Origin of the sequence: Chlorogloeopsis sp. ULAP02 (assembly GCF_038404745.2) — a bacterium.
In the GTDB taxonomy this organism is placed as follows: Bacteria; Cyanobacteriota; Cyanobacteriia; order Cyanobacteriales; family Nostocaceae; genus Chlorogloeopsis.
In genome coordinates this window covers 1-57671 of the sequence record NZ_JAYKTT020000076.1, presented here as the reverse complement: position 1 = coordinate 57671, position 57671 = coordinate 1, and the positions used below count along the sequence as shown (strand labels likewise).

Below are 57671 nucleotides of genomic sequence, written 5' to 3'. Positions count from 1 at the left end.
AACGCTTTGATCGAGAAATCAATTTAGATATACATCTAAATTATTAACTTTTGTAATATTTAAGATTTTCTTTAGATTTTATAACTTAAGATTTTCTTTAGATTCTCAACAACATAATTTATGTGTTGAGCTAGAGAAGGAGCGATTGTAATGAATGTATGCCCTGTAAACTCGACAACATTACGTCAACTTTGGTTGGTAGTTGAACAAACCCAAACCAGTACTCTTCTCGGACTTGGTGATACAGATTTGGTAAAGCAGTTATTAGAACAGCTTGATAAAAAAGCCCTCAGCAGTGAAGAGACTAATACCTTAAGAGCTTACATTTACTCTAAAACTTCACTAATACGCGATCTAGCCCAGGCACGTTTGGTAAGGGCTTGAGAAAAATAGGTACAGCTATATGGCTTTTTGTTTATGCTTCTGACTTTGGTTGCCTGGCTATGAGCTAAGATTTTTTCATTGCTGTATTGCCATATCAACTTGAAAATTGATACAACCCAGATGCACCAAAGCAATTTTGAATCCAAAATTCTAAATTTTATTATCTCCCATCATCGTAACTTGAATTCTCCTAATCGCCTCAGCTGATCAAGCTGAGGTTTTTTGTTACTTTAGTAGCGATAAGTGCCTCTAAGGTGTTTTCTCGCTTGATATTCCCTTAAAGCTCCATGACTCAATAAAGTTCGTCCGTTCCTTCTCATGGTGGGGATTTGTCCTTTTTGCAAAGCCATATACAGATTGCTTTGATCTACACACAAGCGTCTAGCAGCTTCTAGAGGCGAAACACCGTGTCTGTGCATAAACTGTTGTCTTCTAGTTCCTACACGCAAGCGTCTAGCTGCATTTCCAAGTAGAACATCATGCTTGTGCATAATTTTATGTCTTCCTGCCAATCTAATTAGATAGCCATCTAAATTATAGTGCAGAAGAATATAAAAAAATGATAAAAATTATGCAACAATCTGTTAACTGCTAGGAATTCCGTGAGCTGATGTCTTGCTGCCTCCAAACCCTCATTACCAGATTGAACCTGGTAATGAGAATTAGAGTAAGAGTGCTCCTAATTGAGAAGAGATATCTATCCAGATAAAGTGCGATTACATTTAGATTTAGAGTTGGGTGAGGCGATCGCCTCACCAAATCAAAAGGCTGTTATAATCTGGCGCGAAGTGCGGGAGTGCGGAAGAGATTTTTGAATGCAGCTAACCGCTGTTCAGGAGGTTCTGGTGCTGACTCCCAGAGGCTTTCATAATAGAAGAAAGCTACGCCTAAACCGCGTTCTTGGGCATTGCGCACTTGAAACTGAATATTGTGGATCGGAATTGGATTAGTCCGCAAGCCTGCCATGATCCCGATCCCAGTTGGAATCACTTTCTGTGCTTGTTGAATTTCTGGGCGAGAAATATTGGCGATAAAATTTTGCAGATTGGAACTGTAAACTTGCATAATTAACTCGTCCACAATTCCCTGCTGTACCCAGTTCAACCAGTCTTGTAGGTGAAGTTTGTAAGCAAAGTCATAGTAATTGGGGGAAACAGAGAAAATAGCCTGAGGTTTTCTGGCTTTTACAGCTTTGTTGAGTTGCACCATAAACGCTGTAATTTTATCTGCTCGCCAACGCACCCATTGTGGATCTTTGGGATTTGCCGGAGGATTTTTCTTGGTTTCTTGCTTATATAAAGCAGCTGTGTACTTGTCGTAGCCAAATTCGTGAGGCAAACTCATGTGATCATCAAACTGAATGCCATCAACATCATAGTTAGTGACGATTTCTAGTACGAGATTGGTGATAAATTGTTGTACTTCTGGGCGAAAGGGATTGAGCCATAAAACTTCACCAGCAGCACTAATCGAAGTTTCGCTACCATCCCGCTTTTGCGTCAGCCAATTGGGATGACTTAATGCCAACTCAGAAGTTTGAGGAGCCATGAAACCAAATTCAAACCAAGGAATTACGAGCAAGCCTTGGCGATGAGCTTGGGCAATCAGATCAGCAAGAATATCATGCCCATCTGAGCCTCGAAACAAAAAAGGGATACCTTTTGTTTGTGCTACAGCGCTAGGATACATTGTATAGCCGGAATTCCAGACTACGGGGTAGATTGTGTTGAAGTTCAGCTGTCGCAGTTGGCTGACAGCATCCTTCACTTTTGCCCGATCCTTGAGGATCTTAAAATCATTGTTCGTGATCCAAACACCCCGAATTTCCTGGCGGGGTGTTTGAGCAATTGCTGGATTAAAATCGTGTATTAAAATTGGTGTCAAAAATGATACTATTATCAAGAGCGGAAAAAAACTCTTCAGCGATCGCCGCCAATTTGGAAAAACTAATTGTAATTTCATTGGTTTGAATACTTTTTTAGTTAACCAGGCGTGCCATCGTATGCTTTGGTGAAAGAATCTACTAGTCATATAGTCTTCCAGTATTTATATTTACCAGATTCATCCCATGCATATCGAACCGCTGCTTCAGAAGTATTGAAGCAGGTTTCTACGCGTTAGAATTATTGACGTAGATAGTAGACATTAGTGCCTAATTTTACTTATTAAAAAGAGAAATTACTCAATTTGGGAATCAGTTTGGCGATCGCTTAACAGCTTAATCATTACGGGCGTGCTCGAACTTATAGACATAGAACAGCCGACTAAGTTTCTTAAGCAGATATCCTGCTGTAGCAAATAGGAATGCACCTGCAAACACCCACCAAACAATAGCTGGAGAAATAACAGTTGAATAAAGATGTGCCATTTTGTCTTAAAGTCGCTAACGCAACCTTAATCGCTAGCGCTCCCACATCTACATGAAAACACGCGATTACAGCCAACTCATTCGTTAGCAGCCAGCAGAATTTTTAGACCTGGTGACTTTACATTCAGGGAAAATACGGTATTATTCTTTATCCTTCCTGTGTACAATTTCGTAACTTGGTACAGCCAGAGCAACCGAGAATCGGTCTAGTTCTGTATGTTACCTAGACGATACAACTCCTGGTACAATTTCAAACGCATGCAACAATTAATACAGTTCCAGAGTGGTTGAGAAACCTCTCTGGTTTTTTCGTTTATGTCGTGCTCGTAATCAGATAATCAACCATACTCTCTACTAGGTCTTTTGTCCAGATGGTAGAGAACCGTGCGATCGCACTATTGAACTTCTACTAGTAGCTACTTTTCCACAAAGGCATAAAACTACCAAAGAGTTACTCAAAAATATTAGACAACAAAAAATTTAATATTTAAGATGAAGATGTTAAAGAATTATAAACATTGTTTATCTTACCATAATCTAACTTTACTATCCTGTCTGATAAATAGAAATATTGATCATCATGAGTAACTACTATTACAGTTTTGCCTTGATTCTTCAATTCAGGTAATATCTGCGTATAAAAAACATTTTTAAACACAGGATCTTGATCGCTAGCCCATTCATCAAATACATATATCGGGCGATCTTCTAAATAAGCTGTCAATAAGGCTAGACGTTTTCGCTGTCCTTGAGATAATAGAGTAGTAGAAAGTATACCATTGTTAATTTTAACTTTTTTGTCAAGTTGTAACTTAACTAAATAGTAGTAAATTTGCTCGTCAGCAATATTTTTATCTAAATTCAAGACATTATCAAATAGATAAAAATCAGAAAATACCACTGAGAAATGTTGGCGGAACCACTCTTGATTTTCCGCATTTACTAATTTGCCATTAAGATAAATTTTTCCCTGTTCAGGAATGTATAAACCAGTGATTAACTGAATCAGAGTAGATTTACCACTACCATTACCACCGACAATAAAAACAATTTCACTACCCGCAACAGTCAAATCCATTGGGCCAAGAGTAAAAGCTGTCTCTTCTGAGTCTTGATGATAAGTATGAGTAATACCTACAAATTCTAAGCGGTGACAAAAATTATCTGCTTCGTCCCAATTCATTAAATTACTTTCATAACAGTGATTGGATAATGATAGTTTGAGAGAGTCAACCTTATTTAAAGCGACAGTAGCTTTGCTAAAAGCAGGAATAGCACTCATAATGTAATCTAAAGGTGAAAGCAGATAGAGAATAGTCAACGCATAACCAGATAAAATATGAATAGGGACAGCTTGGAGAATAGGTAGAGCAAAAATTACCAATCCAACAACTACAAAGAATAAGTTATTCCCCCAACCAGCAGCAGCAGCAAATATAGTCATCCCCACTACATTTTTACGTCTAGATAATTGTGCAGTTTCTTTAAGTTCTTTCTTTAAAAATGTTTGTCGTCGCTGAAAGTGAAGTTTCAGTTCTTTCGTTCCTTCGGTGATAGTCCGAAAATGGCTAAATAATCTATCTTCTTGCTGGCGAGCTAAGATAAAAAATAATGTTGCTTTGTATGCAACCTGTCGATAGCTGATTATTCCTAGCAATAAAGAAATAAGTACTAAAAAAAATATTATTGGCGATAACCAAAATAAATACAGAAGACAACTTACTACGATGGTTATGTCAATACACAAAGTAGGAATAATATAAACTGTCTGAGAAATTGCTAAAACATCATCTGTTAATGTAGCTAAGATCCGATGTTTTCCTAAAATTTCTAAATGATATAGTGGTGTAGCTAAAACTCTCTCACTTAACGTGAGACGTAATTCTAAAATAGCTTTTTCTGCCAAATTTATTAACAAATATTTAGAAATGATATTAGTAATAAATTTTAGACAACAAAGTCCGATAAAACTCCATATTAATATTGTTGTTAGTGATGATTGATTAATACGAGTGTTAATTATTACTAGCAATCCGGCTGTACTAACTCCACTTAATAACCCGATAAACACAGCAAGAGTCAGAATTTTCCAAGAAGAGCGTACTAACAAAGTTATTAAGTTCATATCAACTCTTTCGATATAAATAGTCTTGCTGTTTATATATAGAGGTTGATTATTGCAGTGTCGATATAGAAAAGTTAAGGAGATTGGGAGAGAAAAAGCTTAACTTACACACTTAACTCATGGAAGGAGGAAGCAAGAACAAGAGTTAAGTAGGTTAGAAAATAGCTTAAATTCCCTAACTAATCTATATCGACTATTAAAGCCCCTGATTTTATAAAGATAACAGTTAATATTTAAAACCAAAATCAATTTTATGAACGCTAAACTAGACATTATCATTATTGGGGCTGGTTTTTGTGGTATTACTGTAGCTGCAAGTTTAAAAAACTTTGGTATTGATAACTTTATTGTGATAGAGAAAGGTGAAACTGTTGCAACTATCTGGAAAAACGCCTATGACCGATTAGTGACTCAAAATCCTTACTTTACTCTACCTTTTTTTGAGGGAAAGGAAAAATATTCTACATTTAAGACGAAAGATGAAATAGTAGACTATTTAACAGAATATGCACATCATTTCCAAGTTGATTCACATATTCGTTTTGGTGAGGAGGTACAAAATATTAGCAAAACAGATAATCAAAATCAAACAGATTGTAACTGGCAAATAGAAACAACCAAAGACATTTTATACTGCAATATTCTTGTTATCTGCACCGGGCCAACTAACGAGCCTGTAATTCCCAAATTTTTTAGGCAAGAAGATTTTTCGGGTACTATTATTCATAGTAGCGCCTATCAAAATGGCATCCCTTATCAAAATCAGAAAGTATTAGTTGTTGGTTCAGGGAATTCAGCAGCAGAAATAGCATTAGATTTATATGAACACGGTGCTGCTCGTGTAGATATGTTAATACGTGGTAAACGTTGGGTATTTCCTCTTTATCCGAGACTGCGCTCGCTACAATATTGGTTATGGCGCAGTAGGTCATATTTTAAACAATTATTTAATCAATATACAACAGATAGCAAAATAGCAGCTATGGAGAGAGCAATAGATTTCTCTCCAGAAGAATTGCAAGCAGATATCAAAGAAACTGATAAATTTATTCAGCGTTTTGCTTTAGATTTGAGTGCTTACTCTATCTATCCAGAAGATAAGGGGGCAATGGATATGGAAGTTAATCAGGGACGTGTGGCGTGGGTAGATAGAGGTACTGTTAAACAAATTAAAAAAGGAAATATTCAAGTCATCTCTAATAGTATTCAGCAACTCACACAAACAGGCGTAATCTTTGCCAATGGTGTAACACAAGATTACGATGCAATTATTTTAAGCACTGGCTTTCGCCCTGGTATCAATAAACTTTTGAGACAGCCTGAATTGTATCTTAATCTGAATGATAGTTTATTACCAAACACAGATGGTAAATGTCAATCGATTGTTGACGCTACACTTTACTTTGTGGGCTTTGAGAAAACTGCTTCTAGATCCGCAACTTATGGTTATTACGGCTGGTGTACAGGTAAAAGAATTGCCTTTCAATTGATGGAAAAACAATTGTTGTCGCGTCAAAAATTGAAGATTTTATTTTAGTTAAGAATGAGGTTGTAAAAGTTAAGTCTTAAGTTAAGTGAGCTTCTACTTTAATTCCTTAACTTTTCTGTATCGACTTTTATATTGGCAAATTCTATAAAGATAACAGAACATCTGTAATCAAGGAGTTGAACTGATGAAGAGTTTAATAAATTCTCTGAACAACATGCGCTGGAACAGAATGTTTATACTTGTCTTATCAATTAGCATTTTGTTATTTACACAAGCTTGCGCCCCTAGAAGAATATCTATACAATCTGCTGGGGGAAGCCCTGTTAGTTATCCGCTCAATCAAGCTGGTAATTAAATTTGTCTCTGCTTTGGAAATCAGCAAGGTTAATCTGTTATCAAAAGTTTCCAATGCCTTGAATCTTATAATGTAGTTTTTACTCAATCAAAGAACTTACACAAAATTTATAGGTGTAAGTTCTTTTGTTTTCTAACTGTTAGAGAAATTCCGTTTAATTTTTTCAAAAATTACTTATATAGGATTAGTCCCTGTTCTATTGTGAAAAGGCTCTAATGTTGCTTATTCCCAAGTGGTAGGTATTCAGTTATTTCTAATTACGTACTGAATTATTGTAATTAATATTAAGCTATTTTACCGTAATTATATTTATATATGCAAACGCATAGATACAACCTTATTTAATTGTCACTTTCTAATCACATTTACTCTTAATACTAAGAGTGTTGAGAGTACTCAGTAAAAATACCCCAGGTATGAACGCTATTTTTCAAGAGTTTATCCAGGCGATCGCTGAACATCGACGTCGGATAAATTTTGCCAGCATTCTTATTGGGCTGGTTTGACAACCTCACTCTCAAGCTGCCTTGCGCACAAAAGGGGCAATTGTAGTTTTGTGATAAGTATCGAAACTTTAGAGCGATAGCAAACTTAATTAATTTTGAGGCAAGGATAACAATGCACTTGAACTTTTTTGGCTTTCATGTCAATCATTGGACAGCTTCTGTTGCTTTAACTGCGCTAGCAGCCGGGCTAGTCTCTTGCCAACCTCAAAGCCCAACTGCTACTGCCCCTGGAACACCTGGCGCTCCCGGTGAAAGAATATCTATTAGCGGTGCGGGTGCTTCGTTCCCTGCTCCTTTATATCAGCGCTGGTTTGCAGAATATAACAAGCAAAATCCCAATATCCAAATTAGTTATCAGTCAGTTGGAAGCGGTGCCGGGGTAAATCAGTTTTTGGCACAGACTGTGGACTTTGGAGCTACTGATGCGCCACTCACCCAACAAGAACGTGAGAAGTTTCCCGCACAACGGGGACGCCCACTTCAATTGCCAATGACAGGAGGCGCGCTTGTCTTTGCCTACAACCTTCCTGGGGTAGATAATTTAAGGCTATCTCGACAAGCATACTGCGGAATTGCTCAAGGCAACATCAAAACTTGGAATGATCCTCAAATTGCACAGCAAAATCCTGGTGTCAACTTACCCAATACTCCGATTTCCTTCATCCATCGTTCTGATGGTAGCGGCACAACTTTTGTATTTACCAATCACCTCCAAGCTGCCTGTCCACAATGGCAAGCAGGTGCCGGTAAATCCGTCTCGTGGCCAACAGGTCTTGGCGCTAAAGGCAATGAAGGTGTTACCGCTCAAGTTCAACAAACTCAAGGAGCTATTGGTTATGTAGAATTCGCCTATGCTAGAGAAAACAAAATGCAAATGGCTGTAATTCAAAACCAAGCAGGTAATTATATTACGCCCGAACCTGGTTCGGCTGCTAGTGCAATTGAAGGCGCTCAAATTCCTGAAGATTTCGCACTCCTAGTTCCAGATCCAAAGGGAGAGCAAGCCTATCCAATTGTTGGTTTAACTTGGTTACTGCTGTACGAGCAGTATGATAATCCTGCCAAAGCACAAGCAATGAAAAACGTGGTTGAGTGGGCTTTGTCTCAAGGCGACAAATATGCTGAAGAATTAGGTTATTTGCCTTTGCCTGATGACGTCTCACAAAAAGTCATTGCAGCTTTAGACACAATTAAAGTGGCTCAAGGGCAATAAGTATAGTAATTTTCGTTACCAGGTTGAACCTGGTAACGAGGGTTTGTAGGCTAATGGAACTGATGCAAGATGTGAATCTATTCAACAGTGGCTTCAAACAAATGAGAATGGAACATAAACACAACCAATAACTGCAAGGATTCACTGTAGCAATTGATAGTCAAATCACAGTGAAAAAGCTATGCGATTACGCAGCATAATTATCTTAATCTCTTTACTTCTTTTTGTTAGCTTTTTGGGTTTTCAATTAGAAATAACTTTGCCAGGAAGACCACCTTCAGTCAACAAGACATATACTCCAATCACAAAATCTGCACCCAGAGGAGTTGGCTCCTATGACGTGCTGGGTTACGTAGTTAGCAAAGAAGAAGCGAAGAAGTTTCTGCAAACAGAAAAAGGACGTGAAGCCCTTTCTGCTGAGAATGGTGCAGTTGAAATTACTGAAGAGTTAATCAACCTTGGACGTGATGCTTTTTATCAAGAAACCTTTGGCAATGAATATCTGTTTACAGATATAGTTGGCATTCTGGATGGCCCGATTAATCTGGGTAGCATCACCAAAGCAATACTAGCTTTGAGGGGCAAACAAACTACCAATCTTCAAATTCCCTTAGACCAAGATATCACCGTTGGCGATCGCACTTTCCAAGCAGGTACAGTACTCAATACCGGTTTAGATGTACCTAAGGGTTCCTTGTTTCCCTTAGGAATTACCCTCAATATCGATCATGCCCAACCGCGAGTAGGTATTACCTGTGCTTTATGCCATGCCACAGTCAATCAAGAAACTGGGCGTATATTAGAAGGTGCAATTAATACAGACGTTAATTTGGGGCCATTAATTGCAATGGCTAGTAATTCAGCCGCTCTGTTTCGACAGACAGATGTCAATCCCACAAAAATTCCCCTTGGAAAGCATACCTATATCGACAAGAACGGAGAAACAGCATTTCTTCCTGACTCTAAAATCATGGAAGACAAAGTCGATAAAGCGATTCTATCTTGGCCCCCTGGTAACTTTGTTTCTAATGGCGATCTAAAAAATAACTCGGCTCAGATCCCATCTTCTTACACCCACGACTCTTGGCCTTATGCTTGGAGTGGTGTTGCTTCCATTGGTTGGTTCCACGGATTAACCACATTAAATAATGCGGTATTTGGGTTGAATGCAGATCCAACAACAACAGCGGATACCAGCGAAGAAGTACTAGGCATAGATAAAGAAATCTATTTGGGGACAATGCTGCAAAACGCTTCCAAATCTGAATTTCGTCTTCCAGAAGGAGCGCAACCTTCCGAATTTTTAGACAAGGTAGATCCTACACCTGGAGAACCTGGTATCAACAGCACGATTCGGATGCCAGAATACCCCAAGGGCTCGATGTTCATGCAAAATGGATTAATGGCAGTGACTCCTGGTTTACCTGTGGCTGCTCAACTCAATGGGATGTCAGCTTGGCAAAATACCTTAGCACCACCCCCTCACGAAGCTGCTGATCTTGCAACTCTCCAGCGTGGAGCAAAGATTTTTACGCAGGCTAATTGTAATGATTGCCATAGTGGCAGGTACTTTACCAACCATAAAGTAATTTCTGTACAAGAGGTAAAAACTCAAGGTAACCGAGCGCCAGCATCGCAGTCCATTGCTGAACAGTTTGCACCACCAGATACTTATCCAAGTAACATACCTGTACCGTTGCCATCTAATCCACCTGTACTGTCAATACCTACAGATATCACTCCTCAGGAAGATATTGAGCTAGCCTATGCTATTAGTGATCCTGCTGGTGGTTATAAAGTGCAAAACTTGATTGGGCTATACCTCAGTGCACCTTATCTCCATGATGGTGGAGTTGCCGCTAGCCGAGAAGCCTTCAAAAAAGACGAAAACGGACACTTTGTCGTTGCGAACTCCCAACAATTGGGTATGGCAGGTACTTTGATGCGTGGTATTGTACCAGATGCCGAAGCTAGCTTGCGATCGCTAGTTGATCGTAACCTGCGTGAGCCTATGGTTGCAGCTAACAAAGCAAATTCCGACTTACAGCGATCAAATATAACCGGTCAAGGACATCCATACTGGGTTGATAAACAAGCAGGTTTTACTACACAACAGCAAACCGACTTGATCAAATTCCTGCTCTCGATTGACGATGATCCAGCCGTGCTACCTTAACACCACACCGCTAAAAATAATCCCCCTGCTCTGCCAAAAACAGAAAGTACAGGGGGATTGTTGTCGCAAGGAATATGGGAACAAGAAACAGGCTTGAAACTCTCTTAATGTCCAGCTTTTATCATCAGTTAATATCTATCCTAAGCTACCTGACAACTGCCATATTATTCAGGCAATTACCACAAAGCCCTTACACCATTATCATTATCGTCTTGTCGAACGCCTCCTGGTGTAGTTGTATCATCCTGTCGAACGCCTCCTGGTGTAGTTGTATCATCTTGTTGAACGCCTCCTGGTGTAGTTGTATCTTGCACAGGTTGAGCACCAGGGGTAGGTTCGTCGTCAATGTTAGTAGTATCTGTAGTTCCAGGCTGGGTTACACCCGGAGTAGTTGTGCCAGGTTGGGTTACACCCGGAGTAGTTGTGCCAGGCTGAGTGACACCGGGAGTAGTTGTGCCAGGCTGAGTGACACCGGGAGTAGTTGTGCCAGGTTGAGTGACACCCGGAGTAGTTGTGCCAGGTTGAGTTGTACCTGGAGTCGCTTGAGCAATATTGGCAGGATTTAGATTGATTTCGGCTTTGGCTGGAAGGGTAAACAAAGCACTAACACCAGTAACACCAATCAAAGTAGCAATGTTTGTGAATAAATTCTTGGTATTTTTTGTACTCATGAATGAAACCTCCCTTAGATAAAATTTGAGCAATTGCTTTAAATTTTGTGTATTCAATCTAAGAGCCTTTGCAAAAAATAGCAAAATAATTTCGTAGATATTACTTGCATATTTTTGTAGTAGCTCAAATCTTGAATTGCCAACACTTTCTGACCAAAAACATGGGCAGAATAATTGAAAATTAAAGGTTTCGTTCAAGTGTAGAAATACTAATAATACTATTTATCTATCTAAAGTTTGATTAAGAATAAAATGACAATAGCTATTTTTTAAGAAATAATTATCCAGAAAATTCCCATTAATCAACGAAAATCGGAGAATAACAAAATTCACAGCATAACCAGTCTAATTTTAATAGAAAAATGCAGAAAAAAAAGAATAAACCTATTTATTTAGTTTTGATACTAGGTGTATTGCTCAACTTGGTTTTTCCTCAATCTTCTTGGGCGTATGAGCAAATATTTCTCTTGCCAGATGCTCATGAAACCCAGACTCAAACAACTCGATTAGAAGTTAATCTGAGTCGGCGACGAGTATTTGTCTACCGAGGTAAAAATTTGATTAAAAGTTACCCGATCGCAATTGGTCGCCGTAACTGGGAAACTCCTACAGGAAGATTTAAAGTACAGCAATTATTACAAAACCCTACGTGGATTCACCCGATAACAGGCAAAGAAATTAAAGGAGGAACACCAGAAAATCCTCTAGGAAATTATTGGATTGGTTTTTGGACTGATGGACGAAATTGGGTTGGATTCCATGGTACTCCTAATCCCGAAACAGTAGGTAAAGCAATCTCCCACGGTTGCTTGCGAATGTACAACAGAGATATTAAAGAATTATTTCAACTGGTGACTTTAGGAACATCTGTAAACGTCATCAAATAATCAAATAAATTAGTTTTATTTGCCTTGTCTTCTTACTCTGCTTTTGATAGATGTGTTCTAAATCTGTCAAAATGTAAGCCGAGCGATATACGGCTTGGCATTACCTAGAACTGTTCCTTTAGAGATATGAGAGATGACACGCTCTCCAAATCGGGATAACCAACCTCAATCGAGTTTCAACAGGCGTTTACGACTCCTCCTGTTAAGTCGTAACAGTATGGCTATAGGTGTGATTTTGCTTGCTGGTGCTGTGGGAGGCGCATTGTGGGCTTGGATTTTTATTAATGAAAGGTTAGCACCGCTAGTAGAAAAGAACATCCAGCAGTTACTTGGGCGTCCTGTGCAGGTAGGAGAAGTCCAAGATATATCCTTTAATGGTCTACGCTTTGGTGCGTCATCAGTACCTGCTACAGCCACAGATCCAGATAATCTCAGAGCTAGGGCTGTCGAAGTGCAGTTTAATCCGTGGCAACTGTTGCTAAATCGAACTTTAAAGCTAAATGTTACCTTAGTTCAACCTAATGTTTATATTGCACAGGATCAACAAGGCCGTTGGGTAACAACAGAAATTAAAACTCCACCTGAAGAGGGAGTCGGTTTATTTAGAACTGATTTGGAATCAATTCGGGTAGAGAATGCTGATGTATTGTTATTTCCCTATTCTGAGCCAAAAAAACCTAAAGCTTTTGTTGGGTTAACTCAAGTCAATGGTGTAGCTAATTTTTTAGATCAAAATCAGCGAGTTAATTTTACACTCAGTGGTCAACCCAGGAGAGGAGGAAATTTACGAATTGCTGGAGAGACGAATTTAAAAGCAAATCAAACTAATCTCAAAATTAATTCCTCTAATCTGCTCGCCTCTGATGTGACTCGATTGATAGAGTTGCCAATTGACTTACAAGGTGGTCGTTTAGATAGTAATTTAACAGTCCAAGTTCAACCTACTCAACCAGAGATTGCTCTGTTTGGAACTGTTGGTTTAAATCAAGTAACTGCACAAATTGCTAATGTCCCCAGAGCATTAAGTAATACTACAGGTAAACTGCAATTTCAGGGACAAACAATTGCACTAGAAAACTTAAATACAAGTTATGGCAGTATTCCGCTGCAAGCCAGTGGCAAGTTAAATACCGAAACTGGTTTCAATCTTGCCGCTCAGGTGAAAGCAGCCAGCATTAAAAATCTTTTAGACACATTAAATGTTAACTTACCAGTTCCAACAGCTGGAACTGTACAAGCCAATTTGCAATTGCAAGGACAACTGCAAAAACCGATTTTGACAGGAAGCATTAATACTATCAAACCTGCTCAAATTGACCGCTTGACATTTAGTAATATCAGCAGTCGTTTGCGGCTAACTCCTGAGGAACTTGTCCTTTCTAATATTCAAGCAACGCCAACAGTCGGAGGAAAAATTACTGGGAACGGTAGAGTGGGGATAGGAACTCAAAACAAGATTGCTTTCAATTTGCAGGCACAGAATTTACCTGGAGATGCGATCGCTAAAATCTACGAAGCTGCACCCACGTTCACGATTGGCAATATTTCCGCAAACGCCCAAGTTTCTGGTGTTCCTGGTAATTTCCAAACAGCGGTAAAATTGCAAGCACCTGGTGCTACCTACTCCGGTAAAGTTGGAGTTTTAATCGAAAACACAGGAGTTGTCCGGTTCCAAGATGGTGTTTTGAAAGTGGCAGGAGGTACAGTCCAAGCTAGAGGTAGCCTTGCTCAAGGAAACTGGCAAGCTTTTTTAGACGCAAATAGCATTCAGTTGAGTCGTCTTCCCCAAGTACCACCTCAGTATCAAGGTGTTTTAAACGGTGAGTTTGCTTTATCTGGAACGACAAAATCTTTCCAACCTTCAGCCATTCAAGGCTTAGGACAGGCAAATGTCAAATTGGCACAAGGCAGTGTTAACCTCAGTAATATTCGGCTCAATAACGGTCGTTGGCAAGCAGTTGTCAATGCTTCCCAAGTTCCACTGAGTCAAGTGGCACAAAATTTACCACCAGGACAAATCGTTAGCTCTAACTTGAATCTACTAGGAACCACCGAATCGTTTCAACTTTCAGATATTCAAGCCGCAGGGCAGGCAAACTTGCGTTTAGCAGGTGGCACGGTAAATTTAAGAAATATTCGCTTAGATGACGGACGTTGGCAAGCTTTAGCTAATATTTCCCAAGTTCAACTCAATACTTTATCGCCACAATTGCGGGGAAGGCTCAATGGTGAAGTCAGCGCAAGTGGAACTACTGAAACTTTCCAACTCTCCAACATTCAAGCCGCAGGGCAAGTACGCTTTTCCCAAGGTTTAGCCCAACTGCAACAACCTTTGAGCGCCCAATTTCAATGGAATGGGGAGCAGTTGCAAATTTTACAGGCGACTGCACCAGGGTTGAGGGCTGCGGGTACTGTAGCAGTTCAAGTGGAGGAAACGCCCCAAGTTACGGGATTCAACTTGGATGTCCGAGCGCGCAACTTTAATTTGCAAAATCTTCCTGTTAACCTGCCTGGAAATGTCGCACTGGCAGGTTTAGTTGATTTTACTGGACAACTTACGGGTACTCCTAATACTCCGATCGCTTCTGGAGATATTCGCTTAAGGAATTTTGCAGTTAATGGAGTGGCGTTCGAGCCGCTGCTCACAGGGCAAGTAAATTTTCAGCCAGAACAAGGAACACGACTTCAGCTAACTGGCAAACAAGACCAAATTGCCCTTACTGTTGGCCCTAATAATCGCCCACTTTCATTTTTAATTCAACGCGATCGCGCTGTAGCAACTGGCAGAACTGAAGGAGAAAATCTCTTTGTTAATATTCGCGATTTTCCTGTAGCTGTGCTGGAAAATTTCGTTCCACCTGGTGCAAATTTAAGACCTGTTTCCGGAAATATATCAGGAGATTTAGTCGTTAATTTAACCAACAATACATTTGTAGGAGATGTGGCGATCGCCCAACCCAGAATCGGCAGAATCAGCGCCGATGAATTTCGAGGGCGTATCGGTTTTGCTGATGGTACTTTTACTTTACAACAAGGCCAAATCCGCCAAGGTGAAGGGCTTTACTCCCTCAGTGGTGAGTTGCCAACTATTGGCGATCGCCCGTTACAATTTCAACTTGGCTTCAACCAAGCCAGAATAGAGCAAGTATTGCAAGCAGTAAGTATCTTTGGTGTTCAAGACTTAGCCACTGGCTTAGAAACTCCAGATTTAGCGGGAGCAGAAGCACTACAAACTCAGCCTGTAAGTCTACCAGATGCGCCTTTACTCACACAATTGCGCTTTTTCTCGCAAATTCAAGAAATTGTTGCCCAACAGCGCCAGGAGCAGCAACAACAGGCTCGAATACCAACACTGGCGGAGTTGACAGGGACAATTAGTGGAAACATAGCAGTCACCGGCACTTTGCAGCAAGGGTTGAATGTCGGTTTTGATCTAACAGGTTCGGATTGGGAATGGGGTAAATACAATATCAATCAAGTCATTGCTCAAGGTAATTTTGCAGATGGAGTTTTGACGCTACTACCCCTGCGAGCAAATTTGAATGGCTCACTCCTGGCTTTCAGTGGACAATTGAGTCAAGAGCAACTTTCTGGACAAGCACGAGCAGAAGCGTTGCCAGTAGAACTTATAAAACCTTTTTTACCTGATTTACCTGTAGATATTACGGGGACACTGAATACCCTTGTCACTCTAGGAGGCAATCTGGAGAATCCCAGAGCAATTGGGGAAATCGGTCTGGTGAATGGTACTGTCAATAAACAATCTGTAGACACAGCACAAGTTAGCTTCAATTACAACGACGCTCGCTTAAATTTTGGCAGTACTATACAAATTGCAGGCACGGGTACACAACCAGTGCAAATTACAGGCAGCCTACCCTTTGGATTACCTTTCGCTACCGTTCAACCTGATAGTAACCAAATTAGTATCCAGGCTAACGTACAAGATGAAGGTTTAGCGGTGGTTAACGCCTTTACTAATCAATTTAATTGGGTAAAAGGTCAAGGGCAAGTAGATGTAGAAGTTCAAGGCACATTAGAGCAACCAGTGATTAGTGGGATTACGACAATTAAAAATGCGACTTTGAACGTGCAAAATTTGCCCGAACCACTGACAAATGTAACTGGAACGGTGCGCTTTGCAGGCGATCGCTTCACCGTTGAGCAACTTCAAGGTGAATACAGGGGAGGACAATTGACTGCTAAGGGAATTTTGCCTATTTTTGCCACTCAAAATGCTCAACAAGAAGCAGCAACAAATCCCCTCACAATTACATCAGAAAATCTGCGACTAAATCTTCCGCAATTGTATCAAGGCGGAGTGACTGGGAATATTGTCATTACCGGAACAGCAAGAGATCCACAAATTGGTGGAGATGTTCGCTTAAGTAATGGCGAGATATCCTTGAGGGAAAGAATTACTGGTTTAAGTGCTGCCCAAACTGCAACCAGTGCAACACCCACTCAAATTACAACAGATACAACACCTCCTCCAACGCCTACTGACGAAACTCCTGCTCCTCCACCTATACAATTTGCAGATTTACAGGTGTTCTTAGAAAATAATGTTCGCGTTACCGCCGAGCCACTTTTCAACTTTGTAGCAGAAGGTGATATTATCCTCAATGGCACATTAGCTCAACCTCGCCCTCAAGGAACAATTAGTCTTCGACGTGGGCAAGTCAATTTATTTGTGACTCAATTTGGCTTGGCTCGCGGTTACGAACAAACGGCGACATTTACTCCTAATCTTGGCTTTGACCCCATTTTAGATGTTCGGCTAGTAACTTTTGTACCTGAAGTTCGCGGCAGTCGGTTACCAGCTACAGCCGGTTCTAGCGAAATTCAAGATATTTCTGCCATCAATTTCGGTACTTTAAACACTGTTCGTGTTGAAGCCAGAGTACAAGGACCTGCTAGCGATTTGGCTGATAATTTAGAATTAACTAGTGAACCTGCTCGTAGTGAAGCGGAAATTATTGCTTTAATCGGAGGTTCTTTTTTGAATGTGCTGGGACAATCCGATCCGGGCTTAGGAATTGTGACTATAGCTGGTTCTACTTTGTTTCCAGGATTGCAAGGAACCATTAGTCAATTTGGTGAGGCGATCGGTTTGAGAGATTTGCGGATATTTCCTACCGTTATAACCAATCCGGCATCAAATGTTTCAGTGCTTGGTTTAGCAGCAGAGGCGGTTGTTGGTATTTCTGATGATCTTTCTGCTTCCATATCGCGAGTTTTTGCTGCCAACGAATCCTTCCGTTACAACATAATTTACCGCCTCAATGACCAAGTTCTTTTGCGAGGTTCCACAAATTTAGCCGATGAGAGCAGAGCAGTAGTTGAGTATGAAACACGATTTTAACTAAAAACAAAGATCCCCAACTTCTCAAAGAAGTCGGGGGTTTAAACAAAGCCAGTTTTACATTTACTTAATAAGCTCTGCGAGCAAATTGATAATACAAGAAAATAGCAATAATGGCACCTAGTACCGCGACAACTAAGCCAGGAATGCTTAGGGTTGCAGATGTAATCGCAAAGGTTCCCGTTTGCAGTAATGTAACCAAGGTTCCACCAATGAATGCACCAATAATTCCTAAGACTAGGGTACTAAGAATGCCACCTCCTTGAGAACCAGGATAAATAGCTTTAGCAATTGCACCCGCTAATAGACCTAACACAATCCAAGCAAGAATATTCATGATCTTGACTCCTTAATCTGCGTGAATAAGATAACTGTGAGATATTGTTTTCTAAGGGCTTAAATAGCTACTGATAGACCCTAGATGTTCACGAACTCCAACCGCTTTGGAGGAAAACTTTCTCCCGTCCTTGATAAAGTAGAGTTAAGCGAGCAAACCCTACAACCATCTATGTCGTTGTCGTATATGCACTGTTGGTAGTTACAGCATCGCTTGACTTCAAACTACCACAAAGAACTAAAGCGGTCTTAAAGTTCTGCCAGTGCGTTCTTTGATATTCCTAAATTACCAAATCTACTCTGGCTAAGTTAACTATCCACAGTCAGAGGAATATTCTTTCTATAGTTAGAAGCTCAATTATATAAGGTATCTATCTTTACATATATGAATTTGGGTAAAAATCTGAAAATAATCTTTTATAAGAGTGATTGACAAAGAAAAGTGATTAAAAATTGATGCTTATTAACCCTTGCTCAACTGCACACACCAACATGAATGAAAAATCTTAGCTTGTCTAGTCTCTAACCTCTAGCCCCTAAATCCTATTTTCAATTATTATTATTTTTGCTAGCAAAATTTATACATTTAGGACAGTAATCGCTGCAATTCATTGCTTCTTCTGTGAGGACAATAGAAGGCTGTACTGCGCAGTGCAGGTGATAATTATTGGAAAAGTAATGACAAGTTTTACAGGGTACTTTCTGTAAGGAATTGACCGAGAAATAAAATTTATTATCTTCGGCTACTCTTCTCATCTTGGAAAGAACTAGTAAAGCCCCTGCCCAAATCATGACGAAGCTGATGGTGGCACCACCAAGAGCAATTACTATATCAGGTTGAATAAATTTATCGAATTGAACAATATCTACTTTTATTTCACTTTGAGTTGCCTGATTTACATTTGTATCGCTTTCTATATTTTTAACTGATACTCTCTTGAGATACATATCCATTATCCTTAGTAGTCTTTATATTTTTGTGTAAGTGTATTGTGGCGCTAATACATTTACTGTATAAGTATTTTGCATTCCTAATCTAGAGTGGTTAATTCTCTGTTAGGTGCTTCGCAAAACCATAATTATAGGTGTAGCAAAAGCTCAATAACGGTATATCTGCCAGGAGATTTGCTTGTAATAAGATGGTTGTATGCCAAAAGGAATAATATCAAGCTAGCTTCCTACAGGCTGTTCATCCACAACGCTTTCAAGAAATAAGGTAGCCCCGATGAAACCTCTTTCATCTTTAGTGATGAAAAAGGTTTTTTATCCTACACTCCCAAACCCTTACACCCCTACACCCTCTTTCAAGTCAGACTCCCACGGGCAAATAACCCACAACGAGGGCATGAAAATATTTCTTTTTCTGTTCCCTGTTAAGAGTTCCCCGTTTCCTATTTTCAAGACAGGAGCCAGTAGGCGCTACGCACTTACCGCAGGTAGGAAAGAGGAAATGTGATTTTTGCTTCAAAAGCTGAATGTTGTACGAATTGTGCCGATGTAGATTGTGTTGTTGTCGCGATCGCTTTCTGGATTGGTAACCACTAACAATCCCGGAGTAATGGCAATATTGTCACTAACTTGGTAGCGCCAGAAAGCTTCTAGATGCCAAGATGTATCTTCATCTTTGTATGCCTCACCTGCAACCTCAAAGTCATTACTTGTAACTTTGGGTGGTTGTCCAATCGCTATTCCCACAATACTTCCTTCTGTACCAACATCAATAAAAGCTAAAGTCAGCGCCCAGTTAAAAATATTTGCCATTGGCTCGTTAGGCAAGTCTTCGGCTGTGGCAAGAGTAAAGCCAACCCAACCAGTAAGAGTAAAGCTAGGGTTAAGAGCGATCGCTGTTTCTAAACCAAAGGAGTCAGCAGTAATGGCATCACTTTGCTCGTTAAAAGGATCGTTGGCGCGGCGGCTGCCAGTACCCGTGTCCTGATTATTATAAGAGCGGATGTAAGTTAAACCTACTCCAGTGTTTTCGCTTGGTTGCAGAGTAAGTTGAGCGATCGCGCCATACCTCGACTTACTCAACCCCAGTTCTGGCTGATTAATATCATCCGCGACATATCCCAAACTCAAGCTCAAAGCCTCAGTGAAGTTGTAAACTATACCAACTCCCGCACCTTCTCCCTGCCGATAAATTGGGTTACGCTGGGCAAACCGAGAGATTGAACCGCTACCACTGCCACTCAAATAAGGATTTAGTGTATCCACAACCACATCATCTAAGTCACCTCCTACCGCCTCTAAATAAACCATCACCTGTTCCCCAATTGGAAAGCGATATTCCAAAAGGCTGATTTCAAACTCGTTGGAGCTATCACCTTGAAAGGCTAAACGCGCCATATCAGTTCCCGTTGCTTCATCTAATTCAGGAACATTTCTAGCTTGTAAGCGAGTTCGCAGCCGATCTTTACCAGTAAAGCTGGTATCCAAGTTTAACCGTACCCGGTTGCTGAAGGTAAGATTGTCAGAAATGGGTTCACCTGAATTATCAGCTTTGTCACCACTTGCTACTGCTGCAACAGCAAACAAAACTTCTCCCTCAAGTTTAGTAGTTGTAGAAAATTGTTGTGCCTCTAAGGATGACACATGAGCTTCTAGACGCTTTACTCGTCCTTGCAAAATTTCTAGCTCTTGGGCAAATTCTGTACCCAAGCGTTTTAGGGTTTCTAAATCTTCCTGAGCAACTAATTTAGAATTTCCTGCGAGTATCAATTTGTTGATGTGATTTATAGTTGTCCAAAGATTAGCAGCAAATTCATAGCGAGTCATAACTCGGTTGCCACCAAAGGTATTATCTGTCTCAGTTACACCATAACGCTGCATTAATGACTGGAGATATTGAGCTTCCCAATCACTTGGTAGAATCTCTGCCAAATCGGATACAGCATTGATTTGGGTGAGTGAATCTGCATGGTTAATATTCTGGCTTACAAATACAGATGGAGTGCTTGTTGAAGAATAGCTCCCCTCATCTACTTCAGATGCTAAAGTCTCTGCTGTTAGTAACAACACAGTTGCAATGGCAGGCAAGAAGCTCTGTTTGCCAACATTCCAGATCACTTTTAAAAGTTTCATTCCAACGATAGGTAAAATATTTCTCAATTCTCTCTACGGGTAGTAATGCTGTAACAGTAAAACTAAGTATATTACTTGCAACATATAACCTTTTATTAACCTTAGGACACATTTTCTTAACCTAAAACCAAGATAAATTGTGAATTTTGACAAATTAAAACAAAGATAAAAATGACAAAAGCTTCTGCCTCTAAATCTGTATCCAGGCAAACTGAATCAGACAAGGCAAGCCTTTGGAGTCGATTTGATGCAAAACGCTTGCAGCAAGTTACAACTACTGCTTCAGGTACTCAGCATCAGGCTTCTGGCAAAAAGACCAAAAAGCGAAAGTTTCGCTGGGTTGTCGATGCGGTATTACCTTTAGCACTGACTACGATCGCTGGTATTGCCGTACTGTTACCCTCTTCGCTGCCTCAGCCTGCACGTTTGGCTTTGTTTGCCTTCTTGCTAGCAGCAATTTTGTGGTCAACTACCTCCATTAGTGCCGATTATATCGCCCTCTTTACGATGATGCTGTTGGTTCTGGTGGGCGGCACCTCTCAAGAACAACTTTTTGATGCTTTAGCGTCAGATGTAGTCTGGTTAATGATTGGAGCTTTTGTGCTGGGTGGGGCAGTGCAAAAAACTGGTTTGGCAGGAAGGCTTACGCAATTGGTTGTGTCCAGGGCAAAGACGGTAAAGGGTGTATTTTGGTTGCTCGTTACTGTATTGATTCCCATGTCCTTTTTAATTCCTTCTACTTCTGGTAGGGCTGCTGTGGCAATTCCTGTGTTTCGCAGCATCACCAGTGCCACGAGCGATCGCCGCATCATTCGTGCTTTAGCATTACTAATGCCCACTATCATCTTAGTGTCAACGATTGTGGCATTAGTAGGTGCAGGTTCACACCTAATCGCCAATGACTTACTTCAGCAAATAACCAAACAACGAATTTCTTTTACTCAGTGGGTAATTTACGGTTTACCTTTTGGTGTGGTTGCTAGCTATGCTTCATGCTGGGTAATCATGCGTTTATTTTTAGATGAAGCACGCCTCAATCAGGAGTTACATATTTCCCAAGGCAAGAGTAAACCACTCTCTCGCTCAGAATGGATAACCTTGATTGTGGTGGGAATAATGATTGCTTTGTGGTTAACAGAAGCATGGCATGGATTTGAGATTGCCACAGTAACAGTAGTGGGAGCACTGATTTTAACTTTGCCAGGAATAGGAGTTTTGAAGTGGAAAGAGGGACTCAAATCTGTTTCCTGGAATTTAGTAATTTTTGTGGGTGCAGCTTTAGTCTTAGGCAGAGCACTGATTGACTCAGGAGCAGCACAGTGGATTATCGATCAGCTTTTTACGATCAGCAGTATTGCTAACACAGATTCGCGATCGCTAATTTTGGCGTCACTGGCATTTATTTCACTGACATCCCATATTTATATGACTTCTCACACAGCACGGGCAGCAGCATTAGTTCCCGCCTTGCTTTACCTGGGCAACAGTTTACAACTCAACCCCGTTGCAGTCATGTTCATCAGCACCGTTGGTATGGATTACTGTTTGACATTTCCAGTCAGTTCCAAAGCACTGCTAATGTTTCAAGAACTCGAAGGCCAAACTTACAAACCCACCGACTTACTACGCCTCAGTTCAGCACTGCTTCCTGTTCATCTAGGACTTATGGTGTTGTTTTACTACAGTTACTGGCGTTGGGTTGGTTTGAGTTTGTAGGAGATAGGTGACAGGGGACAGGGGACAGTAGGAGGGAGTAATAAACAACCAACCACTAACTACTGTACGGGCGGGTTTAGAAGATAAATTATCAGTTTGAACGGCAAGATGATCAACAAAAACCGCACGCCAGTTGCTACAACGCGGGAAACCCGCAAGGGCGCAATGGCTCTCCTACTAACTACTAACAAATGACTAATGACCAATAATGAACCTACGGAAGAAACTATTAACTATATTTAGTGGTTTAGCATTGTTGGCACTGGCAAGCGGTGGGGTGACTGTGTGGGCGATCGCTCAATGGCACGCCAGCGAAGATAACCTTCAAAATCACTACCAGCGCAGTCTGCTATTGCAACGTGTACGAGCGGCAACTTTTCGCGCCCTCAAAGAAGTGCCAGATCGAATCCTTGCCGACGATGACGATGCTAGAGAGGAATTTGAAGAATCTATCGAGCCTGTGGAACAAGATTTCCAGCAATGGGCGGAGTTAGCTGACAGTGAAGCAGAACGCCAGCAAGTGCAGCAGGTTCGCAATGCCTACAACAATTTGATCCAAAATTCGCGTAGAGTCTTTGATTTTATAGACGCCAATCGGCGAGATGAAGCTTTGGAACTGATGGAGGAGCAACTAGAAGAGGAAGATTTCGAGCAATTTCAGGAGGTAACTGAGCAAGCGGTGGCTTCCGATCAAAAGATCCGTCAGATAATTCGTCAGCAAACTCAGAACACTCGCCAAACAGCGCAACTGGTGCTGACAATCTCTGCCTTTGGAATTCTCTCGCTCATCTTGTTGCTGTTTGCTTATCTAGCCTCCGATTTATTCGCTCCCCTACGTGAGGCAGAAAAGGCACTGGATGACGTGGCACGGGGTGATTTTCAGCGTCGCTTAGATGAAGAACGCAAAGATGAATTAGGAGCGCTCAACCGTGCTTTTAATCGCATGACCGCAGCGATCGCCCAAAGAGAGCAAGTGATGGGATTAAAAGCTATACCTGGAGGTGAGACAGACAATGGCGCAGGAGGAGACTGGCACAATCTTCCATCCCGCCTGACACTGCACAGACTGGTGTCGCAGTTGCGATCGCGAGTTTCCCAACTGCACAACGATGAAGTAGATGGCAATGGGGCAGTCATAGTTGAGCAAAAGCAGGCACTAGTTGACCAGCTTGACCAATTATTACAAGCAGTCACACGGGTCACTGAATTTGGGTTTCCCCTTGATTTGAATCTAGCTCGTACAGATATCCGAGCATTACTTTACGAAGTGATGCTACGGTTTCAAGACGATTTTGTGCGTCGAGGTATCAGCTTTGAATTACAAATTGCTCCAGAGGTTGACTACGCTGTTGTGGATCGGCTCAAGCTAAGGGAAGTCTTAGCTGAGTTAATACGCAATGCTCTCTGTGCTCTACCGGAACAGGGAGGACGCTTGGGTATCCGGTCATCTCTTGATACTGGTAGCAATGGTACAGAACTGCTCATAGAAGTTGCCGATGACGGTGCAGGTATCGAGCAACAATTAATTAACCAAGCTTTTGTCACCTTTGAAGACTCCCGCAGGCAACGCCCCAGTGTAGGACTCAAGCTCACGAAAGCGATCGTTGAGCAACATGGAGGTCATCTCATTATTGACAGCGAATCTGGTTTAGGTACTCATGTTCAGATCCGCTTGCCGTGGCGGGAGGAGTGAGATGAAGAGCAAGGGAGCAGGGGGGCAGGGGAGATGGGGAGAACCACTAACTACTAACCAATGACCAATAACTAATACTAAGGAGTAATCTATGACTTTACGAGTTTTAATTGCCCCTTCTGGTTTCAAAGAAAGTTTAGCAGCAGATGAAGTAGCTGATTGTATTGCTACAGGTGTCCTACGTACTATCCCTGATGCAAAAATCAGGAAAGCGCCACTGGTAGATGGTGGTGAGGGTTTTACTAAGGCATTGGTTGCTGCTACGGGTGGAAGTTTGCATTCAGTCAGGGTAACTGGCCCCGTAGGACAATTAATAGAATCACACTATGGCTTTCTTGGGGGTACAGATGTCAAAACTGCCGTATTGGAAATGGCGGCGGCGGCAGGATTGCGATTGGTTCCCCGCGATGCTCGCGATCCTTTGAAAACGACTACTTATGGTGTGGGTGAATTAATCAAAGCCGCACTGGATGCAGGAGCGGAACAAATCTTGGTTGGTTGCGGTGACTCCGGCACAAACGATGGTGGTGCAGGGATGGCGCAAGCTTTAGGAATACGTTTGTTAGATGCAACTGGTAATGAGTTGGAAAGAGGGGGTGGCGAACTAATTAAACTTCATACTATTGACATGAGTCAACGTGACTCCCGTCTTGAACAAGTAAAAATTGATGTAGCGTGTAACTGGCACAACCTATTGTGTGGTGAAAAGGGAGTAGCAAGGGTTTTCGGGCCTCAAAAAGGAGCATCTCCGGAAACAGTCGAACAACTAGCAGCCGCACTAGATCGTTATGCAGATGTGATTGAGCAAGAGTTGGGAATTGACGTGCGAGAAATGCCTGGAAGCGGTGCCTCTGGTGGATTGGGGACGGGATTGTATGCTTTTTTAGATGCTACCTTACATCCGCGCTATGACATTGTGATGCAGTATCTAGAACTAGATAGTCTTTTGCAAGAAAGTGACTTAGTGATTACGGCAGAGGGAAGTATTGATTTCCAAACACCGCGAGGTAAGATTCCGGTGGAAGTAGCACAACGTGCCAAGCGCTATAATCTGCCGGTGATTGCGATCGCTGGCACTATCGGTAAGGATGCGCGAGTGAATTTTGACTATGGTATTGACTCCTTTTCGACAATTCTGAAAGAACCCTGTAGCTTACCTGAAGCGATCGCCAACACACCTGAACTTTTAACCTATGCAGCAGAACGGGTGATGCGCTTAATCAAAGTCGGTCAAAAACTCGCTCAGTCAGTTAGATAAATTAAACTGTTAGGTATGCAATTGACACATTTAATCGTGAGGATTGTCATTATTTATTAGCCATTTGTAGGGGCGGGTTTTGCTGATTATCCTTGGGTTTAACAGACAATTTATCTTCTAAACCCGCCCGTACAGTAGTTAGTAGTTATTCCCTCACTCCCCCACTCTCCTCATCTCCTCATCTCCTCATCTCCGCTGCTTTGTTGTCCCCATCTCCCCCTCCTCTTCCTTAAGGTCAGTTTTTCAACGTTTAAATGTCCTGAAAAAATCCCATAAAAGGCATAGATTATAAAAATATCTGCGAAAAACCCCAAAAAACAGACTACTTGTCACTTTCCAGTCACATTTATTTTTAACCATTAAAGATAGGAAAGATAATTACAGCAGAATCAGGAGCCAGAAATCGAACAGGCTTAAAATTCTGGTTGTGAGTTCTAAGTTTTGTAGCCAAAACTTGTTACAAACTGCTGTGATTTCTTCTCTTAAAAAGATAGAACTAGCAGTCTATAAAGTCTGACTCAATCTAAATTGACTTTTGTAGACTAACAGTTCTCAAAAATTTTGTTGACTTTGATTTGTAACTTACCCCTCACAGAAATTAGCAATGAATTCTAGTCTTGTCAAACGTACACTTTCTCTTGTCGGTTTCACCGCTTGTATTCTTACTTTTAGTGGTTTCAAAGCAAATGCAGAAACTACTTCAGCTACAGTACTAACAGGAACAACGAATGCAAATGTCAGTAATAATGCTGCTCAATTGCAAACCCAGACGCTTACACCTGAAGCGTCTGCTCCTGAAGTAGCACAAGCAATCACACCTGGTAGAGCAACCCGCGGTGGTTCTAGCTATATCGGTGTAGGTGGCAACATTGGATTATCTGGCGATACCACAATCGGTGAAGGTGCATTTGCTGTCTTCAGCAAATTTGGTTTAACTAATAACTTCTCTGCCCGTCCTGGAGCTTTGTTTGGCGATAATACTGTTATCCTTCTACCACTAACACTCGACTTTCCAGTGGAACCAGTAACAGAAACTACACAACAACAACTTAATGTTGCTCCTTACATTGGTGGAGGAGCTGCCATTTCTACAGGTAGGGATAGTACCGTTGGTTTTCTACTTACTGGTGGTGTTGATGTGCCGTTATCCAATGAATTTACAGCCAATGCTGGTGTGAATGTTGGTTTTATTGATGAAACTGATGTTGGATTACAGTTAGGAGTTGGCTATAACTTCTAATCAATAGCAAATTTGCTCATTCAAACATTTGTGTACTGTCATTTCCTCAAAGATTGCAAGCCGAGCTAGTTAACACCACTGGCTTGTAGCTTGCAAAAGGAAAAAGGACAAAAATATGCTGTGGCAAAAAATATTTTTCGGACTGGTTACAAGTGTTAGCATCATCAGCTTGGGAATTGCTGGATGTACCCAAGAGCGGACTTTTGATGCACAAACACCAACTGCCACAACCACACCCCAAGCCCAAGCACGCAAACCAGATGTACCCTTTGTCCCAACACCACAATCAGTGGTGAATGCCATGCTGGAATTGGCACAAGTCAGCAGTAATGACGTACTTTACGATCTTGGCAGCGGTGACGGCAGAATACCAATTACTGCTGTGCAGAAATACAATGTTCGTCGTGCTGTTGGTGTGGAGATTAATCCAGAGTTGGTGCAGAAAAGCCAAGCTAATGCCAAACAAGCAGGGATAAGCGATCGCGTAGAGTTTCGGCAACAAGATTTGTTCCAAACTGATTTAAGTGATGCAACGGTGGTAACACTCTATCTACTACCCGATATCAACATCAAACTTCGACCCAAGCTTTTGCAAGAACTTAAACCAGGTACCCGGATTGTATCCCATGATTTCGATATGGGCGAGTGGAAGCCACAGCAAGTAGTACGAGTGGAAGGCAGAACCATCTACCTATGGGTTGTTCCTGATAACGTACCCCAGAACTTACGATAAGGCGATTATTAAATACCAAGCAATATTCTGTTACCTGACTCAAAATGCCAACAGAAAAAAGGAGTTCAAAAAAACTTCAGTTAGCGAAGTGGTTAGGTGGAGGAGTTTTAGTTTTTTTGATCGGTGGTTTGGGCTTTCTCTATTTGCGAGGTTTTTTCCGTCAAGAAGTTGAGTACAAAATCACTAATGCTCCTTCTGTAGAGGAGCCACGCTTTCCACTTTTGGTTGTAAGTTTGTCCAATGCTTTAACTACTAGTGGTAGATTCACTGACTTTTGGACTGGAGCAGATGCTATTTATGCTGCTCGATTAGACGCAATTCGCAATGCCAAGCGTACAATTCGCTTTGAAACATATTACATGACACCTGGTCGCCGCGCCGACGAGTTTGCTCAGGCATTAATTGAACGCAGCCAAGCTGGAGTGCAAGTACAACTGTTAATTGACAACTTTGGTACGGGTTCTATCCCTAATGAATATTGGCAAAGATTGCGACAAGCGGGTATAGAGGTGCGCCTTTTCCGAAACTTTGATTGGAGAGCGCCATTGGAATACAATTCTCGCACACACCGCAAACTACTTTTAATTGATGGCGAGCGGGTTTTTATTGGTGGCGCGGGAGTTTCGGATAGTTGGGATGGTGATCCAGAAATTGGCGATCGCGCTCCTTGGCTGGAATTTGAAGTGAGTTATTCCGGGCCGATTGTCAGTATTTTAGAAGGAAATTTTATACAGAATTGGGCTTATGCTGGCGGGACAGTGGATCTGGCACAGCAAGTAGTGCAAGCATTACCAGAAGAAGAAACTAAATTATATGTAACTAATGATACTTCTACATTAAGCGAATCCACAATTAGGATGCTATTTCAAGTTAGCTTTTTAGCAGCTCGGCAACGGATTTGGATTGGCAGTCCTTATTTTGTTCCTGACAGCAATACTCGCAATGTGTTGATTCAAGCCAAAAACAAGGGTGTGGATGTACGTATCTTAACGATGGGACAAAAAAATGATAAGCCGATAGTCCGTTTTGCCTCCCGCGAATTATATGGTGAACTGCTAGCAGCAGGAATCCAAGTGTGCGAATACCAACCTAGTATGATGCACGCCAAGCTAGCTCTAATTGATGATGATTGGGTAAGTACTGGCAGTGCGAATTTTGACCCCCGTAGTTATCATCACAACGATGAATTAAACGTTTCCACCAGAAATCCGCAATTAATTTCAAAAATTGGCAGTTTATTTGAGCAGGCGCAAGCTGAGAGTCAATGTCTCTCTCAACAAGAATGGGAGAACCGCCCTTTAACAGAAAAAATACTCGGTCGTGTGGGACTAATTGTAAAACCGCTTTTGTAATGCTTGTTATATAGGAGGATTAAAAATATGACCGCAGAACAAAAAAGACTGGAAGAAGACCGCAATCGCAAGGCATACTGGCGGAGATGGGGTTCTTACTTGAGTGAGCGGCAATGGGGAACTGTTCGGGAAGATTACAGTTCTGATGGAAACGCCTGGAACTATTTTCCTCACGATCATGCCCGCTCTCGTGCCTATCGTTGGGGTGAAGATGGAATTGCTGGTATTAGTGATAATCATCAACGGTTATGTTTTGCGATCGCGCTTTGGAATGGTAAAGATCCTATTTTAAAAGAAAGGCTATTTGGTCTGAGCGGCCCTGAAGGTAATCATGGAGAAGATGTCAAAGAATATTACTTTTATCTTGATAATATTCCTTCCCATGCTTACATGAAATATCTCTACAAATATCCCCAAAAAGAATTTCCTTATACCCAATTAGTCAAGGAAAATCAGCGAAGAGGCTATCATGAGCCAGAATTTGAGTTAGCAAATACAAATATTTTTGATAACAATGAATATTTTGATATATTCGTTGAGTATGCTAAGGCAGTAGACGAAGATATTTTAATCAAAATTAGTATTATTAATCGAGCTTCACAAACCAAAAATCTCCATTTGTTACCTACAATTTGGTTTCGCAATACATGGTCTTGGCAAGAAAACTCTTCCAAGCCTACTCTGACTCAAGATTCTCCAAATATTGTCAAAGCATCTCATCCAACTTTAGGAGATAGATGGCTATATTGCCAAAAGCCAAAATCGCTTTTATTTACTGAAAATGAAACTAATTATGAGCGACTATTTGGTACAAAAAATAATTCGCCCTATGCCAAAGATGGAATTAATAATTATATTGTTTACAATCAAATCGAAGCTGTAAATCCCGAACAAGTTGGAACAAAAGCAGCGGCTCATTACGAACTAACTCTTGCTCCTGAACAAACTACAATTATTCATCTGCGTTTAACTGATAATGAGAATTTAACAGCAGCTTTTGATACAGATTTTGATGCTATTTTTCCCAAACGTCAGCAAGAAGCAGATGAATTTTATCAACATATTTCGGGTGGTAATTTTTCAGAAGATGCCCAAAATGTACAGCGGCAGGCATTTGCTGGTTTACTTTGGACAAAGCAATATTATCACTATGTGCTGGAAGACTGGCTCAAAGGCGATCCTACTCAGCCACCACCCCAGCGCCATAATCCCCGCAATCAAGAGTGGACACATCTTTATAATGATGACATTCTTTCTATGCCCGATAAGTGGGAGTTTCCCTGGTTTGCAGCTTGGGATTTAGCTTTTCATGTTATTCCTCTGGCTATAATCGATCCAGATTTTGCCAAACGTCAATTAACGAGACTAACAAGAGAATGGTATTTGCATCCCAACGGACAAATTCCCGCCTATGAGTGGCATTTTAGTGATGTCAATCCTCCTGTTCATGCCTGGGCAGCGTGGCGAGTTTATCAGATTGAGCAGGAATTTTATGGTCGTAGCGATCGCGAATTTCTTGAACGAGTATTTCAGAAATTACTACTCAATTTCACTTGGTGGGTAAATCGCAAAGACAACAATGGTGATAATGTCTTTCAAGGCGGATTTTTAGGATTAGATAACATTGGTATTTTTGATAGGAGTTCAGAACTACCGACAGGTGGTCATTTAGAACAATCTGATGGTACAAGTTGGATGGGAATGTATTGCCTGAATATGTTAACCATTGCCTTGGAACTAGCAAAAACTAATCCTACATACGAAGATATCGCCAGCAAATTTTTTGAACATTTTCTTTATATTGCCGATGCCATGGATCATATTGGCAAGACTGATATTCATCTTTGGGATGATGATGACCAATTTTTCTATGATGTACTGCATATGCCTCATGGCGAGCGTCAGCGCCTCAAAGTTCGTTCAATGGTGGGGCTAGTTCCTTTGTTTGCAACAGAAACTATAGAAGCAAGTCTCTTAAATGCTTTTCCAGGCTTTAAAAAACGTTTTGAGTGGTTTATTAACAATCGTCCCGATTTACAAAAAAATATTGCCTGTTTAGAAAATCCAGGCAGTGAAGCAAGAAGACTACTTGCCATTGTAAGCTCAGAAAAACTGAAGGCAATTCTCCAAAAAATGTTGGATGAATCTGAATTTTTAAGTTCTTATGGTATCCGCTCTGCTTCTAAGTATCATGCTGAACATCCCTACATTTTTGAAGTAGATGGACAACAACATCGAGTTGATTACGAACCTGCTGAATCAACCAGTGGGATGTTTGGTGGAAATTCTAACTGGCGCGGCCCTGTGTGGTTTCCCATGAATTTCTTAATCATAGAATCCTTACAAAAATTTTATCGCTATCTGGGTGATGACTTTCAAATTGAGTGTCCCACTGGCTCTGGAAAATTTATGAATTTAAACGAAGTTGCAACAGAGTTATCTCACAGATTGATGAGCATCTTTTTGTGTGATAGTGTCAATTATCGTCCCGTTCATGGTGGTAATTATCTATTTCAAAATCATCCAGACTGGCATAATTTAATTTTGTTTTACGAATACTTTCACGGTGATAATGGCGCAGGATTGGGGGCTAACCATCAAACAGGTTGGACAGGATTGGTAGCGTATTTGATTCACCACTGTGGAGAAAATTATAAGCAAAGACAAGCTCACCAACAACAAGCGATCGCTTCGGATTTAGTTTCATTGTCTGGAAATTGATAACTGCCATGATTCAGGAAGCCTGGAAACTATTAGAAAAATCTATTCTTTACTATCAAGGACGAGCAGTCGGTACAGTCGCAGCACAAGATCCGCACTTAGATGCACTGAACTACGATCAATGCTTCATCCGCGATTTTGTTCCCTCAGCCTTAGTGTTTTTAATGCAAGGTAAGACAGAGATTGTCCGTAATTTTTTAATAGAAACACTGTTGTTGCAAAGCCATGAAAAGCAGATGGACTGCTTTCAACCAGGGCCAGGACTAATGCCTGCCAGTTTCAAAGTAGAATTTGATGGGAACAAAGAGTATTTAACTGCCGATTTTGGTGAACATGCGATCGCCCGCGTTCCTCCAGTGGATTCCTGTTTATGGTGGATTCTCCTCCTACGAGCTTATGTCAAAGCAACAGGCGATATAGCTTTTGCCCATCAACCAGCCTTCCAGGAAGGAATTAAGCTCATTCTCGATATGTGTTTGGTGCATCGCTTTGCCATGTACCCAACGATGCTAGTTCCTGACGGTGCATTTATGATTGATCGTCGTTTGGGAGTTTATGGGCATCCTCTGGAAATTCAGGTGTTATTCTATGCTGTTCTGCGTACTGCTGATGAATTACTTTTACCAGATGAAGATAACCACAGCTATTCCCACAAAATTAAGCAGCGAATGGGAGCTTTAAATTATCATATCCGCGAGTATTACTGGTTGGACTTAAAGCGATTAGGCGAAATCTATCGCTACAAAGGCGATGAATTCGGTAAAGAAATTGCCAATAAGTTCAATATTTATGCTGAATCTATTCCTATGTGGTTAACCGAATGGTTACCTGAAAATGCAGGGTATTTAGTCGGAAATTTAGGCCCCGGAAGAATGGATTTTCGCTTTTTTACCTTAGGAAACCTGCTAGCAATCTTAGTTTCTTTAGCCAGCGAGCAAGAGTCCCAAAGCATTATGGACTTATTTGAGTTGCGCTGGCACGATTTGATTAGTTATATGCCTTTAAAAATTTGTTTCCCTGCCTTAGAAGGTATGGAATGGCATATTGTCACAGGATGCGATCCTAAAAATATTCCTTGGTCTTACCACAATGGGGGCAACTGGCCAATTTTACTTTGGTTGTTTGCAGCGGCAGCAGAAAAAACAGGTCGAGTAGAACTTGCCCAACGCGCGATCGAGATTGCCGAAAGCCGTTTGCTCCGAGATAGATTTCCCGAATACTACGATGGTAAAAATGGCCGTTTAATTGGCAAGGAAGCCAGAATCTACCAAACTTGGAGCATTGCTGGATTGTTAGCCGCAAAAGAAATCATTGCCAATCCTGCTTACTTAGACTTAATTACTTTTGAGGAGGATAATCAGAATTTAGGCTGTGATTTTGCGTAAGCACATACAAATACGGTAGTTACTAAGACTGTTATTTTAGTGACATTTGCGGGAATTATGTAACTGTAGTCTGAGCTTTATTTTTCAAGCAAGCAGATGTTAGTTTTCTCTCGTCAAGCTGTTGGTGCATTTTTGGCTGTCTGTCTATGTATTTCAGGAGTAGGCTTGCTGCAATATCCACGCCTACAAAAATTAATTGCTATTAAAAAAAATGTTTCTTTAGAAACTTTAGAAAAAGAGATAAATCAAGAAAAAACCCGGCTAAATTTACTTAAAAAAACACCAAGTTTTGGTTATGATAATTTAATCGCAAATTGGGTATATCTAAATTTCTTGCAATACTTTGGCGATGATGAAGCTCGTGCCAAAATAGGTTATAGCCTCAGTCCAGAATATTTTGAAGTAATTTTGAAACGTGATCCGCGATTTTTACAAGCTTATTTGGCGCTTTCCAATAGTACATCTATGTATGCTGCTATGCCAGAGCGTTCTATTAGATTGATGGAAGAGGGTTTAAAGTCTTTATCTCCTAAGGTTCCACAAAGAGCTTATTATGTATGGCGTTATAAAGGTATTGATGAATTATTATTTTTAGGTAATTCTCAAGCCTCCGAGCAATCCTTTACAGAAGCAGCAAGTTGGGCGAGTAAATACATAGATGAAGAAAGCAAAAAAATAGCTTATCTTTCTTATAAAACTGCCAAATTTTTACATAAAAATCCTAATAGCAAATATGCTCAAATTTCTACCTGGACAATGGTATTAAATAATCAAGTAGATGAAAAAAATCGTCAAAGAGCGATTAGAGAAATAGAAGCTTTAGGAGGTGAAGTCATCAAAAATGATGATGGAACTATTAGAATTAAATTACCTGAAAAAGATTGAGTAAATAGTTATTGGTTATTGGTCATTGGTTAGTAGGGGAGCCAGCGCGTTGTAGCGACTGGCGTCAAGTGGCGTCAACTGGCGTACGGGTTTTGCTGATCATCTTGCCGTTCAAACGAATAATTTATCTTCTAAACCCGCTCGTACAGTAGTTAGTGGTTTATTGCTCCCCGTGTCCCCCTCTCCCAGTCATAATTCAGCGAGGTTACAAATATTTACTGGTACGACGGCAAATTAATTCAATCTCAAACCCTGGAATTAGCAATTGACGATCCGGGGTTACTCTATGGAGCGACGGTTTTTACAACTCTACGAGTATATGACAACTCCCTTACTCACAGATTAACTAACTGGCAAACACACTACGATCGCCTCAAATCTACCTTAAAAACTTTTAACTGGCCAATACCAGATGAAGCACGATTGCGTCAAGGTGCTAAATTAATCATGACACGCTTCCCCGTTCTCAGAGTTACTATTTTCCCCGATGGACGAGAATTGATCACTGGTAGATTATTACCAAATAATTTGACGGAAAAGCAAAAACATGGTGTGAAAGCCTGTTTATCAATACCAGAATTATATCGCTCTCTACCTGGTCAAAAAACAGGAAATTACCTTAGTGCTTGGTTGGCAAAAACAAACGCCGCCAAGTTAGATGCTGAAGAAGCTATCTTAGTAGATGCACAAGGAGATTGGCTGGAAACTAGTACAGGCAATCTTTGGGGTTGGCGGGATGGCTGTTGGTGGACGCCTTCCCTGAAGGTGGGAATTTTACCGGGAATCATGCGTTATCAGCTGATGAACTGGTTAAAGCAAAAGCAAATTGAGGTGCGGGAAGAACCGTGGACAGCAGATTTAGTCAAGGGATTTGAAGCGATCGCCACCAGCAACAGTGTAGTTGAAATTGTTCCGATCCACACTGTCATCCAACCGACTGGACAGCTACAATATAATCCCTACCATCATATTTTTAAGCAAATGCGAGGGTTTTTCTGAGCATTACAGATGTCAAGTCTGGTATAACTTAAAATAAGTTAACATAATTCTTAAAAATGCCCTCGCACGAAAAAGTACAGGAGGACTGACCTCGGTGAATAATAAAAGATGGAGAAATGCGGGGCTGTACGCGCTGCTGTTTATAGTTGTCATTGCTTTAGGAACAGCCTTTTTTGACAAGCAACCTCAAAGCAGAGAAACATGGCGATACAGTCAATTTATTCAAGAAGTTGAAAAAGGCAGAGTCGAAAAAGTCAGCCTCAGTTCTGATCGGTCTACAGCAGTCGTAACTCCCAAGTACGACCCCAACAAAAAGCTGGTGACCTTAGTTAACGATCCAGATCTAATCAATACTCTTACCAAAAATAACGTTGATATCAGTGTTTTACCTCAAACCGACGATGGTTTCTGGTTTAAAGCACTTAGCAGCTTATTTTTTCCTGTATTACTTTTGGTTGGTTTATTTTTCTTACTGCGTCGCGCTCAAAATGGCCCTGGCAGCCAAGCTATGAACTTTGGTAAGTCCAAAGCTAGAGTGCAAATGGAACCGCAAACCCAAGTAACCTTTGGTGATGTCGCCGGTATCGATCAAGCCAAGTTGGAACTTAACGAAGTTGTAGACTTTTTGAAAAACGCTGATCGCTTTACCGCCGTGGGAGCTAAAATCCCCAAAGGTGTGCTGCTTGTTGGGCCTCCTGGAACTGGTAAAACCTTGCTAGCTCGTGCAGTTGCAGGCGAAGCAGGTGTGCCTTTCTTCTCCATCTCTGGTTCTGAGTTCGTAGAAATGTTTGTGGGTGTGGGTGCATCCCGTGTCCGCGATTTATTCGAGCAAGCTAAAGCCAATGCTCCTTGTATCGTCTTCATAGATGAAATTGACGCCGTAGGTCGTCAGCGTGGTGCAGGCTTGGGCGGTGGTAACGATGAGCGGGAACAAACCCTCAACCAGTTGCTCACAGAAATGGACGGCTTTGAAGGTAACACTGGCATAATTATTATTGCCGCTACTAACCGCCCCGACGTTTTGGATGCTGCTTTGTTGCGTCCTGGTCGTTTTGACCGTCAAGTTGTCGTAGATCGCCCTGACTACTCTGGACGTGTCGAAATTCTCAAAGTTCACGCCCGTGGTAAGACATTAGCCAAGGATGTGGACTTGGAGAGAATCGCCCGCCGTACTCCTGGGTTTACTGGTGCTGATTTATCTAACCTGCTCAATGAAGCCGCAATTCTGGCAGCACGCCGAAATTTAACCGAAATCTCGATGGACGAAATCAACGATGCCATCGATCGCGTCTTAGCAGGGCCGGAGAAGAAAGACCGAGTCATGAGCGAGAAGCGCAAGCAACTAGTAGCTTATCACGAAGCTGGTCACGCTTTAGTTGGTGCGTTGATGCCAGACTATGATCCAGTACAAAAAATTAGTATTATTCCTCGCGGTCGTGCTGGTGGTTTAACTTGGTTTACTCCTAGCGAAGACCGGATGGATAGTGGTTTGTATAGCCGCTCTTATCTAGAAAACCAGATGGCAGTAGCATTGGGTGGTCGTATCGCTGAAGAATTAATCTTTGGTGAAGAAGAAGTAACTACTGGTGCTTCTAACGACTTGCAACAAGTAGCCCGTGTTGCTAGGCAAATGGTAACACGATTTGGCATGAGTGAAACCTTAGGCCCTGTTGCCCTTGGTCGTCAGCAAGGCAATATGTTCCTTGGTCGCGATATCATGTCAGAGCGCGATTTCTCTGAGGAAACAGCTGCTGCTATTGACGAAGAAGTCCGCAAATTAGTAGATGCGGCTTACAAACGTGCCAAACAAGTTTTGACAGATAACCGTCACGTTCTCGATCAGCTAGCAGAAATGCTAGTTGAAAAAGAAACCGTGGATGCCGAAGAGTTACAAGAGCTACTCGGAAATAATGATGTTAAGACTGCGGCGTTTGCATAATTAATCAGGAGTTAAGTTATTAATTAACTCATAACTCTTAAAAGTCAGGGCAATTGTTGGATTTTCCACAATTGCTCTGATTTTTTTGCACGCAGGGGCAAAAGATACAATCTAGTTATAAATTAAACCTAATACTCCACCTATTGAGCCAAAAGCTGTGCAGATGAGGGAAAATGTGAATGTACCAGTTTCATTGATGATATAGTCAGGCAATACTTTTGTAAAACTCAAAAGAACTTTCCAAATTAAAGCTGTAGCAATCGTCAAAATTAAAACATCAATAACATAAGCGCTTAAGCGTTTCCAAAATGCTGCATAGGAATTTACAACTGCTGGTTGGCGACTTTGCCCAGTTTTGGAAGACTTGACATTTTGAGCAAATTGCTGAGACGAACCCAGCGATCGCTCAACCGTACTGCTGCACGTTCACTAATCGGTTGATGGTTACGCTGCTCCAGGTATTGCTCTAAATTCATCCCCTCAATTTTTTCCATCACCAGACAATGCAGAGGTTGTTGGCTGTCTGACTCTACTTTCGGAATTCCAGGATGATTAAGCTCCTTTAAAACCTCAGCTTCTTGCTGAAACAGTTCAATCGCTTTGGGATGAGTATTGTGCAGAACCTTTAAAATTTTGAGCGTACCACCGTCATCTACCTCGTCAATGGTACCAAAGCCAGTTGGTCTAGCGCGATCACTCAGTAGGTGAGTAACTCGATAGCATCCATCCAAGAGTAACTCAGAGCCACAACCCTCACAAAATAGAGTCTTACGGGTGTTTTGCGGCTTTGAGCAAATGGGGTTAATACAGTAGCTCATTGATGCTACGGGTTTTAAAAATTCTTATAAAATAAATATACAATTGCAATTAGTAATATCTACCTAAAGCTAAATTAAAAAATTATAGATTTTTCGTGATCAGAGCTATATATTAATGAGTTGCTCATAAATTAACCTTAAAACTAAAAATCGGGATAATTCTCCCACTTTTTGCAGAATTACCCCAATTATGATGCAAATAGATGCAAATACACTGATTAGCACACCTCCTTTACTTGCTATAGTTTTCTACTTCTTAAACTTGCAAATCTTTACAAGATTAGCGCCAACCAAAATAAGTATGGTCAACAATAAGTTTATCAAGCCCTTAAGCTCTAGTTGGCGGCTTTAAAAATAGCCATGCCACAAAAAAAGTAGATGCTGTAAATAGCTGTGTCAAGTCTAATGCAGACAAATATCCATCTGAGAAAGAAGCAATACTTCTGTCTGTAATGCCAAATAACCAAGATGAGATACCAAATAGCCAAATTCCATTCTTCAGACTTTCTAAAAAACCTTGAGAGTCTGATGATTGCTGATTATTCATTCCTTTCTACTCCGTTGGTAAAGAAGTTAGTTCAAAATTCGAGGATTAGAAAACACTCACTCGTAACAATTCCCCTACTTGTAAGCCCTCAGTACCATATCTTTTGCTTGTATGAATTTTTTCTGCCTTGTTTTGCTACGATATATATATTATATTAATAAATATTTAACATAGTTGACATAACTACCCAAAGATACATATCCGCGATATATACGATTTCTCTTAGTTATTGTCGCTTTCATTTTGGTAGTAAGCTCCAACATTGTTATTCTAAACGCGGGATTGCAAACAATTTGTTACAAATCTAACTAATTTATTAAGTTTTTGTTAAACTAGTTGTGTAATAAAGAATACAATTCAATCAAGTGTGTTATTTTTAGAAGTGATACTAACTAGCATTAAGTTTTAAGAGAGATTGATGCGTGTATGCATAGAATAGATGCAGTCAGTAAATGACCTGATTTAATTACTCGCTCTGTTAGCTAAAAAACTCAAAATATTATTAACTAGGCTTATTCAAATCTTCAAATTTTTTGTCTTAAAACGCTTAGAATAAGGTGTCTTCATACACAGCACAATCAATCATTGATAAAAATTTTCAGCTTAGACCTCTTTTGTGTCATTCGGTGACCTATGACTATCTGTAAATAATCTAATAAAAATTTAGATATAGAGAGTTAAAGTGGGAATAATTTTAGATAGATTCTGACTTTTGCAATTAGTTTGCGAAATTTAGACAATTTAGACTGTATCAGCAAGATAAGGCAAAGTTATTCAAGCAAAGAGCCGATGAGCGTAATTAGGCAACGCCGAATAATAATTGGAGACGTGCATGGTCACTATCAAGGTTTAATGAGATTGTTGGAGGCGATCGCTCCTACATCAGATGATCAAGTTTATTTTTTAGGAGACTTAATCGATCGCGGGCCAAAAAGCTCACAGGTAGTGAATTTTGTCAAAAATAGTCCTTATCAGTGTCTGTTGGGGAATCACGAGCAGATGTTATTAAACATTTTTACCAAACGTATTCCTACCCCAACGGTGCAAGCATGGCTTTATAGTGGTGGGCAAGCAACAGTAGCTAGTTATCAAGAAGCTACTATTCCCCACGAGCATCTAGAATGGTTCAGCACTTTGCCTACACATTTAGATTTGGGAGACATTTGGTTAGTTCATGCTGGTGTTGATCCCTCAATTCCTTTAACTGAACAAACTGCCGAGCAATTGTGCTGGGTGCGAGATGACTTCCACAGCATCCAGAAGCCTTATTTTCCTGATAAGTTAATGATTATCGGTCACACTATTACCTTTACCTTGCCTGGTGTTTTGCCTGGAAAATTAGCGCAAGGACAAGGATGGATTGATATTGATACTGGCGCATATCATCCCCGCAGTGGCTGGTTAACAGCACTGGATGTTACAAATCGTTTAGTTTATCAAGTTAACGTCTTCAAAAACTATGTCCGCACTCTGCCCTTACAAGAAGTGGTAACAACTATACAGCCAGAACAGATTCGAGTTAGCGCTCGCGGGCATTGTCTGGCGTAGTGATTACAGGGATGAGAGGGGACACAATTCGTTTAAACCAAAGCGACACTAGGACTTCAGTAATGCTCGAATACTAGCTTGATAAGCAGTACTATCTAATCCGTCGTTGCTGTTAGTTGGTTGATTATTCATGGTGCGTTTGAGAACTGCAATGCGATCGCTAGTTGCCGGGTGAGTGCTTAAAAATGTCGGCACAGAACGTTGGCTACTGCTACTGAGCAACTTTTGCATAAAGGAAATCATTCCCGATTGAGCATAGCCAGTGCGCGAAAAAGTTTTCAGTCCTCTTTGATCGGCATCAAACTCCATTTGGCGGCTACGGGGCAAATTACGTGCTAATTGCACTCCTAATTGCACTGCTGTAGAGCGATCTAATCCGGCTGCTGTTAACAATCCTTCATCAATAGCTTTTTGCCGCATTTGTTTGATTAAGTGCTTGCCGCCAATGTGTCCAATTTCATGGGCAACTACACTTGCTAGTTCTGCTTCATTGGCTGCTGCTTTGAGCAAACCTGTATGAATATACACATAGCCTCCCAAAGTGGCAAAAGCGTTTATACTATCACTGTCAACTACTTGGAAAGTATATTTAAGATTAGGGCGATCGCTGTTTGCTGCTAAACGTCGTCCAATTTGTTCCACATAACGATTAATTTCAAAATCACGATATAGTCGAACATCACCGCTTAACAATTCTTGGTTGATTTGTTTACCAATATCAGCTTCTTGGCGATCAGATATATTAGAAAGCTGAAGCACTTGAACTCCCCGTAAAAGTAAAGGTAACCAATCCAAAGCTTGGGAAGGCAGGGCTGTACTCAAGCAAATACTCAGCGCCACTAGCACTGAAATTAAAGGATAAAAATAACGACGCCAAAAAAAATTGTAATTAAAAGATAAACTTTTCCTATTCATCATCTATCCGGTTTGAGGAGTATTTTGGCAGAACATGAAAGATGAGACGGATTTAAAGTTTTATAAGTTGCATTTTGCATTAATAACCTAAGTATTAGTGATTTTACTTGGGTAGAGGGCTGTTTGATCCTATTTATTTTGAATATGAACTAAAAACAGCGTTCGTGATAAACTGTTGCACGATCAAAAAATATAGAAGGCAGTGATGCGAGAGGTTCAGTGGATCTAAGGATAAAAATGATTGAAATTTATCAACGTAGATAACAAAACATACACTTCTACTCTTGCCATACTGCCAGAAATGCTTACTCTGCTTTGATTTGGAAAAATTGGTTATGACTATTTTAGATTCCAAAGGTCGGTTATTCGGTAAGTTCAACATCCTCGACGTAGGTGCTGCACTAGTAATATTGCTAGTTATATTTGGCATCTTTTTCTTTCCTGGTACAACTGGTTCTGTTGCCCAAGTTGGAGTTACAACAAAACCAGTTGAGATTGATTTAATTGTGCGTGGTTTGAATGTACGCGATCCTCAACAGTTATTTGATCAAGGCTTAACAAAAGGCGGTAAAACAAACGTTATTATCCGCAATCAACCACACGGTACTATTAATATTAAATCGGCGCGGCTATTACCCAGAACTGTCTTAGTCCCACAGCCAGATGGTTCTATTAAAGAGATGCCAGATCCAAAAGCAAACAATTTTAGTACAGATATGCTTGTGACATTAGACGGTAAAGCTACAATCACAAATAATGGCCCAGTTATGGGTTCAAGTAAACTCAAAATTGGAGTACCAATTGAGTTGGATGGATTTAATTACAATTTCAACGCTTCTGTTATTGATATTCGGGTTAAAGATAAGTCATAGCTGATGTGGAGATAAGTCCCCATTTCATATTCAGAAATGGGGACGATTTGTTAAAGAATTTCTAACTCCCAAGTTGTTCTGAAATCCATTGGCAGTAAAGCTCTGAGCCATAAACAATAGGCAGAGCAATAATTTCTGGCACTTGATAAGAATGGAGTTCACGAATCTTAGATTCTAAAAGTGGAAATACTCTTAAATCTGTTTTAATGGACAACTGCCATTCTTGCTCATTGTGTGTTTTTTGCTGCCAGCGATAAATAGATTGAATCGGAAACAAGTTTACACAAGCAGCCAGTTTAGCTTCTACAAGAGCAGAAGCGATCGCTTCTGCTTCTTCTTTTGAGGCAGTTGTTACCAACACTACACCATAGGCAGTAGAGTTAGCCATAGCTCCTATCATTTAGAATTTTGAATAGTCAATAGTTCATTAGTCAATCTATTTACTTATTGACAGTTAACTATTGACTGTTGTAGAAACGTAGTAAATTAGCTTAGACTTGGTCTATTGCAGCTTTGAATTAAACAGAAGACAAGGAATATACCTGACCATCTATTAACAGTCGAGTAATACCCTTGGCTTGCAGTTGATAACGAGCTTTGTGTAGCATTTTGCTATCGGGAATTTTAACTACGCGATCGCGTTTAGTAGAGAAGCGTTTTGCGACTCGATGATTATCAAATACGGGCAACGTTCTTTCCTGAGTTTCTGGGCTAGGAATGTGTCCTAAATCACCAAAATCCCTAAGTGGTCTGGTAATTAATTCCGAAGAGCGGTCAATAACTAAGTAGCAAGTTTTTGGTAAATTAGCTGCTGATAGCGGCAAAACCCGCACAAAGGAATCACCAATTCTAGCTCTTGTCACTAGACGTGGTGCTTCCACAAAGTCTTCTTCATCATCATCGAAGTCTTCATCATCATCGAAGTCTTCTTCATCAAGATCTTCGTCTAAATCCTCCAACTCTTCCGATTCATCTAACAAATCTTCACCCAAAATTTGAGCTATTGCTTGCGCATTTGGATGTGTATCCTCAATGAGCGGGCTGGGAATATTTGTGATTTCCTGAGTTTTGGGTAACAGTTCTAATTGTTCTGCTACAGATGGTGTTTCCTGCCCCGCCGCTGAAGAACGACGCTTCACTCTTCTGCTTTTAGGAATTGGCTCAGTAGCAGTAACGGGGCTTAACTCCTCCTCTAAGGCAGGCTTCTGTTGTGGCAGTTCCTTTGCCTCTGGCTCAACTTGAGTGAATAAAGGTGGGTTTTCGTAGGTTACTTGCGCTCTTCCCTCAGGAGTTCTAGCTGCACGCTTTAAAGAAACAAGATATTCATACTCGTCTTCTGGCAAAGTACTTTTGAGTAAACGGCTAATAGTCGAATTACTGACGTCATAGCGTTCCGCTAAAGTTGAGGTCGTTTCAGCAGTTTGACGATATAATTTGAGGATTTCTTCCTTATCAGAATCTGTTAGTTTTCTCACAATAGACACCAAGCAAACATTTTTCTAACCACGTTTTTTTCCCCGTTCTCGCCGGGAACGGTTTAATGATGCCTCATATTCCAAGGCTGCACCCATGCCAAATAAAACTCCGCTCCATACCCAAAACACTTCTAGTATCTCTCCACTTTGATAATTTGGAATCGAATTCTCGGCGTATTTATACCATATATCTGCAATGTAGAGCGAAAATGCCGCAGCTGCAATCATACGCCAAGAGAGAGAAACTCTTCCACCCCAAAAAGCTAGGAGTAAGGTAGTAGCGAAAATTAACAGCAAGACGTCACTAAGCACATAAAACCAATTTAAAACAGAAGCAACAACTTCTAACCAAGAAGATTGACTGACGACTGTTGTCTGTGGCTGATTTCCAATCAACCATGCTAGTGTGCTGCCTAAGGCTCCTATTGCTAGTACTATTATCCACTGCGATATTTCCAAATGTAATCGTCTAGAAGCCACTGCTAAAATCATACCTACGCCCAGCGACAAATATGTTATTACATAAAATACATCGGCTACTGAAGGAAAAGGTTCTTGTTGTAAAACTATTTCGATATAGCCAAAAATTATCCCTCCCAAGAAATAGGAAAGCATACCAATACCAACAGCTAGCCAAACATTGCGACCGCTAACTATTTGCTCGCTACGCCAATTCCTTAAGCATAGGATACCAGACCACAAGTAAGCTACTGCTTCAAAAATATTTGTACCAAGAACGTACCATCCGGTACGCGTTTCTGTCCCATCTGCACCGGGAATTTTGGCACTAAATAACAAAAAGTACAAAAATGCTAATATACTCCAGGTTATGCCACATAAGACAATATTTTGAGTCGTCAGTAAAGACTTAGAACTTTGAGGTTTGTTGTAAGTGCTACTCATATAAATTCGCTGTGTCAACGTATGCTGACAGTGTTTCGTGAGTAGAAAACTACCAGAACAACTCCATGAATTGGTTTAGTAGTATAAAAATCTACCTGTTAAAAACACTGTTATACTAATGCCACAGTTTACTCAGTGGAGACTGATTTAGCCAACTTAAGAATAGCGATCGCTCTTCTTCAGGCATACCTTGTAGCTTATCAACCACTGAATGAGCAAAATTAGTATTGCCAAAATAGCTTTTCCCTAGCCGATGCAATTCTTGCAACAGTGTAATAATATGATTTTCTTTCCAACTTAGTAATCGATCCTTTTGTGGATTCATCTCTAGCAGATTTTTGACTTCCTCAGGGGAAGAAACTTGAGGAAATTGCCACTGCTGGAGTTTAGCTGCAATTTCTTTCTTAAATAATGCCGCTTGCCTAGTACCTAAAAAGTCTTCTATATCCATATATACGGCTTGTAGCAGCAAAATGCTTGCTTGAGTAAATACGTCTAGTCTAGCGCGATCGCCTGGATCACCGCTGAGTTGATCTAGGCGAATTTTGCCCCAAACGCTAAAGCGATCTGACTCCTCCAACAGAACACAGGCTTTGCCCTGATTATCAGTAAAATCTCTCCACAAGGCTCTGGCTTCTTCTTCTTGGCTAGCTTTGAAGACGCTAATTAACCTAAAGGTTTGCCCCTGATAATGGAGGACAGGGATCTGCTGTTCCCGTTTTGGGTGCTGAATAGTCGATATTTCAACATCCTGCTTTTTCAGAATAAACATGACACTGGCAAATAACTCCTCACAGGGGCATTATTAATTAATATGGCAGATATCATAACTCTATTAGGGCAGAGTCGCCTCTGGCGTCTTTACTTATATAGCTAACTTCACATCTTGCACTCATACTAATCACCTGGAGACAGCAGCCGTGAAATTCTCTTTACCAAGTTCAACCTGGCAAGGAGAACTAGAGAATGCTCTCTCCATTAGTGACTTGAATTTTAGCCTCACAAACCTAAATTCCGCAATTTGAGATTGCATTATACTAGGAGGACAGATAAAATATCTAAGGGTTAGTTTAAGATAGCCCTTTTAATGATGAGCGCGTAGCTCAGGTGGATAGAGCAACTGCCTTCTAAGCAGTTGGTCGCAGGTTCGAGTCCTGCCGCGCTCGTATGATATATAGTCCCTAGATGACTTCTGCTGATACCAATCCTCGTGCCAAACCACAAGCATTTGTGAACAATGTATTGACAGGTGCAAAACAGGTGCTATTGTTTTAACACATGATGGCGGCGGTAATCGCCAAAGAACAGTGCAAGCTTTACCACAAATCATTAGTGATATTAAACAGCAAGGCTATCAATTTGTATGTGACCATTTCCGAATTACTAGAAATGGAATATTCAGGGTAGACAAAAAGCCTACCCTGTAAATTTTTCATTCACTCATCGCGGAAGCACAGCTTGTGGCGGCTAACCAAAGTTTGTGCAGTAATAACTCAGTGCGATCGCCTATGGTGGTGACAAACACACCTTTTACATCTTCAGAACCATCCGAAAGCCAAGAACCCCGCAGAGTAACTTCAATATAATTGGTATCACATACGCACAAAACAATCGTTTCCCTCTCATCCCACTGCACCTCAAACTTGAGTTGTTCTAATCCCGGCAGATCTACAGGAAGCAAAAAGGAAGCACTGCTGGGTTCAACGCACAGACTTTGACCGACTCGCAATGCCAAAATCACTCGCTGCGCTACCCACTCCTCTAAGGATTGAGTCAGACACTCTAGGTGAAAGCTTGTTTCGGTATAAGTTAGTTTCAGCATTCCTCATGCTCTCATGCTATTCCACGTTTATTTGCAAGTCCAACCAAAACTGTTCTGCAAAAGCGATCGTCGGATGGACTGGTGCTTTTGGTGTGGTACGCAGGTGCATACCAATCTCTTTGAGGCTTCTGTCTCCTTTGGAGGAGTTACACCGTTCACAAGCAGCGACTACGTTATCCCAAGTATGTTGCCCGCCTCTAGAACGAGGAATCACGTGATCTAGTGTCAGATTTTTGCTACTATCGCAATATTGGCAACTGTAACGATCTCGTCGCAAGACTTCTCGCCTATTCACTGGCGGGACTTTCCATATTCGCTCGTAAGAAGTAAATTTCAAGCGAACATGTTTTGGCACATACACTACCAAGTTAGGTGAATGAACTTGCCATCCGCTAACCGTGGTAATCTCCAGTGGTTCAGCCTTATTTGTTACTAAAAGTACAATTGCTCGCTTGATATTTACCCGACACAATGGCAAGTAATTGTGAGAAAACACCACCACGGATTGCTCTAAAACTTGCGTTGCACTTGTCACGGTTTGACTCCTCATTCAAAAACCCCCGCTCCTTTCTTCTTTGAAGCGGGGGTTGGGAATTGACCTTTTCTTAAAGTCTTTTATTCCTATATCGGTACAGTGTCCCGGTGTCTGTACCTCCCGCTTTCTTCGTCTATTTGTGGTGCTCGATTAAGTACACTAATCTTGGCATATCTAAAATCACGATTACCCTCTGTGAATTGACGATGCTTTCGGTTTCCACACCCCATAAATAAATACTCCACTTCCACAGCGGTTAATTCCCAATTGGCTTGGGAGTTTTTAACACGCATGAAAGCAGAGCTGGGGTAAACGAATCTCACAGAAAATTTCACCTATTGAACATTCCTTTAAACATACTACACTTGTATTACTATCCTGTCTATAGTTTTAAGGAGAAAAACTCATGCATACGATTGCTCGCACGCCAACCACTGATATGGAAGTCACCAGCATCAGATTAGAGCGAGAATTGAAAGATAAGTTGAAAGAACTAGCTGGCAATCAGGGATATCAAGCCTTGATCCGCGATATTCTCTGGAACTATGTCCAGCAAAAATCAGGAGAATGGAAACCTCGATTTTCAAAAGCTGATATTCGAGCTAGTATATCCGCCACTGCCCAGCAAGAAGAACGCTGTGTATTAACAGGCCAAGTCATTCAACCGCAACAACCGATGCTATTGGGACTAACAAGAAATGGCGATATGGTTCCTTTAAGTATCGAAAGCTTGGCTGGATAAATTTGGACTCAGATGAGTGCAGCCTAGTTATTATTACTGGCATTTCAACTAGGCTGCATTCATAGTCTTTAGATTAATAGACTTTAATATATATAATTACAAAAATAAAAACAAAATACTTATTAAATAAATTTATAAAAAAGATATAGTGGCTAACTTTGAAAAATTTTGCATTCAAAAATTGATAAAATAAGCAACTTTAACCAAACTCAACAGACACACAATATTAACCTAATTAACCTAGTCAAAATTAAAAAAATCTAAAGGAAAAGTATTAATAGTAAAAGCAAAGTTTTATTTGCTACTTGCTCATCTCAAGGCTAAAAGTGTAATTTTATGCCTGAAATACAGAGATTTTGCTATGTAAGTCAATTAAATACTGATTTATCAATAATGAAAATATTACACATTTAATGTGTAATTTAAGTATTAATTCGTATATATTAATGAGACTTTGTCATAATTCCAGAGAAATTACGGTTTGTGTATAGTTACAAACAGGATATTCTTAGGTCAAAGTTGGTAAATTAAGTAAATGCTCAATAAGCAGCTATTATCCTGCTTCGGCATCTTAGTAGATATTATGTATTCTATTACTCAATGTTTTTTGCATATAAGAATTGGCCATCTGAAATAGAAAGGGGCTATAACAAGTGAAAGAAGCTCTTGAAATTTAAAGATGTCTGACTCGACAGGGTGCAGTCACACAAATGGAGTAAGCATATGGCAGGAGGTTTGGGTACAAAAACAATGGGGTCAAGATTCAAGAGCTTACCAGAAATAGAAAAGGGTTTGTCATCACCCCCACAGTGCATAAATAAAGTAGATCGACTCACACAATATCCGGTCAAACTGATGCAGTATGAGGAAGAACCAGCACTAAAGTTGGCACAAAAGATCAATAAAATCATCGCCAATAGCTCAACTGCAGCAGGTATGCTGCAAGATATAGCCCAAGTGCTAGGGATTGCATTTCAGGTAGATTGCTGCTGCTTAGTGACGTTTAAGGGTGAAGCATCCGGTGAAGAAATAATTGGGAACTGGTGTGCTCAAGAGTATTTTGGTTTGCAGCGTTCTGACGAAATATTTTCACTAGAACAATTGGATTTACCAATAGTGCAGTGTGCTTGTGAACCAACCATAGAGGATATTTCAACAATTCAAGACAGCTTGGCTATAGGATGTCAATCTTTGCCGCTACCCATCAAAGCTGTTTTAGCAATTACTACTCGGTTTGGTACTAACAAAAACGGTGTAATTAACCTGATTAAATCTCAGGCATACGATTGGAGTGAGTCGGAAAAGCATTTGCTCAAAGCTGTAGAATCAGTTTGCGCGATCGCTTTTTCTCAAGTAGTACAAGGACAATTAATCGCCTCACAACAGCAGTATCTAGAAGTTTGCGCCCGGCATCAAAACCTAATCAAGCAATTGACGATCCTTGGTCGTAGCAATTTAGAATTGAATCAAATGCTGCAATTGGCGATCGCCTCAACTGCGGAGTCTTTAGGGGCAGATCGTGGTTTGCTCATACTTTTAAAATATGCTGATCCGCTATTTAGAAGTTTGCCTAAAAGACAGATTCCCAAAGCGAAAGCAACTTTGGTAGGAGAATGGGTAAGAACAACAGAAAGTTTCCACTCCAGTAAATTAGATACTCCGGAGAATTCCTTTTGGCTCTCAGAATGTGGCGTGTGCCAGCGTGTTTTTAGCGAGTCTGGTAAATCAATCATTCTGAATGACTATACAGATCGCAGCGATATGCTTCCGGCTGCACCAGTGTTTGGATTGGAGCAACTGCCTGCCATGCTGCTTATGGCTTTGGAAAGTCAAGGCAAAATCTTAGGATTTCTGGTGCTACAACAAACACAAGCTCGGATTTGGCAAGCAGCAGAAGTAAATATTATGGAAATGGTCTGCGCTCAAGTCAGTAATGTTATTATTCAAACGCAAACTCTGCGGCAGGTGCAGATGTTGGTGGATGAGCGTACAGCTCAATTACAGCGCAGTCTAGACGTTCAAGCTAAATTATACGAAAAACAAAGGCAATATGTAGAGCAGCTGCGAGAACTCAATGAACTAAAAGATGAATTTTTAAGTAACATGAGCGATCGCTTGCGCTACCCCCTGACAAATATGCGCATGGCAATACGTATTCTACGCCAGCCAGGAATCACGCTAGAGCGGCAGACTAAGTATTTAGACATCTTAGAAGAAGAGTGTAGCAAGGAAATAAACTTGATTAATGACTTGCTGACGCTCCAGAAGCTAGAGACTCATCAAGAGCGTCCACAATTTGAAACTATCGATTTAAATACAAGAATTGAAGACATAAGTACATCTTTTGAGAAAAAACTGATAGATAAAGGCTTAAGTATTCATCTTGATTTGCCAATTCAAGCATTAGAGCTACAAACAGAACTAGAGAGCTTTGATCGAATTCTGCAAGAGTTATTAACTAATGCTGGCAAATTTTCAGAACGAGACACAGTTGTTCAACTACAAGCCGAGCACCAGGTTATCCAGCAAGTTGATCGAGTTATCATAAGGGTAATTAATATAGGAAATGGCATCTCTGAAGAAGAAGCCACCTATATCTTCGATAAGTTCCGTCGTGGTAAAGGACGATGGATTCCAGGTACTGGCTTGGGGCTTGCCCTAGTTCAGTCCTTGGTGCAGCATTTGCGTGGGGAAATTGCAGTGGAAAGCATTCCAATCGAGAATACCAGCCTCAGCAAAATTTGCTTTACCCTAACCTTGCCTCAATTTTCTGATGACAGCAAACCATATTCTGAAAGTGACTGAAGAACAATACACACCAGAAGAACTCAATTCCATCGTCACTGAAGACGAAACCTACCTGGAAGCGGATTTGACTGATAATGCTGATGAATTGCAAGCTGTGGCAGTTCAAATTGAGAAAATCGCGGAGCGACAGCGGCAAATCACTGCTAAAATTCAAATTCCACAACCAGTGGCACAAGTCTGGAAAGTGCTTACAGATTACGAAGCATTGGCTGATTTTATTCCCAACCTAGCTACAAGTCGTCTCTTGGAGCATCCCAATGGTGGTATTCGCTTGGAGCAAATTGGCTCTCAACGCTTTTTGCGCTTTAATTTTTCTGCCCGTGTGGTTCTAGATCTAGAAGAAAAATTTCCACAGGAAATTACTTTCCGAATGGTAGAGGGAGATTTTAAAGATTTTTCTGGTAGTTGGGGCTTAGAGCCTTATTCTCTCGCCCAGGAAATAGGGACTAATCTCTGCTATGTATTGAGAGTTTGGCCGAAACGTACTGTGCCAGTAGGAATCATTGAACGTCGGCTTGCCAAAGATTTACAACTCAATCTACTTGCAATTCGCCAACGTGTAGAGGTGTTAACAACTTAAGCTTAAGCAAATACTGATGACGCATCTAGTATTACTTGCGTTATCAGTATATTCTCAATTCATGCAACTTTTGTGGCGCATTTAAGTCACAATAAATATTTTATCCGTAAAGTGTTGATGAAATGATGTAGAAACTCTCAAAGTCACTAAAGGATCACTTCTACTTGCTCTGAAACTAGGATAAATCACAAAAAGACTCAATTCACACTGAATCTTTGCCCTTTTCGTGTTTATGTATCTACTTAAGATACCCCCAGGGGAATTCGAATCCCCGTTACCTCCGTGAAAGGGAGGTGTCCTAGGCCTCTAGACGATGGGGGCGCGTGGTTCACACTTTTATAAATCTAACTGTTTTTACAGTTGGTGTCAACAGGTTTTGTGAATAAATTTCTAGGAATATTTTCAATTGCAACAGCTACACTGGTTGGAAGTAAAAGTTATTGACAGCTAATGCTCAAAAAAATACACTTTTGGGGCAAGTATCATACTGCAGCGCTTATATTTAAGGCGTTAGCATCAACTTATGTTTGACCAACTCAAAAATACTGTAAGATATACAACTAAGTATGAAACAACTTCTCTATTTAGTAAAGGATGGGGGTGTAGTATCGCACCCAGAAAAGCGAAGATTTACCATTCTTTACCAAAGATTTTGAAAAATAGCGCTCAAAATCTAGCACATGGAAGCATCTTTTGAAATCACCCTGCAAATGGTGATCGCTGTTGTTGCAGGCATTAGTGCTCAAGTACTAGCAGCATATCTGCGGGTACCCAGCATTGTATTTTTATTATTGTTTGGCATCTTGCTTGGCTCTGATGGTATTGGAGTGCTACACCCGCATCTGTTGGGTACTGGGTTAGAAGTGATTGTCGCTCTGGGAACGGCAATAATTTTGTTTGAAGGCGGACTAAGTTTGGAACTGCAAGAGTTAAACAAAGTTTCCACAAGCTTGCAACTACTTGTCACCTTAGGAACTCTGATCACGTTGCTTGGTGGCAGCATGGCGGCTCATTGGTTGGGCGAATTTCCTTGGCCGATCGCTTTTCTGTTCGCTTCTTTGGTTGTAGTTACAGGGCCGACTGTAATCAGTCCCTTGCTAAAACATATTAATGTGGAGCGACAAGTTGCAACTCTGTTGGAAGGAGAAGGGGTTTTAATTGACCCAGTCGGAGCGATTCTTGCTGTCGTAGTACTAAACACAATTTTAAACGACAATGCCGATCCCCTGATTGCCATTAGCAGCTTATTTATGCGCCTCAGTATTGGCGGGGCTATTGGCGCTGCGGGTGGTTGGCTGATGGCTTTTATTTGTAAGCGTGCCAGTTTTCTTTCCTTTGAGGTGAAAAACCTGGTTGTGCTAGCTGGCTTGTGGGGCTTATTTGCACTCGCGCAAATGATCCGCAGTGAGTCGGGGCTGATGGCAACTGTGGTGGCAGGACTAGTATTTGGGGCTGCTTCGGTGCCAGAAGAACGCTTACTACGACATTTTAAAGGTCAACTGACGATTTTTTGTGTCTCAGTGCTATTTATTCTACTAGCAGCCGATTTGTCTATTGCTAGTGTGTTTGCTTTAGGTTGGGGCAGTTTATTTACTGTTCTGGCATTAATGTTTGTTGTTCGTCCGATTAACATTCTCTTATGTACGTGGAATAGTGAACTCAACTGGCGACAAAAATTGTTTCTGAGTTGGGTAGCTCCTCGCGGCATTGTTTCTGCTTCTGTTGCTTCCTTATTTGCAATTTTGTTGACAGAGCATGGCATCAACGGTGGTGATGCAATTAAAGCCTTGGTTTTCCTGACAATTATCATGACAGTGTTTTGCCAAGGTTTAACTGCTGGTTGGATTGCTAAATGGCTACAAATTAGCCCCAAAGAGTCTGCTGGAGCAGTTATTGTTGGTTGTAATCCTTTGAGTATTTTGATTGCTCGCCTGCTGCAAGAACGGGGAGAACCAGTGGTGATGATAGATACCGATCAAGAAGCTAGCCAAAAAGCCCAAGCACAAAATCTTCAGGTGATAACTAGCAGTGCTTTAGATGCTAATGTTTTAGAAGAAGCAGGACTGGCTGCTATGGGGACTTTTCTGGCGATGACTAAAAATGGTGAGGTCAATTTTGTTTTGGCACAACGAGCCGCAGAAGAGTTTAACCCACCACGAGTGTTAGCTGTTTTCCCTCGCGATCCGCAGGCTAATAATTCGACAAGTAAAACCAAAGTTAACCAAGCTTTTCTAAGCGACTTGCAAATTAAAACTTGGAATCAGTACCTGAACGATGAGCAAGTGAAGTTAGGGATCTCAACTCTCAAGGAGAATGGCTTTTCTTTGCAAAAGGTGCAATTGCAGGCATTAATCCGTACCGGTGAGTTAGTACCTCTATTTTTAGAACGGGACGAGAAATTGCAGATTATGCCTGCGGGCGAACCTTGGCAGGCAGGTGATCGCATTATCTATCTATTGCACGATCCCAGACCAAATCTTTTAAAACGTCTTTCGGGTGGTAGTCAATCTACTCGCCTTTCTCTAGAAAAACTACCAGAAGTTGAAGAAGTGCCGATTACCAAATTATCTCAACTTTCTGCTAGTGACGTTCCTGCACCTTGAATTAACTGTTGAGAGTTACTAACTTCAGATTTTGTCTGTTCTAACTGCATTTGTTTTTCTTGCCACAGTGTACTTAACAAATGCACCACAGAAATAATAATGGCAGCGAGCGAGAGAATATAACTGTGGATTGTATAAAGACGTTGAACAGTAAGTGTACTAATGGCACCACCAGTCAGAATTTCTCGCAGTTGTGAACCAATAAAAGGAATTGCTTCGATTGTTCCCAATTCAATGCTAAAACGCCAGAAGCCTTCTTGATCCCAGCTTAAGATCATCGCTGTCCATGACAACCCAATCGCCATTAGAGTAAACAAAATCCCACTAATCCAAGCTGTTAACCAACTCTTGCGATACCGTCTGCCCAAAAACATGACCACAATTTGCACCAGAGCGATCGCAATTACTGCATTACCGGCAATATTGTGGGCTTTACGGAACAACCAACCATAGGGTACTTGCTCTGCAATCATTTTCAAAGACTGATAAGCTCTCCCTGCTGCTGGTTCGTAGTAAAAAGACAGCAAAATTCCAGTAGATGCAGCTATAAAGGATAGCGTAATGATTACGACTGATAATATCGTTGCTATGCGCCGCGTCACTCTATCGAAATCGGTGTTTTGCATGGCTCACCGCTCCTTTGCTTGGCTAAATATATATTTTTATTACAAGTGTAACTAAGAAAAGTTAAGAGTGGTGAAGATTTATTGGTGGTTAGTGATTAGTGGTTAGTAGTTAGTGGTTAGTGGCTAGTGGCTAGTAGGGGCGGGTTTAGAAGATAAATGATCAGTTTGAACGGCAAGATGATCAACAAAACCCGCCCGTACAGTAGTTAGTAGTTCCTCCCCTGCCCCTCTGCTCCCCAGCTTCCCCAGCCTCCCCATCTCCCCCTCCCCTTTTCTAGGCTGTAGGGTTAAGGTTGTCGCGAATAATTGTTAAACCCAAAGCGTTATAAGCAACCAGCATTTCATCAGATACTGTCGGTGCAATGACAAGATAAGTTAGTGCATGGATTGACTCCACGACGTAGGGAGCAGCAGTGTCTAACTTTTGTGCTGTTGCTAATCCAACCACCTCTGCTGCTCCAGCAATCATCGCTCGTTTCACGTGGGCTTCGTCTAAGTTCTGCACACTAATTCCAATTTCTGGGTGTAGACTGCACACCCCTAGCATGCACAAATCTGCACGAATCATGCGTAATGATTCAACCGTCGCAGCACCCACGTTTACCAAAGCTTTTTTGTAGAGTTGTCCGCCTAGCATTACAACTTTAATGTCGTGATGCTCGGCTAATGCAATGGCAATCGGAGGGCTATTTGTTACTACTGTCGCTTGCAAATCTAAAGGCAAATGACGGGCTACCTGGAGCGTTGTTGTACCTCCATCTAAAATTACCACCTGCCCAGGACAAACCAATTTTGCTGCTGCACGAGCGATCGCTTCTTTTTCTTTGGGTGCTTGTTTTTGGCGATCAGCATAACTAGCGATCGCAGGAGAAGCCAGTAGCGCTCCTCCATGCACGCGCTGCAATAAACCAGACTCAGCTAGTTCCCGTAGATCTCGACGAATTGTATCTTCGGAAACCTTAAGAACTGTACTAAGTTCCGATGAAAGCACCTTTTTATCACGATGAAGAATATTTAAGATTAATTGTCGTCGCTCCGCAGTTAGCATGACTAGTTTTCCTGAAGTTGCAGATTTCTTCTTGAAATTGCACGTTTGTGAGTTTATACTTATTATGTGAGTTTATACTCATGGGCGTGCAGGTTTTTGCATATTTGGGATTACTTTTAAATAATTCAAGCACATTCGTGCATAGAGGAAGTAAAAGGGGCTAGGAGCTAGGGACAAACAAAGAAGAGGGCAAGGAGATGGAGAGACAAGGAGACAAGGGGCAAGAACGTCAATTACGATTCTCCGCGTCCCCGCGTCCCCACCTCCCCCTGTCCTCTTCCCAATCTCCGTTACCCAATACCTTTTTCCGTAGTTTGCGCTGTTGTCCTGTCTAAATCGATTCAAATTCAAGGAATTAAGTCATGACTTTTACTGACATCAAATTTCCCATAGAACTCAGTGCTTACAAACCTCTGAAACTTAATCCGGCGAATGCGACTCTTACGACTGAGCAAAGAGATACCCTCAAAGCAAACATTCAACTTTGCCGTGATGCGATCGTTTTCTTCACAGCGACTGGAGCAGCGAAAGGAGTAGGTGGTCATACTGGTGGCCCTTATGACACAGTACCAGAGGTGATGATTCTCGATGCATTTTTTCGAGGAGCATCAGATCAGTTTGTACCCATTTTCTTCGATGAGGCAGGACATCGAGTAGCAACTCAGTACCTGATGGCAGCCCTGCACGGAAATTTACCCGCCGAGCAACTTCTACGTTATCGCGAAGCACACTCAACCTTACCGGGACACCCGGAACTAGGACTAACTCCTGGTGTAAAGTTTAGTTCTGGGCGTTTAGGGCATATGTGGCCTTATGTCAATGGGGTGGCAATGGCGAATCCAGGTAAGGTAGTTTTCTGTCTTGGTTCTGATGGTTCCCAGCAAGAAGGTAATGACGCCGAAGCAGCTCGCTTGGCTGTTGCTCAGTATCTCAACGTCAAGCTCATTATTGATGATAATGACGTGACGATCGCCGGACATCCTTCTAAATACTTGCCTGGTTTCAGCGTCGCCAAAACTTTACAGGGACACGGTTTGAAGGTACTAGAGGGAGATGGGGAAGACTTAGACGATTTATATAGTCGTCTGTGCGAAGCAGTGACTACTCCTGGGCCGATCGCTATAATCAACAAACGTCCCATGTGTCCCGGTATTGAAGGCTTAGAAGGCTCCAATCACGGACATGACGTGATTTCGGTAGATTTGGCAATTAAATATCTGGAATCTCGCGGACAGACGGCTGCTGTCGAACACCTCAAGAGTATCACCAAACCCAAACAAACTTATACTTTTCTCGGTTCAGGTAGCGAATGGGGTGCTAATCGCAATGTGTTTGGTGAAGCGGTGGTTGCCGTTCTGAGTCGCATGAGTGAAACAGAGCGCAAGCAAAAAGTTATGGTAATTGATAGCGATCTTGAAGGCTCTTGTGGTTTGAAGAAGATTCACGATGCCTACCCAGAAATTTTTGTTCCCTCCGGCATTATGGAGCGAGGTAACTTCTCTGCTGCTGCCGGATTTGGAATGGAAGAAGGAAAACAAGGTATTTTTGCAACCTTCAGTGCTTTCTTGGAAATGTGCATCTCAGAAATTACGATGGCACGGCTGAACTACTCGAATGTGCTTTGCCACTTTTCTCATGCGGGCATAGATGACATGGCGGATAACACCTGCCACTTCGGTTTAAATAATATGTTCGCTGACAATGGCTTGGATGATGGCTACGAAACCCGTCTGTACTTTCCGGCTGATGTGAATCAGATGAAAGCCTGTGTAGAAGCTGTATTCTTTGAGCCTGGGCTGCGGTTTATTTTCTCCACCCGTTCCAAAGTGCCTAACATCAAGGACAGTAATAATAATGACTTGTTTGGTAGTAGCTATAAATTTGTTCCTGGTAAAGATGAGGTGGTTAGAGAGGGAACGCAAGGCTATATCATCAGCTTTGGGGATGCTCTTTACCGCGCCCTTGATGCTGTAGAGCGTCTTAAGCAGGAAGGGTTGGATGTAGGTTTAATTAATAAACCAACTCTAAACGTTATCGATGAAGAAATGATGACTAAAATCGGTAACGCTCCCTTCGCCTTGGTTGTAGAATCCTTTAACCGTCGCACTGGATTGGGTAGCCGTTTTGGTTCCTGGCTGTTAGAGCGTGGCTTTACTCCTAAGTATGCTTATCTTGGCACTCATCACGAAGGTTGCGGCGGGTTGTGGGAACAATTCCCCCATCAAGGCATCGATCCGGTGAGCATTATGAATAAAGTCAAAGAGTTAATTAAATAGCCGTCACCCTAAAGGTGCGACTAAACGAGCGAAGCCTGCTTTTGGCAGGCTTTGTTTAACAGACAATTAAGATAGCCAAAAGAGATGGTGCAAGAAACTCAAATTGGAGCGATCGCACGATGGGCATCGTAGTAGCGAAGATGCGATTCTAAGTAAATAAGCAGAAGTAGAGTGTATTTTGTTCTTAAGCTAGACATTCATGTAATAAGTTACACGATGAGGAATGAAAATCTTTTTTGACTGACTCCTAAAAAATGGGTAAACCGGGAGTAATGAATTTTAATTAACTACTTACTATTAATTTTTTTCTGGCATTCTGGTGAAGCTACCTGCCTTATCATATCAGCCACAGCTTTTTGATTTTCTGGTGATAATGGTGTCTGATTATCATAAGAAATACGGTTTCTTTCTATAATTGCCGAATCATTTGCTACAGGCGATTTAAATGTGGTTTCACGTGCTTATATGTACTTGAAAACAGATCAGGACTTGCACACGAGTTATGGAATAATAAACCACAGAGTACGCAGAGTAAACGGAGGAAAGAAGATTTTAGAGGGGTTTTGCGTAAGTCCCACAAATTTTTCACCAAAAAGTTTATACAGTTCTAACTTCACGCTGTAATTTCCATCTACATTGTTTAGGTTGATGTGGGGACGCAAAGAGATTGTAACGA

General features: G+C 41.1%; 45 protein-coding genes, 2 tRNA genes and 1 pseudogene. 26 read left to right on the top strand and 22 right to left on the bottom strand.

All coding sequences use genetic code 11. The features are described from left to right. Positions 1 to 150: 150 nt before the first annotated feature. On the top strand, positions 151 to 384 hold the full coding sequence (locus U2718_RS26915) for a hypothetical protein (protein WP_341993060.1): 234 nt from the start codon (positions 151 to 153) through the stop codon (positions 382 to 384). Positions 385 to 614: 230 nt separating this feature from the next. Here U2718_RS26915 and U2718_RS26910 read toward each other — a convergent pair whose 3' ends face one another. From U2718_RS26910 to U2718_RS26895, 4 genes are all read right to left on the bottom strand, one after another. Next, the gene (locus U2718_RS26910; RefSeq protein WP_341993061.1) at positions 615 to 875 is read right to left on the bottom strand and encodes a hypothetical protein; all 261 of its coding nucleotides are present in this window, start codon (positions 873 to 875) and stop codon (positions 615 to 617) included. Positions 876 to 1155: 280 nt separating this feature from the next. After that, positions 1156 to 2346: a glycoside hydrolase family 10 protein gene (locus tag U2718_RS26905; RefSeq protein WP_341993062.1), complete on the bottom strand. Its 1191-nt coding sequence runs from the start codon at positions 2344 to 2346 to the stop codon at positions 1156 to 1158. Between the two features lie 256 nt (positions 2347 to 2602). Beyond that, a complete protein-coding gene (locus U2718_RS26900) occupies positions 2603 to 2752 on the bottom strand; it encodes a hypothetical protein (protein ID WP_341993063.1) in 150 nt (49 codons plus the stop codon). Positions 2753 to 3239: 487 nt separating this feature from the next. Next, the gene (locus U2718_RS26895; RefSeq protein ID WP_341993064.1) at positions 3240 to 4877 is read right to left on the bottom strand and encodes a cyclic peptide export ABC transporter; all 1638 of its coding nucleotides are present in this window, start codon (positions 4875 to 4877) and stop codon (positions 3240 to 3242) included. 253 nt (positions 4878 to 5130) lie between these two features. Between U2718_RS26895 and U2718_RS26890 the strand changes: the two genes are divergently transcribed. From U2718_RS26890 to U2718_RS26880, 3 genes are all read left to right on the top strand, one after another. Then, positions 5131 to 6414, top strand: coding sequence for an NAD(P)/FAD-dependent oxidoreductase (locus U2718_RS26890; protein WP_341993065.1), 1284 nt, complete (start codon positions 5131 to 5133; stop codon positions 6412 to 6414). A 925-nt stretch (positions 6415 to 7339) separates the two neighbouring features. Further along, complete coding sequence (gene pstS, locus U2718_RS26885; RefSeq protein WP_341993066.1) at positions 7340 to 8440, top strand: phosphate ABC transporter substrate-binding protein PstS; 1101 nt, start codon at positions 7340 to 7342, stop codon at positions 8438 to 8440. Between the two features lie 181 nt (positions 8441 to 8621). Next, a complete protein-coding gene (locus tag U2718_RS26880; RefSeq protein ID WP_341993067.1) occupies positions 8622 to 10616 on the top strand; it encodes a hypothetical protein in 1995 nt (664 codons plus the stop codon). 176 nt (positions 10617 to 10792) lie between these two features. On the opposite strand, the gene U2718_RS26875 is transcribed toward U2718_RS26880, so the two are convergent. After that, positions 10793 to 11287: a hypothetical protein gene (locus U2718_RS26875; RefSeq protein ID WP_341993068.1), complete on the bottom strand. Its 495-nt coding sequence runs from the start codon at positions 11285 to 11287 to the stop codon at positions 10793 to 10795. Between the two features lie 362 nt (positions 11288 to 11649). Here U2718_RS26875 and U2718_RS26870 point away from each other — a divergent pair, with 362 nt between their 5' ends. After that, positions 11650 to 12174: a L,D-transpeptidase gene (locus U2718_RS26870; RefSeq protein ID WP_341993069.1), complete on the top strand. Its 525-nt coding sequence runs from the start codon at positions 11650 to 11652 to the stop codon at positions 12172 to 12174. 133 nt (positions 12175 to 12307) lie between these two features. Next, the gene (locus tag U2718_RS26865) at positions 12308 to 17539 is read left to right on the top strand and encodes a translocation/assembly module TamB domain-containing protein (protein ID WP_341993070.1); all 5232 of its coding nucleotides are present in this window, start codon (positions 12308 to 12310) and stop codon (positions 17537 to 17539) included. A 67-nt stretch (positions 17540 to 17606) separates the two neighbouring features. Here the strand turns inward: U2718_RS26865 and U2718_RS26860 are convergent, their stop codons facing one another. From U2718_RS26860 to U2718_RS26850, 3 genes are all read right to left on the bottom strand, one after another. Beyond that, on the bottom strand, positions 17607 to 17876 hold the full coding sequence (locus U2718_RS26860; RefSeq protein WP_289791414.1) for a GlsB/YeaQ/YmgE family stress response membrane protein: 270 nt from the start codon (positions 17874 to 17876) through the stop codon (positions 17607 to 17609). Positions 17877 to 18424: 548 nt separating this feature from the next. Continuing rightward, positions 18425 to 18823 carry a hypothetical protein gene (locus U2718_RS26855; protein WP_341993071.1) on the bottom strand — a complete coding sequence of 133 codons (399 nt, stop codon included), beginning with the start codon at positions 18821 to 18823 and terminating at the stop codon, positions 18425 to 18427. A gap of 516 nt (positions 18824 to 19339) precedes the next feature. Next, on the bottom strand, positions 19340 to 20956 hold the full coding sequence (locus U2718_RS26850) for an iron uptake porin (protein ID WP_341993072.1): 1617 nt from the start codon (positions 20954 to 20956) through the stop codon (positions 19340 to 19342). Between the two features lie 171 nt (positions 20957 to 21127). On the opposite strand from U2718_RS26850, the gene U2718_RS26845 reads away from it, so the two are divergent. From U2718_RS26845 to ftsH3, 11 genes are all read left to right on the top strand, one after another. Then, positions 21128 to 22672 (top strand): SLC13 family permease, encoded by a 1545-nt coding sequence (locus U2718_RS26845; protein WP_341993073.1) that lies wholly within the window; start codon positions 21128 to 21130, stop codon positions 22670 to 22672. Positions 22673 to 22880: 208 nt separating this feature from the next. Further along, on the top strand, positions 22881 to 24365 hold the full coding sequence (locus U2718_RS26840; protein ID WP_341993074.1) for an ATP-binding protein: 1485 nt from the start codon (positions 22881 to 22883) through the stop codon (positions 24363 to 24365). Positions 24366 to 24456: 91 nt separating this feature from the next. Next, entirely contained in the window at positions 24457 to 25623 is a 1167-nt protein-coding gene (locus U2718_RS26835) for a glycerate kinase (RefSeq protein ID WP_341993075.1), read from the top strand. A 604-nt stretch (positions 25624 to 26227) separates the two neighbouring features. Beyond that, a complete protein-coding gene (locus tag U2718_RS26830) occupies positions 26228 to 26863 on the top strand; it encodes a hypothetical protein (RefSeq protein ID WP_341993076.1) in 636 nt (211 codons plus the stop codon). 115 nt (positions 26864 to 26978) lie between these two features. Continuing rightward, on the top strand, positions 26979 to 27596 hold the full coding sequence (locus U2718_RS26825) for a class I SAM-dependent methyltransferase (RefSeq protein ID WP_341993077.1): 618 nt from the start codon (positions 26979 to 26981) through the stop codon (positions 27594 to 27596). A gap of 44 nt (positions 27597 to 27640) precedes the next feature. Continuing rightward, a complete protein-coding gene (locus U2718_RS26820; RefSeq protein ID WP_341993078.1) occupies positions 27641 to 28948 on the top strand; it encodes a phosphatidylserine/phosphatidylglycerophosphate/cardiolipin synthase family protein in 1308 nt (435 codons plus the stop codon). A 27-nt stretch (positions 28949 to 28975) separates the two neighbouring features. Next, a complete protein-coding gene (locus tag U2718_RS26815) occupies positions 28976 to 31669 on the top strand; it encodes an MGH1-like glycoside hydrolase domain-containing protein (protein WP_341993079.1) in 2694 nt (897 codons plus the stop codon). Between the two features lie 8 nt (positions 31670 to 31677). Then, positions 31678 to 33054, top strand: coding sequence for a glycoside hydrolase 100 family protein (locus U2718_RS26810; RefSeq protein ID WP_341993080.1), 1377 nt, complete (start codon positions 31678 to 31680; stop codon positions 33052 to 33054). A 96-nt stretch (positions 33055 to 33150) separates the two neighbouring features. Further along, positions 33151 to 33939, top strand: coding sequence for a hypothetical protein (locus tag U2718_RS26805; RefSeq protein ID WP_341993081.1), 789 nt, complete (start codon positions 33151 to 33153; stop codon positions 33937 to 33939). A 213-nt stretch (positions 33940 to 34152) separates the two neighbouring features. Further along, the gene (locus U2718_RS26800; RefSeq protein ID WP_341993101.1) at positions 34153 to 34938 is read left to right on the top strand and encodes an aminotransferase class IV; all 786 of its coding nucleotides are present in this window, start codon (positions 34153 to 34155) and stop codon (positions 34936 to 34938) included. Between the two features lie 94 nt (positions 34939 to 35032). Then, on the top strand, positions 35033 to 36877 hold the full coding sequence (ftsH3, locus tag U2718_RS26795) for an ATP-dependent zinc metalloprotease FtsH3 (RefSeq protein ID WP_016876546.1): 1845 nt from the start codon (positions 35033 to 35035) through the stop codon (positions 36875 to 36877). Between the two features lie 111 nt (positions 36878 to 36988). Here ftsH3 and U2718_RS26790 read toward each other — a convergent pair whose 3' ends face one another. From U2718_RS26790 to U2718_RS26780, 3 genes are all read right to left on the bottom strand, one after another. Continuing rightward, a complete protein-coding gene (locus tag U2718_RS26790) occupies positions 36989 to 37144 on the bottom strand; it encodes a hypothetical protein (RefSeq protein ID WP_341993082.1) in 156 nt (51 codons plus the stop codon). Between the two features lie 56 nt (positions 37145 to 37200). After that, on the bottom strand, positions 37201 to 37695 hold the full coding sequence (locus tag U2718_RS26785; protein WP_341993083.1) for a 4-Cys prefix domain-containing protein: 495 nt from the start codon (positions 37693 to 37695) through the stop codon (positions 37201 to 37203). Positions 37696 to 38023: 328 nt separating this feature from the next. Beyond that, positions 38024 to 38242, bottom strand: coding sequence for a hypothetical protein (locus U2718_RS26780; RefSeq protein ID WP_341993084.1), 219 nt, complete (start codon positions 38240 to 38242; stop codon positions 38024 to 38026). A gap of 789 nt (positions 38243 to 39031) precedes the next feature. Between U2718_RS26780 and U2718_RS26775 the strand changes: the two genes are divergently transcribed. Beyond that, positions 39032 to 39790, top strand: coding sequence for a metallophosphoesterase family protein (locus U2718_RS26775; protein ID WP_341993085.1), 759 nt, complete (start codon positions 39032 to 39034; stop codon positions 39788 to 39790). A gap of 48 nt (positions 39791 to 39838) precedes the next feature. On the opposite strand, the gene U2718_RS26770 is transcribed toward U2718_RS26775, so the two are convergent. Then, positions 39839 to 40708 (bottom strand): M48 family metallopeptidase, encoded by an 870-nt coding sequence (locus tag U2718_RS26770; RefSeq protein ID WP_341993086.1) that lies wholly within the window; start codon positions 40706 to 40708, stop codon positions 39839 to 39841. A gap of 332 nt (positions 40709 to 41040) precedes the next feature. Here U2718_RS26770 and U2718_RS26765 point away from each other — a divergent pair, with 332 nt between their 5' ends. Then, positions 41041 to 41577, top strand: a complete 537-nt coding sequence (locus U2718_RS26765) for a DUF4330 domain-containing protein (RefSeq protein ID WP_289791399.1) — start codon at positions 41041 to 41043, stop codon at positions 41575 to 41577. 61 nt (positions 41578 to 41638) lie between these two features. On the opposite strand, the gene cutA is transcribed toward U2718_RS26765, so the two are convergent. The 4 genes from cutA to U2718_RS26745 all read right to left on the bottom strand — a co-directional run bounded on the left by cutA (position 41639) and on the right by U2718_RS26745 (position 44727). After that, positions 41639 to 41965 (bottom strand): divalent-cation tolerance protein CutA, encoded by a 327-nt coding sequence (gene cutA / locus U2718_RS26760; protein WP_341993087.1) that lies wholly within the window; start codon positions 41963 to 41965, stop codon positions 41639 to 41641. Positions 41966 to 42095: 130 nt separating this feature from the next. Then, positions 42096 to 43052 carry a transposase gene (locus U2718_RS26755; RefSeq protein ID WP_341993088.1) on the bottom strand — a complete coding sequence of 319 codons (957 nt, stop codon included), beginning with the start codon at positions 43050 to 43052 and terminating at the stop codon, positions 42096 to 42098. 24 nt (positions 43053 to 43076) lie between these two features. Continuing rightward, positions 43077 to 43955, bottom strand: coding sequence for a hypothetical protein (locus U2718_RS26750; protein ID WP_341993089.1), 879 nt, complete (start codon positions 43953 to 43955; stop codon positions 43077 to 43079). 115 nt (positions 43956 to 44070) lie between these two features. After that, positions 44071 to 44727, bottom strand: a complete 657-nt coding sequence (locus U2718_RS26745; RefSeq protein WP_341993090.1) for an Npun_F0813 family protein — start codon at positions 44725 to 44727, stop codon at positions 44071 to 44073. Between the two features lie 320 nt (positions 44728 to 45047). On the opposite strand from U2718_RS26745, the gene U2718_RS26740 reads away from it, so the two are divergent. Next, positions 45048 to 45121: transfer RNA gene (locus U2718_RS26740), tRNA-Arg, on the top strand. A 19-nt stretch (positions 45122 to 45140) separates the two neighbouring features. Next, positions 45141 to 45362, top strand: a pseudogene (locus U2718_RS26735) (polysaccharide deacetylase family protein); the annotation flags it as partial. Between the two features lie 25 nt (positions 45363 to 45387). Here U2718_RS26735 and U2718_RS26730 read toward each other — a convergent pair. The 3 genes from U2718_RS26730 to U2718_RS26720 form a co-directional block, all read right to left on the bottom strand. After that, positions 45388 to 45777 carry an alr0857 family protein gene (locus U2718_RS26730; RefSeq protein WP_341993091.1) on the bottom strand — a complete coding sequence of 130 codons (390 nt, stop codon included), beginning with the start codon at positions 45775 to 45777 and terminating at the stop codon, positions 45388 to 45390. 16 nt (positions 45778 to 45793) lie between these two features. After that, the gene (locus U2718_RS26725; protein WP_341993092.1) at positions 45794 to 46312 is read right to left on the bottom strand and encodes an HNH endonuclease; all 519 of its coding nucleotides are present in this window, start codon (positions 46310 to 46312) and stop codon (positions 45794 to 45796) included. A gap of 86 nt (positions 46313 to 46398) precedes the next feature. Beyond that, a complete protein-coding gene (locus U2718_RS26720) occupies positions 46399 to 46605 on the bottom strand; it encodes a hypothetical protein (protein WP_341993093.1) in 207 nt (68 codons plus the stop codon). A 113-nt stretch (positions 46606 to 46718) separates the two neighbouring features. On the opposite strand from U2718_RS26720, the gene U2718_RS26715 reads away from it, so the two are divergent. The 3 genes from U2718_RS26715 (at position 46719) to U2718_RS26705 (ending at position 50442) form a co-directional block, all read left to right on the top strand. Beyond that, a complete protein-coding gene (locus U2718_RS26715; protein ID WP_289791391.1) occupies positions 46719 to 47054 on the top strand; it encodes a ribbon-helix-helix domain-containing protein in 336 nt (111 codons plus the stop codon). Positions 47055 to 47777: 723 nt separating this feature from the next. Further along, positions 47778 to 49859, top strand: coding sequence for a GAF domain-containing sensor histidine kinase (locus U2718_RS26710; protein ID WP_341993094.1), 2082 nt, complete (start codon positions 47778 to 47780; stop codon positions 49857 to 49859). After that, on the top strand, positions 49828 to 50442 hold the full coding sequence (locus U2718_RS26705; RefSeq protein WP_341993095.1) for an SRPBCC family protein: 615 nt from the start codon (positions 49828 to 49830) through the stop codon (positions 50440 to 50442). The genes U2718_RS26710 and U2718_RS26705 overlap by 32 nt, the downstream gene beginning before the upstream one ends. A gap of 248 nt (positions 50443 to 50690) precedes the next feature. Here U2718_RS26705 and U2718_RS26700 read toward each other — a convergent pair. Beyond that, a tRNA-Glu gene (locus U2718_RS26700) sits at positions 50691 to 50763 on the bottom strand. A 359-nt stretch (positions 50764 to 51122) separates the two neighbouring features. On the opposite strand from U2718_RS26700, the gene U2718_RS26695 reads away from it, so the two are divergent. Then, entirely contained in the window at positions 51123 to 53045 is a 1923-nt protein-coding gene (locus U2718_RS26695; RefSeq protein ID WP_341993096.1) for a cation:proton antiporter, read from the top strand. On the opposite strand, the gene U2718_RS26690 is transcribed toward U2718_RS26695, so the two are convergent. Together U2718_RS26690 and U2718_RS26685 are read right to left on the bottom strand one after the other, a co-directional pair. Continuing rightward, positions 53012 to 53671 carry a cytochrome b N-terminal domain-containing protein gene (locus U2718_RS26690; RefSeq protein ID WP_341993097.1) on the bottom strand — a complete coding sequence of 220 codons (660 nt, stop codon included), beginning with the start codon at positions 53669 to 53671 and terminating at the stop codon, positions 53012 to 53014. The two genes, U2718_RS26695 and U2718_RS26690, sit on opposite strands and share 34 nt — an antisense overlap. Positions 53672 to 53945: 274 nt before the next feature. Further along, positions 53946 to 54719: a DeoR/GlpR family DNA-binding transcription regulator gene (locus tag U2718_RS26685; RefSeq protein WP_341993098.1), complete on the bottom strand. Its 774-nt coding sequence runs from the start codon at positions 54717 to 54719 to the stop codon at positions 53946 to 53948. A gap of 362 nt (positions 54720 to 55081) precedes the next feature. Here U2718_RS26685 and U2718_RS26680 point away from each other — a divergent pair, with 362 nt between their 5' ends. Continuing rightward, complete coding sequence (locus tag U2718_RS26680; protein WP_341993099.1) at positions 55082 to 56995, top strand: transketolase C-terminal domain-containing protein; 1914 nt, start codon at positions 55082 to 55084, stop codon at positions 56993 to 56995. Positions 56996 to 57671 lie beyond the last annotated feature (676 nt).

Excerpts from the sequence above, each read along its gene's own strand:
- U2718_RS26890 (WP_341993065.1), top strand. The coding sequence starts at position 5,131 with ATGAACGCTAAACTAGACATTATCATTATTGGGGCTGGTTTTTGTGGT.
- U2718_RS26835 (WP_341993075.1), top strand. The coding sequence starts at position 24,457 with ATGACTTTACGAGTTTTAATTGCCCCTTCTGGTTTCAAAGAAAGTTTA.
- U2718_RS26695 (WP_341993096.1), top strand. The coding sequence starts at position 51,123 with ATGGAAGCATCTTTTGAAATCACCCTGCAAATGGTGATCGCTGTTGTT.
- U2718_RS26710 (WP_341993094.1), top strand. The coding sequence starts at position 47,778 with ATGGCAGGAGGTTTGGGTACAAAAACAATGGGGTCAAGATTCAAGAGC.
- U2718_RS26910 (WP_341993061.1), bottom strand. The coding sequence starts at position 875 with ATGCACAAGCATGATGTTCTACTTGGAAATGCAGCTAGACGCTTGCGT.
- U2718_RS26870 (WP_341993069.1), top strand. The coding sequence starts at position 11,650 with ATGCAGAAAAAAAAGAATAAACCTATTTATTTAGTTTTGATACTAGGT.
- U2718_RS26865 (WP_341993070.1), top strand. The coding sequence starts at position 12,308 with ATGACACGCTCTCCAAATCGGGATAACCAACCTCAATCGAGTTTCAAC.
- U2718_RS26900 (WP_341993063.1), bottom strand. The coding sequence starts at position 2,752 with ATGGCACATCTTTATTCAACTGTTATTTCTCCAGCTATTGTTTGGTGG.
- U2718_RS26685 (WP_341993098.1), bottom strand. The coding sequence starts at position 54,719 with ATGCTAACTGCGGAGCGACGACAATTAATCTTAAATATTCTTCATCGT.
- cutA (WP_341993087.1), bottom strand. The coding sequence starts at position 41,965 with ATGGCTAACTCTACTGCCTATGGTGTAGTGTTGGTAACAACTGCCTCA.
- U2718_RS26810 (WP_341993080.1), top strand. The coding sequence starts at position 31,678 with ATGATTCAGGAAGCCTGGAAACTATTAGAAAAATCTATTCTTTACTAT.
- U2718_RS26745 (WP_341993090.1), bottom strand. The coding sequence starts at position 44,727 with ATGTTTATTCTGAAAAAGCAGGATGTTGAAATATCGACTATTCAGCAC.
- U2718_RS26780 (WP_341993084.1), bottom strand. The coding sequence starts at position 38,242 with ATGAATAATCAGCAATCATCAGACTCTCAAGGTTTTTTAGAAAGTCTG.
- U2718_RS26855 (WP_341993071.1), bottom strand. The coding sequence starts at position 18,823 with ATGTATCTCAAGAGAGTATCAGTTAAAAATATAGAAAGCGATACAAAT.
- U2718_RS26765 (WP_289791399.1), top strand. The coding sequence starts at position 41,041 with ATGACTATTTTAGATTCCAAAGGTCGGTTATTCGGTAAGTTCAACATC.
- U2718_RS26860 (WP_289791414.1), bottom strand. The coding sequence starts at position 17,876 with ATGAATATTCTTGCTTGGATTGTGTTAGGTCTATTAGCGGGTGCAATT.
- U2718_RS26705 (WP_341993095.1), top strand. The coding sequence starts at position 49,828 with ATGACAGCAAACCATATTCTGAAAGTGACTGAAGAACAATACACACCA.
- U2718_RS26815 (WP_341993079.1), top strand. The coding sequence starts at position 28,976 with ATGACCGCAGAACAAAAAAGACTGGAAGAAGACCGCAATCGCAAGGCA.
- U2718_RS26850 (WP_341993072.1), bottom strand. The coding sequence starts at position 20,956 with ATGAAACTTTTAAAAGTGATCTGGAATGTTGGCAAACAGAGCTTCTTG.
- U2718_RS26830 (WP_341993076.1), top strand. The coding sequence starts at position 26,228 with ATGAATTCTAGTCTTGTCAAACGTACACTTTCTCTTGTCGGTTTCACC.
- U2718_RS26720 (WP_341993093.1), bottom strand. The coding sequence starts at position 46,605 with ATGCGTGTTAAAAACTCCCAAGCCAATTGGGAATTAACCGCTGTGGAA.
- U2718_RS26895 (WP_341993064.1), bottom strand. The coding sequence starts at position 4,877 with ATGAACTTAATAACTTTGTTAGTACGCTCTTCTTGGAAAATTCTGACT.
- U2718_RS26805 (WP_341993081.1), top strand. The coding sequence starts at position 33,151 with ATGTTAGTTTTCTCTCGTCAAGCTGTTGGTGCATTTTTGGCTGTCTGT.
- U2718_RS26775 (WP_341993085.1), top strand. The coding sequence starts at position 39,032 with ATGAGCGTAATTAGGCAACGCCGAATAATAATTGGAGACGTGCATGGT.
- U2718_RS26715 (WP_289791391.1), top strand. The coding sequence starts at position 46,719 with ATGCATACGATTGCTCGCACGCCAACCACTGATATGGAAGTCACCAGC.
- U2718_RS26880 (WP_341993067.1), top strand. The coding sequence starts at position 8,622 with ATGCGATTACGCAGCATAATTATCTTAATCTCTTTACTTCTTTTTGTT.
- U2718_RS26770 (WP_341993086.1), bottom strand. The coding sequence starts at position 40,708 with ATGATGAATAGGAAAAGTTTATCTTTTAATTACAATTTTTTTTGGCGT.
- U2718_RS26690 (WP_341993097.1), bottom strand. The coding sequence starts at position 53,671 with ATGCAAAACACCGATTTCGATAGAGTGACGCGGCGCATAGCAACGATA.
- U2718_RS26905 (WP_341993062.1), bottom strand. The coding sequence starts at position 2,346 with ATGAAATTACAATTAGTTTTTCCAAATTGGCGGCGATCGCTGAAGAGT.
- pstS (WP_341993066.1), top strand. The coding sequence starts at position 7,340 with ATGCACTTGAACTTTTTTGGCTTTCATGTCAATCATTGGACAGCTTCT.
- U2718_RS26820 (WP_341993078.1), top strand. The coding sequence starts at position 27,641 with ATGCCAACAGAAAAAAGGAGTTCAAAAAAACTTCAGTTAGCGAAGTGG.
- U2718_RS26730 (WP_341993091.1), bottom strand. The coding sequence starts at position 45,777 with ATGCTGAAACTAACTTATACCGAAACAAGCTTTCACCTAGAGTGTCTG.
- U2718_RS26840 (WP_341993074.1), top strand. The coding sequence starts at position 22,881 with ATGAACCTACGGAAGAAACTATTAACTATATTTAGTGGTTTAGCATTG.
- U2718_RS26875 (WP_341993068.1), bottom strand. The coding sequence starts at position 11,287 with ATGAGTACAAAAAATACCAAGAATTTATTCACAAACATTGCTACTTTG.
- U2718_RS26750 (WP_341993089.1), bottom strand. The coding sequence starts at position 43,955 with ATGAGTAGCACTTACAACAAACCTCAAAGTTCTAAGTCTTTACTGACG.
- U2718_RS26680 (WP_341993099.1), top strand. The coding sequence starts at position 55,082 with ATGACTTTTACTGACATCAAATTTCCCATAGAACTCAGTGCTTACAAA.
- U2718_RS26845 (WP_341993073.1), top strand. The coding sequence starts at position 21,128 with ATGACAAAAGCTTCTGCCTCTAAATCTGTATCCAGGCAAACTGAATCA.
- U2718_RS26915 (WP_341993060.1), top strand. The coding sequence starts at position 151 with ATGAATGTATGCCCTGTAAACTCGACAACATTACGTCAACTTTGGTTG.
- U2718_RS26825 (WP_341993077.1), top strand. The coding sequence starts at position 26,979 with ATGCTGTGGCAAAAAATATTTTTCGGACTGGTTACAAGTGTTAGCATC.
- U2718_RS26785 (WP_341993083.1), bottom strand. The coding sequence starts at position 37,695 with ATGAGCTACTGTATTAACCCCATTTGCTCAAAGCCGCAAAACACCCGT.